The organism is Pseudomonas sp. SWRI179 (assembly GCF_014268705.1).
Classification (GTDB): Bacteria; Pseudomonadota; Gammaproteobacteria; order Pseudomonadales; family Pseudomonadaceae; genus Aquipseudomonas; species Aquipseudomonas zanjanensis.
In genome coordinates, this window is record NZ_JABWRA010000011.1 from 1 (window position 1) to 56,299 (window position 56,299).

Sequence of the window (56,299 nt, forward strand, 5' to 3'; positions counted from 1 at the left end):
GCGGTGTGTCAGTCAATATCAATACTGACTGGCCTGACGCTATCGCGAGCAGGCTCGCTCCCACAGGGTTGACGGGTTGGCAGGCAGAAAAAAGCCCGGTCAATCGGACCGGGCTCGCAAAGGTGGGGCCTTACTCCTTGGGAAGACTTCGATACTCAGTCGTCGTCATCCCCGCATATCCCCAATTATCCGTGTCGACTTCTTCGATCACGATATGAGTCAATTGCGGGTCCTTGCCCAGCACGCGCTGGAGGGTTTCGGTGATTTCGGAAATCACCTGGGCTTTCTGTTCACGGGTAACGCCGTCTCGGGTAATTCGCACATTGACGAAAGGCATGGTGCACTCCAGCGGGTGGGAAATGGACGCGGGACAGCGCCCGCGTGTTGCAAGGCCACTGTATTTATACGCCACGGACTGATAAACAGACATTTGGAAACTTCAGTTGATACGCGGTGTAACGAATCATGAAGCGTCATTTCGAAGACCTGCAGTTGGGCAGCATAGAACTGTTCTGCCTCGCGGCGGAGGCGGGCAGTTTCACCGCGGCGGCGCAATTGGCGGGTGTGACGCCTGCGGCGGTGAGTCGCTCGATCTTTCGCCTGGAAGAGCGCCTGGGCTCACGGCTTTTCGTGCGCACCACCCGCAGCATCCGCTTGACCGAAGCCGGCAGGACCTATTTCGAGCAATGCCGACAAGCGCTGACGCAACTGGTCGAGGCGCAACAGGAAATGATGGGCGCGCAATCGGTGCCGTCCGGGCAACTGCGCATCAGCCTGCCCACCACCTACGGTCACCATCGCATCCTGCCCTTGCTCCCGGCTTTTCGGGCGCTGTACCCGCAAGTGACGGTGGACCTGCACCTGAGCAATCGAAACATCGATTTTGTTGCCGAAGGGTATGACCTTGCCATCCGAGTGCGGGCCCAGCCCGACTCGTCGATGATCGCCCGGCTGCTGGAAGACGCGAAACTGGTGGTGGTCGCCTCCCCGGAGTATCTGCGCAAGGCCGGCACGCCGCAGGTGCTTGAAGACCTGGATGACCACGAGTGCATCCAGTTCGAACTGCCCAGCAGCGGGCGACGGATTTCCTGGCTATTCAATGTCGAGGGCAAGGAGAAGGAACTGTTCGGGCAGGGCGGGTATTGCTGCTCGGATGATGTACTGGGCGGGGTGACGTTGGCCAAGCATGGCGCGGGATTGTTCCAGACCTACAAATTCATCGTGGAGCAGGAGTTGGCCAGCGGGCAGTTGCTGGAGGTGCTTGCGCCTTTCGCGGGGCGCTCACGGCCGTTCACCTTGTTGTATCCCCACGGTCGGTACGTGCCGCAGCGGGTGCGTGCGTTCGTGGATTTCCTGTTGCAGTACCGGGAGCAGTGGGCCGCGACTTGAGGGAATACAACCGGCGAGGGCAGCAATCCGTGGCGAGGGAGCTTGCTCCCGCTTGAGTGCGAAGCGCTCACAGAATGGGCCGCTACGCAGCCCAGCGGGAGCAAGCTCCCTCGCCACAAGGAATCACAGCAGCCTCAAGTGAACAGAATTGCGCTTGCCACAGAGGTCTTCCCGGTCAACCCGCTATCAGAACCGAAACGCCTGACGCCCGATCAGCAGCCACTTGCCATTCTTCTGCTTCTGCCAGATCTGGAAGTTCTCGATTTCCGTCGGCACCACTTCAGTGCCCTTGAGCGCCTGGGCCGAGAAGTGATTGCGCACCAGCGCCACATCACCGGACAGAGTAATTTTCTGGTTCTTCATTTCCAGGGTCTTGAACGCACTCTTGCCCGTTTCGATGTCGGCGATGAAGGCTTTCTTGTCCTGGATGTTGCCGCTGGAGTGACCATAGGTCAGGTTCTCGGCGGCCAGTGCCTGGAGCTGGGGGATGTCTTTGTGCAGCATGGCTTGGGTCAGGTGGTCGACCGCCTGCGCCACTTCCTGCTCGGCCGACGAAGAGGCTGCCGCTGCGTAGCCGCTGAACAGGCACAAGAAGCTAATGACCAATGTCGCTTTTTTCATGGGATTTCCTTGTTGTTGTAGGTATTAGGAACGCGAGCGATGGGTGCTCGTCGGTCATCGTACAACTTGAAGTGAGGCGTTGGCAAACCAGCCGGTCGCACGGCTCAAGAGCGCTGACAATGTGGCGAGGGAGCTTGCTCCCGCTGGGCTGCGCAGCAGCCCAAAAAACCTGCTCCCCATAAACCTGGCACACCTCGGTGTCAGCACCAGGGGCTGCTTCGCAGCCCAGCGGGAGCAAGCTCCCTCGCCACGGGTTTCACAGGCCACAGCTTTTGTGTAGGCCTTAAAGTCCTTCTCGAACCGCCCCCCGAATCCCCTCCAGCAACATGGTAAACGCCGGGTTGTCGTTATCCTCCCGCCACACCAAATGCAACTCGCTCTGCACCCCTTCGCCCAAATCGATCTCGCGAAACACCACTTGCTTGAACACCACGCTGCTGGCGCAACGCGGTACCAGGGCCAGGCCCATGCCGGCGTTGACCAGGGCCAGGATGGTCAGCGACGACCCCAGCCATTGCACGAATTGCGGCGCGACCCGGGCCGAGCGGAGCATGCCGGTGAGCAGTTCGTTGAAGGGCGGGTAGGCGGCGTGGGAGTACATCAGGAACGGTTGTCCATCCAGGTCTTGGACGCTGACGGATTCGGCGCTGGCCAGCGGATGCCCGGCGGGCACCGCCAGCACGAAAGGTTCGCGCACCAGGCATTCGGTGGCGTAGCCGGTTTCCAGCAGCGGCGAGCGGACGATGCCCAGGTCGATGCGCCGGGCGCGCAGGGCTTCGTGCTGTTGATAGGTGTTCATTTCCGCCAGGACGATTTTGACCTGGGGCTGTTTCAGCCGGGCCTCGGCAATCACCTTGGGCAGAAACTCGTACACCGCGCTGCCGACGAAGCTGATGGTCACCGAGCCGATGTCACCCTTGGCAAAACGTTTGGCGGCCTCGGCGGCCTGTTGCGCCTGTTCCAACAGGTTCTGCGCTTCGACGAAAAACGCCCGGCCGGCGGCGGTGAGCGCCACGCTGCGGGTGCTGCGGGTGAACAGTTCGACGCCCAGGTGATGCTCCAGCAATTGGATCTGCCGGCTCAGCGGTGGCTGGGTCATGTTCAGGCGTTCGGCGGCACGCCGGAAGTTGAGTTCGGTCGCCACGGTGGTAAAGCAGCGCAACTGGGCCAGTTCAAACATTGATTCAATCCAGGTATCAATCAAGAGCCAAGTTAGATTAGACGGGAACAATCCGCCGCGTCCATCATCGTCCCTTTCCTCAACACTGATTGGGAGCCGCTGTATGAAGATCAAACGCGTCACCGTCACCCCCATCGCTTTTCGCGACCCACCCTTGCTTAACGCCAGCGGCATCCATGAACCGTTCGCGTTGCGTTCGATCATCGAGATCGAGAGCGACAACGGTTACATCGGCCTGGGGGAGAGCTACGGCGATGCCCCGGCCCTGGCGATCCAGCAGCAGTTGCAGAGCCAGTTGATCGGCCTGGACCCGTTCAACCTCAACCAGTTGCGGGCCATCGTCCAGGCGACCGTCGCCGCGCAGAAACCGGCCAGCGTCAGCGGTGCCGAACTGGCGCCGGGTTCCCATGCGAGCAAGGCGGTGAGCAATGCCTATTCGGCGTTCGAAGTGGCTTGCCTGGATTTGCAGGCCCATTACCTGAACGTGCCGTTGGTGGACCTGCTGGGCGGCGCGATCCGCGACGAAATTCCGTTCAGCGCATACCTGTTTTTCAAGTACGCCGAGCACATCGATTCGCCGTACCCAGCCGACACTTGGGGCGAGGCCCTCAACGAAGAGCAGATCGTCGCCCAGGCCCGGCGGATGATCCAGGACTATGGTTTCAAGAGCATCAAGCTCAAGGCTGGCGCCCTCGATCCGGAGCATGAAGTCGCCTGCATCAAGGCGCTGAAACAGGCGTTTCCCGGCTACCCGTTGCGCATCGACCCCAATGGCAACTGGTCCCTGGAAACCTCGATTCGCATGGCCGAACTGCTGGGGGATGACCTGCAGTATTACGAAGACCCGACGCCGGGACTTGCGGGTATGTCCGAGCTGCACAAGCGTACGGGGTTGCCGCTGGCGACCAATATGGTGGTCACCGATTTCGATGAGTTCCGCCGCAGCGTGGCCCAGGACAGCGTGCAGATCGTATTGGCCGACCACCATTACTGGGGCGGCCTGCGGGACACCCAGGTGTTGGCGAAAATGTGCAGCACTTTCGGCCTGGGCGTGTCGATGCATTCCAACTCGCACCTGGGCATCAGCCTCATGGCCATGGCCCACGTCGCGGCCGCGGTGCCGAACCTCGACTATGCCTGTGACACCCATTACCCGTGGCAGGAGCCGGATGAAGAAGTGATCAAGGGCGGCAAGCTGCCGATTGTCGACGGCTGCGTGAAGATCACCCGGGCGCCTGGGCTTGGCTTGGAGCTGGACCGGGATCAACTGGGCAAGCTGCATGAGCAGTTTCTCAGTTGCGGCATCCGCCAGCGCGACGATGTGCGGCAGATGCAGCGTTACCGGCCGGATTGGAAGACCGTCAAGCCGCGGTTCTGAGCCGAAGGCGAGGGGCCTGCTGCGCAGGCCAGCGGGAGCAAGCTCCCTCGCCACAAAAGCTGGATCTGACTTCAATTTTGAGTGTGGGTGCGACCCCTGTGGCGGGAGCAAGCTCCCTCGCCACAAAAGCTGGATCTGACTTCAATTTTGAGTGTGGGTGCGACCCCTGTGGCGAGGGAGCTTGCTCCCGCTGGGCTGCGCAGCAGCCCCAAACCAGCCAGCTCACTATGACTGCCCAATGGGTTGATCCTCCCAAGCCACCTTGCGGCCCACACCCAAAGTACCGCACCCGCCAGCCTCGCCGTCTTACACCCAAACTGCCGCGCCGGGCCGGCGCTGCCAAAGCATCCGCCAATCGCTCCCAAGGCAGCGTATGACGCGCCCTGGCGCCTTTCGATAATCGCCTCCGACATCCCGTCCCCTGTTGCGGAGCGCGCCATGCACAACAATAAAAATACCCGCCAACGTTTTTTGCCTGCGGTCATCGTAGGTGTTTCGAGCCTGGGCCTGACGCCTTGGGCCAACGCCGAAATCATGCTGTACGACAAGGACCAGACCACCTTTTCCACCGACGGCTACATCAACGCCTTTTACGTCAACAGCGACGTCGACCGCGCGGGTGAGCAGTACGACCGGCGGCAGGCGCGGGTCAAGATGGGCTTTTTGCCCAACTACCTGGGTTTCAACATGGGCAAGCAGGTCGATGACCTCAAGCTCGGTGCCCGGGCCTCGTTCTGGGTAACCATCAACGACAGCGAAACCAACGGCACCGACACCGCCATCGACGTGCGCCAGTTCTACGGCACCGTGGCCAACCCGGAGTGGGGCGAAGTGCTGATCGGCAAGGACTTCGGTCTGTTTGCCCGCTCCAACATCCTGCTGGACGAACTGCTCGCCGGTTATGGCCAGGTCAGCGATACCCTGGGGCTGGTGGACGGTGGTGGCGTGTCGTTCGGCAACATTGGCAGCGGCTATCCGTACCCGTTCCCGACCTCGCAGATCACCTACCGCACGCCGGTGATGGAGGGCTTGCGCGTGGCGGTGGGGATCATGGACCCGGTGGACACCAACGACAACAGCGCCACCGGCAAGGCCTATCAGGAAAACCCGCGCACCGAGAGCGAGATCACCTATCAGTTCGACCTGGGTGGGGCGAAGATCTACAGCTGGCTCAACGGCAGCTACCAGACTTCGGACAACACCGATTCCACGGTGGAGTCAGTGACCTCCAAGGGCCTGGGCTACGGCGTGCAGGCCAAGATGGGCGGGCTGTCGCTCACCGGTTCGGGGTTCCAGGCCAAGGGCATCAACCCGTTTTTCACCAACAACGCCGGTGAAGCGACCCTGCGCAATGTCGACAGCAATGGCTACCTGTTGCAGGGCTCCTACAAGCTGGGCAAGAACCGCTTGGCGCTGTCCTACGGCAAGACCGATGACGACGGCAACGGCGTGGTGGGCAGTGGTGCCGATTACGAAACCCGTGGCATTGCGCTGTTCCATGACATCAACGACAACCTCAAGCTCGTGGCCGAGTACAACCAGTTCGAAATCAATGGCCACGATACGAGCGCCCAGAACGAAGATACCGACACGTTTGCGGTGGGGGCGGTGCTTACCTGGTGAGGGGGAAATCCCTTTGGGCCTGGCACCAGGGTGGGTCAAGCCTGCTTTGGGGCTGCTGCGCAGCCCAGCGGGAGCAAGCTCCCTCGCCACAGGGTTGCGCTCGTACTCAAAAATGAAGTCGACCCCTGCTTTTGTGGCGAGGGAGCTTGCTCCCGCTGGGGCGCGAAGCGGCCCTGAGACCTGACACCCTGGTGTCTCAGATCGGTTGATATTGGGGGCTGCGCATCAGCCCCTTTTTTTCAGTGCGACGTCCCCTCGGCAAACTCGATCTTGTTGCCGACGTTGTACTTGCCCGAAGGCTTGTTCATGGGCAGTCGCTTGATTTCCTCGAGGGTGTTGCTGTCGTAGACGATCAGCGCGCCATCGCTATCCCAGATGCTCAACAGCAGGTAGCGGCCATCGCGGGTGAACTCGACGTGGGCGGCGGTCTTGCCGGGCATGGGCCGCAGGGTGTGGGCGATTTCCAGGGTCTGTTTGTCGATCAGGTGGATGGCATCGTTGTCCGGGCCGAAGAACACATCGGTCCAGGCGTAGCGGGAGTTGGCGTGACTGCGCAGGAAGAAACCCGGCCCCAGCGTGGGGATCTGCTTGATGACTTTCCAGGTGTCGAAATCGATCACCGAGATCAATCCCTTGCTGATGTTGGGCGTGGCGAACACCCAGTGCCCATCGCGTTTCCAATAGGTCCCCGAGCCCAGGTGTGGCATGCCCGGCAGCGCGATGTCAGTGACGATCCGCCCGGTGTCGAGGTCGATCACCTGGCCGCCCTGGGCCTTGCGGGAGGTGGCGAGCAACTGCCGGTAATCGGGCGAGAAGGAAAAATCATCGAGGTAATCCTCGGCCTCGATCCGTCGGGGCACGAAGTCCGGGTTCGGTCCGCTGGACAGTTCCCAGACCTCTTTCACGTCTTTCAAGGCCACGATGAAGCTGTTGCGCGGCGGCGCGGTATACACCGCACTGACCCGCGACGGCTGGCCGTTCAGGCCCACCGTTGCAACGGTCTTGACCAGTGACAGATCGCGGGCATCCAGCACCACCACATTGCCCGGCAGGGTGTTGCCCACCAGCACCCAGCGCCCGTCCTTGCTCACCGCCAGGTTGCGGGTATTGAGCCCGGCCCGCACCTCGGCGATCAGCGTGAGGTTGTGCAGGTCATACAGGCTGATCCAGCCGTCCCGGGAGGCGAAATAGACGAAGCGTCCGTCCGGGGAAAATTTCGGTCCGCCATGCAGCGCAAAGTGTGAAGCGAAGCGCGCCAGGACCTCGAAGCGATCGCCGTCGACAATATCGACGTGATGATCGCCAGCCTCCACCACCACGAACAGGTTCAGCGGATCAGCGTGATGCTGGGGTTTATCGGGCAGGCTGGCGACATCCGCCAGCAAGCGATGACTGCGGCGGGTGTCGTCCTCGCTCCAGGTCGGTTCAACGGCGGGCGGACGTTGAAGATAGTGGGTCAGGCCATCGACCTGCGCAGACGTCAGCACTGCGCCGAACGCCGCCATCTGGCTGGCCGGGCGTCCATGGGTGATCACCTGGCGAATTTCGTCGGGCTTGATCCGGCTCAGGCTCTGCGGCAACAGTGCCGGCCCGGCAGCGCCGATGCGATTGACCCCGTGGCACTGCTGGCAGTGTTGCTGGTAGGTCTGTTCGGCCCATGCCAGGTCCGGTTCAGGCACCGAGGCGCCGTGGACGGCACCGATCCACAGTAGCGGGGCAAGCCAGCCGATCCTCATGACGCCACCCTCGCCATACCTGGCTGGTGCGGGAGGACCGGGTGCAGACGGGCTGGATGTTCCAGTAACTGATGGGCAAACAAGCCAACCACCTTGCCGATCACCGTCAAGGTCGGCAGGCCTTCGGCGCACGCCTGCGCCAGCTCCGGCAGTTGCTGGAGAGTACCGCGCAGGACCTGCTGGTCGGGGCGCGTGCCGTTGCTGATCAACGCCGCCGGCGTATCAGCCGCCAGGCCCGCCGCGATCAACTGCGTGGCAATGGTGCCGAGGTTCGACAAGCCCATGTAGAACACCAGGGTCTGGCTGTCATCCGCCAGGCTTTGCCAAGGCAAGTTCAAGTCGCCTTCGCGTTGCAAATGACCGGTGATGAAACGGCAGGAATTGACCAGGTCGCGATGGGTCAAGGGAATGCCGGCGTAAGTGCTGCAACCGGCCGCGGCGGTGATACCAGGCACGATTTGGCAATCGATACCCCGCGCCAGCAGATACTCCAGTTCCTCGGCGCCGCGACCGAAGATGAACGGATCGCCGCCCTTGAGCCGCACCACCCGTTGTCCCTGGTCGGCCAGGTCGGCCAGCAGTTCGTTGATCTGTGGCTGGGGCAGGCTGTGGCAGCCGGCGGCCTTGCCGACGTAATGCCGGGCGCACGTGAGTGGAATCAGACTGAGCAATTGCGCACTGATCAAGCGGTCATAGACCACCGCGTCGGCCTGCAGCAACAGGCTCCAGGCGCGCAAGGTCAGCAGGCCCGGGTCACCGGGGCCTGCGCCGACCAGGGCGACCTCGCCCGGTCTGAAGGGCGATTGCAGGGCAGCGGGCAAAACGATGGAGGCAGGCATGGGACTTCCTTGGTTCGGTATCAGGTTCGCCGTCGGTTCATCAGGCGCAGGGCAGCGCAACGCTGGGGATCGGGTGCAGGCCAATTTCGTCATCGCTGAGGTGGCAGCCGGGGTCCTGGCCCCACAGGTCGCCGTCGGCCCAGGCGCGGGTGCGGGTATTGCCGTTGCAGATGTCCAGCCATCGGCATTGCCCGCAGCGGCCGCCCACGGCCCGGGGGTGTTCGCGCAGCTTCAAGAGCAGGGCATCGGGGCGCTCTGACCAGAGGGTCTTGAACGCTGTCTGGCGCACGTTGCCCACCGAGTGCTGCCACCAGTAGGTATCGGGGTGGACCTCGCCGGTATTGTCGATGTTGGCAATGCCGCTGCCCGAGGCATTGCCGCCCCAGGCCCGCAGCATCTGCTCCAATGCGGCGTAGTGCTGGGGCAAGTGCCGGGATACCCAGTGCAGCAAGAGGATCGCATCGGCATCGTTGTTGCCGCTGACGAAATCACTGTCGCGTCCCTGTTCGATGTCGCGCCAGGCCCGTTCGAAGATCAAGTCCATGGCCTCGCGGCTCATCTGCTGCTGGGCATCGAGCTTGCGACTGCGCTTGCCGCGGCCGCTGTAGTTGAGGTGCGACAGGTAGAATTTCTGTACGTCGTATTCATCCATCAAGTCCAGTAAGCGTGGCAGTTGGGCATGGTTTTGCTGGGTGAGGGTGGTGCGCAATCCGACCCGGATCCCTTGCTCGCGACAGAGCCGGATGGCCGCCATGGAGCTGGCGAAACTGCCCTTGAGCTGGCGGAATTCATCGTGGGTCGCTTCCAGGCCATCGATGCTGATGCCGACGTAGTCGAAGTTCGCCGCGGCAATCAGTTCGATGTTGGTGGCGTCGATCAATGTGCCATTGGTGGACAGGGCCAGGAAAAAGCCTTTGTCGCGAGCATAGGCGCTGAGCTGGAACAGATCGTCGCGCAGCAAGGGTTCGCCGCCGGACAGGATCAGCACGCGCACACCGGCATCATGCAGGTCATCGATGACCTGGAGTGCCGCCGCTGTGTCCAGTTCATCGCGAAACACGCTGTCGGCGGATGTTGCGTAACAGTGCTTGCAGGTCAGGTTGCAACGCCTGAGCAAGTTCCAGATCACCACCGGCGGGCGCTGGCTGCCCGGTGGCGCGACGCGTGGGGCGGGGCAATGCCCGGCCAGGGCCCGCAGGTAATGGCTGATCCTCAACATAAGTCGCTCCGTGGGAGCAAGGCTTGGTGGGAGCAAGGCTTGCCCGCGATGAAACCGATGCGGTCCTTCATAAAACCGACGCCCCTGCTTCGCGAGCAAGCTTTGCTCCCACAGGCGATAGCCGCAGGCCGGTTTTTTTCAGGATGCGGCTGCTCACCAGCATGTCGTCGGCGGCGCAGGCGTCCCCCAGCAAATAGCGCAGGTGTTCGCGGTAGCGGTCGATTTCTTCGCGGCTGCGGCCGTGGACCATGGCGAACAGGTTGTAGCGCCAACCGGGCCGGCGCGGGCGCCGATAGCAGTGGCTGACAAAGGGCTGTGCTCCCAGCAGGGCGCCGAGGCGTGCGATATCGGCATCGGCCACGTCCCACACCGTCATGCCGTTGTGGCGATAACCCAGGCGATAGTGATTGGGCACGGCGGCGATGCGCCGGATCGCGCCTTCGGCCTGCAAACGCTTGAGCAGGTCAATGGTGGATTCCACGCTCAAGCCCAGTTGTTCGGCCAGCCAGGCCCAGGGGTCTCCGAGCAAGGGCAGGCCGGCCTGGGTCAGTTCCACCAGGCGCAGGGCCAAGGGCGTTTCATCCAGCCGTGGCGGTGCTTGCCACAACGACTCAGACGGGGAAGTACAGGCCGACATGGTAGGTCTCCTCTTTGGGCAGGTTCAGCGGCACCAGGCCGGTCAGGTGCTCGATGCGCAGGAGGGCGTCGTTGATCGCCTGTTCGCTGGGGCAGGCGAGCACGAACCACATGTTCCAGGTGTGTTCGCGGCGGTAGTTGTGGGCGACTTCGGGCATGTCCGCGAGCAGCTCGGCGATGGTTTCGAAGTGCGACTCGGGCACCGCCAGTGCCGCCAGGGTGAACGCACCGCCCAGGCGATCGATGTCGAACATCGGGCCGAAGCGGGTCAGTACGCCGTCGTTGAGCAGTTCATGCAGGCGGTCGAGCAGTTCAGTCGCATTGCTGTCCAGTTCCTCGGCCAGGGCCTGCCAAGGGTGACGGACCAGTGGCAGGCCCAATTGCAGGCGATTGATCAGGCGCCGGTCGAGGTCATCCATCGCTACGGGCTCCGACCGGTGCGGCGAAACGTCCGCCGCATTGCTTGAACAGGTGCGTGCTGAACAGCAGTTGGTGCGGCAGGTCGTCCAGCAGGTGTTCTTCCAGCAGCGCCTGGACCTGGGCCTCGACGCGGTCACGCTGGCGCCCGTGGATCATGCAGAACAGGTTGTATTGCCACTGGGGCAGGCGCCGTGGACGCTGGTAGCAAAGGCTGATGCCCGGGGCCTGGCCGAGGCGCCGACCGACTTCATCGACCAGGGCGTCCGGCACATCCAGCACCAGCATGGCGTTAGCGGCAAACCCCAAGGCGCGATGGTTGACCACCAGGCCGACACGACGGAACAGCCCCTGTTCATGCCAGCGCTGCACCTGTTCGAGCACTTGTGGCTCGCTGGCCTCGATCTGTTCGGCCAAGGCCTGGAAGGGACGGGATGTCAGGGGCAGGCCGGTTTCCAGCAGACGGCGCAAGGCCAGTGACTGTTGTTCGCTCAGGGCGTTTTTCATGGGGTGGCCTCCAGGGCAAAGCCCAGGTCGATGCGGTAGGCGGTGAGCATGGGCAGGTCCAGGGGCGTGAGGCCGGTGTCGTGTTCCAGTTCCTGGAGGATGTTGTCCAGGTGCGCCCGGTTGGGGCCGGTCAGCACGAACCAGAGGTTGTAGCGATGTTCCCGGGCATAGTTGTGATTGACTTCCGGGTATTGGCTGACGCGTGCCGCCACCTGGTGCAGGCGGTCTTCGGGCACGGCCAGGGCGACGAGGGTGCTGGCCCCGGCGCGGGTGTGTTCGAACACCGGGCCGACCCGCGATAAGGTCCCGGCCACGTGCAGGTGGTGCAGGCAATCGATGACCTGGGCTTCGCTGCAGCCCAGGGTCTCGGCCATGGCCCGATAGGGCTCGGCGCACAACGGCAGGCCATGCTGGAATCGATCGATCAGGCGCCGGGCCAGTGAGCTGGGTGCCATGGTCAGTACCCCGACTTGTGCGCGCGACTGCTGAAGAAAATCCCGCTCGGGCTCAGGGCCGGTAGGCTGCCCAGGCGTTCGAGCCGATACGGGTTCCAGACCTGGACCTCGCCACCGTCCCGGACGGACAGCCACAACTGGTCACCCCGTGCGGTGAATTCCATGTGCAGCACCGCCGGGCCTGGCCGTAGGTCGGCGACGATGGCGTGGGTCTGGGTGTCGATGATCTGGACGCGGTCGTTGTCCGGGTAGGCGAAGTTGACCCACAGTTGCTGGCCATCTGGTCGCGCCGTGACGAACACCGGTTGGCCGGCCACGGCGATGGCGTCGGTCTGCTGCCAGTCCTGGGCATTCATCACCAACACCTGGTGATGCCCGACGGCGGGTACGAAGGCTTGTTGGTCGGCCATGGCCCAGCCTTCCAGATGCGGCATCTTGTACACCGGCAACTTGTCCTGGCCGCGTCCGTAGTGCCCGAGCACCCGTTTCACGCCGCGCTCCGGGTGCCAGAGGTCGAGCTGGGCCATGCCGTCCTCGCCGAACAGCCCGGCCATGTAATAACGCCCGTCGGGGGTGATCAGGGCGTCGTAGGGTTGCTGGCCGATGGCGGTGAAACGCTCGATGCGCGGGGTGAGGCCCTGGCTGAAGTCGGCCGTCCAGATCTCGCCGGTGTCGAACAGGCTGAACACGAAGCGTTGTCCCGGTGCATCCACCAAGCCGACCACGCGTGAACGTTTCTGGCCGCCGGGCAATGGCGTGGCCGGGATGTCGGCGACCTGTTCCAGGGTTTGGGCATCGAATACCTTGACGCCGCCGGGCTCGTAGTTGGAGACAGCGATCAGCTTGCCGTCCTGGCTGATTGCGCCGCCGATGCTGTTGCCGCCCTGGATGATCCGCCGCTCGATTTGTGCGCCCAGCAGGTCGACTTTGCTCAGGCCACCGTCGCGACCGAATACATAGGCGTAGCGCTGGTCGCGGGAGAACACCACCGAGGCGTGGGACAGGTCGCCCAGGCCTTCGACACGGCCCAGGGCGGTGCGGGTGTCACTTTCGATGATTTGCAGGCTGCCGCTGGCGCGTTCCACCACCACGCCCAAATCGCCGGTGCCGCGCAACGGTGTCTGGGCGCAACCGCAGAGCAGCAGGGCGATGGCCGTGGAGGACAGGATAGAACGGATCATGGGGCGGGTTTTCCTTGAAGGAGCCGGTCCACCAGCCAGCGGATGTCGTCGGGTTCGAGCAGCGCGGCCCAACCGGGCATGGCGCTGCCGGGCCGGCCGAGGGTGACGGTGGCGATGAGGCTGTCGCGGGATTTTCCGGCCAGGGCTTCGTGGGTCAGGGGCGGGCCGAGGCCACCGGTCAGGTACAGGCCGTGGCAGGCGCCGCAATCCTGGTCCAGCAGGTGTTGCAGTTGGGCCTGGCGCTGGCTGTCGGGAGCGGCCAGCACGCAGGAGGAGAAAACGAAGAGGAGGGCGGTTATCGAGGTGGTGAAGCGGTGTCGTTCCATGACGTCCTCCTGAACAAAATTGCACGGCTTTTGTGGCGAGGGAGCTTGCTCCCGCTGGGCTGCGCAGCAGCCCCTTGGGTTTGCCTGACACAGCGAGTCGTCAGGTTGCTATTTGGGGCCGCTTCGCAGCCCAGCGGGAGCAAGCTCCCTCGCCACAGGCATCAGGCAGATCCTGCCCAGTTATTTAAGGGTCAAGACCCACGCCGCGAGGATCTTGGCTTCTTCCTCTGTCACCGGGTTGGCCGGCATCGGCATCGGTCCCCAGTTGCCTTGCGTCCCTTCCTTGATGTGTTTGGCCAGTACCGCCTCGGCCCCCGCGACGCCGGCGTTTTTCGCCGCGACTTCCTTGAGCGCCGGGCCCACCACCTTGGTGTCGATGGAGTGACAGGCCGCGCAGGGCTTGCTCTTGAACAGGGTCGGGCCGTCTTGCGCCAAAGCCGGCAGGCTGTAGGCGGCGGTCAAGGCCAGTGCGATCAGAATAGGCTTCATGGTTTTTCCTCTTATTGATGGGGCTCAATAGATGTCGTGTTGGGTGTTGTAGACGTTGAATTTTCCGGTGGGGGTGATCAGGCGCTTGTCCTTGATCACGTTCTTGACCTTGAGGGTCTTGTCGTCGATCACCACCAGTGCCGACTCGTCTTCCTGGCCGCTCCAGACCGAGAACCAGACCTCGTCGCCGGCCTTGTTGTATTCCGGTTGCACCACGCGCAACGCACCTTTCTTGATGCCGGCGTACTCGGCAATCGGCAGCACGGTGTAGCCGGCGTCAAGCTTGTCGATGTTGAACACCGCCACCGACTGGCTGAGCTTGGCGTCGGGGCTGAGGGTGGTGTCGACATACAGGTGGCGCGACGCGGGGTGGGTCTTGATGAACAGCGAACCGCCGCCTTGGCCTTGGAGCGAAGCGACCTGTTTCCAGGCGTATTGCGGATGCTTGACCGGGTCGGTGCCGATCAGCGAAACCCCTGCGTCACCCAAGTGGCTGGTGGCCCACACCGGTCCATAGAGTGGATGGTTGAAGTTGGCGCCGCGGCCTGGGTGCGGGGTCTTGCCCACGTCCACCAGGGCGGTGAGCTTGCGTTCCTTGGAGTCGATCACCGCGACCTTGTTGGAGTTGTTGGCGGCCGTCATGAAGTAGCGATGGCTGCTGTCCCAACCGCCGTCATGGAGGAACGGTGCGGCGTCGATGCTGGTGATGGTGAGGTTCTTGATGTCCTGGTAGTTGACCAGCATCACCTTGCCGGTTTCCTTGACGTTGACGATGAACTCCGGCCACTCGTGGGAGGCGATGATCGCCGCGACGCGCGGCTCGGGATGGTATTGCTGGGTGTCGACGGTCATGCCCCGGGTCGAGACGATCTGCTTGGGCTCCAGGGTCTCGCCGTCCATGATGGTGAACTGCGGCGGCCAGTACGAACCGGCGACGGTGTACTTGTCCTCGTAGCCCTTGAATTTGGAGGTTTCCACCGAACGGGCTTCGATACCGACCTTGATTTCCGCGACCTTGGTCGGCTCTTTCGGCCACAGGTCGATCATGTCGATCTTGGCGTCCCGGCCGATCACCAGCAGGTAGCGCCCCGACGCCGAGATGCGCGAGATGTGCACCGCGTAGCCAGTGTCGATCAGCTTGACGATTTTCTTGCTGTCGCCGTCGATCAAGGCAATCTTGCCGTCGTCGCGCAGGGTCACCGAGAACAGGTTCTGCAGGTTGAGGTTGTTGAGCTGCTTGGTCGGGCGGTCCTCGGGTTTGACCAGGACCTTCCAGGTCTTGAGGGTTTCGGCCATGCCCCATTCCGGCGGCGTCGGCGGGGTGTGCTGGATGAATTTGCCCATCACCGTGATCTGGTCTTTGGTCAGGGCGTTGGAGGTGCCCCAGTTCGGCATGCCGGCGGGCGAGCCATAGGTGATCAGCGCTTCCAGGTAAGCCTGGCCGCGGGACTGGGTGATGTCGGGTGTCAGCGGCTTGCCGGTGGCGCCTTTGCGCAGGACTCCGTGGCAGCCGGCGCAGCGCTGGAAATAGATTTCCTTGGCCGAGTCGAAGTCGGCCTGGCTCAGGTCCGGCGCGCCTTCGGTCTTGACCACCCGGGGTGACTCCGGCGTGGTGGGTTGGTCGGCGAAGGCGTAGGGAGCAACCAGCGCTGTACACAGCGCCGTCACCCTCAGGGCCCACGTTTTTTTGTGGCTGATCAGCATTCCATTTCTCCTCAGGCATGACCCGCGCTGCGCTGTAAATGACGTTTGGCGCGCAGGTTCTTGGTGCGATGCAAGGCTATGCCCAGGGCGGTGGTGAGCCGCTTGACGGCGATCAAGTTTGCCGGCCGCCGCCCTTGCCAGGTTGTCGCAGGGCACCGTAGCGTGGCCGGCAATCGTGTTGTCTGATCAGGCCCTCGCCATGAACGCTATCCACACTTTGCAGCACCCCGACGAACCCTTTTATCAACCCCAGGACAACGAACAGGCGATGTTCGAACAAGCCTGGCATCACGGCATGCCGGTGCTGATCAAAGGCCCCACCGGCTGCGGCAAGACCCGTTTCGTCCAGCACATGGCCCACCGCCTGAAACTGCCGCTGTACACCGTCGCTTGCCACGATGACTTGAGTGCGGCCGACCTGGTGGGGCGTCACCTGATCGGCGCCCAAGGCACCTGGTGGCAGGACGGCCCCTTGACCCGGGCCGTGCGCGAGGGCGGCATCTGTTATCTGGATGAGGTGGTCGAGGCGCGCCAGGACACGGCGGTGGTGCTGCACCCCTTGGCCGATGATCGGCGGCAGTTGTACCTGGAGCGCACCGGCGAAGTGCTGCAGGCGCCGCCGTCCTTCATGCTGGTGGTGTCGTACAACCCCGGTTACCAGAACCTGCTCAAGGGCATGAAGCCCAGCACGCGCCAGCGTTTCGTGGCGATGCGCTTTGGCTATCCGGCGGTGGCCGATGAAGAACGCATCGTCGCCCGCGAGGCGGGGGTTGATCTGGCCCTGGCGGCCCAGGTGGTGCGATTGGGGCAAGCGCTGCGCCGGCTCGATCAGCATGACCTGGAGGAAGTCGCCTCGACGCGCCTGCTGATTTTCGCCGCGCGCATGATCGGCTCCGGCATGGACCCGCGCCAAGCCTGCCTGGCCTGCCTGGCCGAGCCGTTGAGTGACGACCCGCAGACCGTTGCCGCGTTGATGGATGTGGTCGATGTCCACTTCGGCTGAAACCGCTGGCGTGTCCCGGCGGTTGCCCGGGGATCTGGCGATGTGGTTTTTCATCCTCGCCGAGTTGTCGGTGTTCGCGCTGTTGATCCTGGCGTTCACCGTTGCCCAGGCGTTGCACCCGCAGATGTTCAGCGAGGGCCGGCAGTTGCTGGACCGGTCCACGGGCCTGGCGATGACCCTCAGCTTGCTCACCGCCGGCCTGTTCGCCGCCCTGGCCCAGGAGCAAGTCAGGCAGGACCGGCCGCGTCGAGCCGCGCTGTTGTTGTGCGGGGCGTTGTTGCTCGCTTGCGGTTATGTGGCGATCAAACTCACGGAGTATGCCCATCTCTTGGCGAACGGGCTGGGGATGGAGCACGACACGTTCTTCACCTTGTACTGGATCCTCACCGCGTTTCATTTCCTCCATGTGTTGCTGGGCATGGTGATCCTTGCCTGGCTGGCCGAGGGTTGCCTACGTCGGCGCTACGGTGCGCAGGAACACAGCGGGTTGGAGTCCGGCGTGTTGTATTGGCATATGGTCGATCTGGTCTGGGTGCTGTTGTTCCCGGTGGTCTACATCCTTGATTGAGCGGAGGTGCTCATGTCGGCTTCCCGTGTCTTGATCGCCTGCTGGATGGCGCTGGCCGTGCTGAGCAGCGGCACCGTCGCCCTCGGTCAGATCGCCGCCAGCGGGCTGGTGTCCATCGCCATCCTGGCGGTCGCGGTGACCAAGGCCTGGCTGATCGCCGACGGTTTCATGGAGCTGCGCCATGCGCCGCGGTTGTGGCGGTGGTTGGTGTTGAGCTGGGCGGTGGTGCTGGCGATTGCGATCTCGTTCGCGCTCTGACGCCCGACATTCCCTCCTGTGGCGAGGGAGCTTGCTCCCGCTGGGCTGCGAAGCGGCCCCAACAGCAACAACTCAATCCATCTGACACACCGCGCCAGCAGGTTTTAGGGTCGCTTCGCAACCCAGCGGGAGCAAGCTCCCTCGCCACAAAAGCTCATCTGCCTTTCTGGCAGTGTTGGAACACCCACAAAACACAAAAGCTCATCTGCCTTTCTGGCAGTGTTGGAACACCCACAAAACACAAAAGCTCATCTGCCTTTCTGGCAGTGTTGGAATACCCCAGCAAAACACAAAAGCTCATTTGCCTTTCTGGCAGTGTTGGAACACCCCAGCAAAACACAAAAGCTCACCCGTCTTTTCGAGCGGTGCTGGAACAACCCACCAAAACCATCGGAGATTCTTGATCGCCATCAAGCGGTTCCGGACCCCTGGCTTCCTAGAATGGTCACGCCAAGCAATGAGGAAGTGACCATGTCAGATACCTTCACCAAAGGCATGGCCAGGAATATTTACTTCGGGGGAAGCATCTTCTTCTTCCTGATATTCCTGGCCCTGACCTACCACACGGAACAGACCTTTCCCGAACGCAGCAACCAGGCGCAATTGACGGAATCGGTGATACGCGGCAAGGGCGTCTGGGAGCGCAACAACTGCATCGGCTGCCATACCCTGCTGGGCGAGGGCGCGTACTTTGCGCCGGAGCTGGGCAACGTGGTCAACCGTCGCGGCGGCGATGAAGCCTTCAAGCCGTTCCTGCAGGCCTGGATGAAAATGCAGCCGCTGAACGTTCCGGGTCGTCGGGCCATGCCGCAGTTCAACCTGAGCGAGCAAGAGGTCGACGACATCGCCGAGTTCCTCAAGTGGAGCTCGAAAATCAACACCAATGGCTGGCCGCCAAACAAGGAGGGCTGAGAGATGAGCATGGCTAATCCGCATCTGAAATTCGCCTCGCAGGCCGTCGCCAAACCCTACTTCGTGTTTGCCCTGATGCTGTTCCTCGGGCAGGTGCTGTTCGGTTTGATCATGGGCTTGCAATACGTGGTCGGCGACTTCCTGTTCCCGCTGATCCCTTTCAACGTGGCCCGCATGGTCCACACCAACCTGCTGATCGTCTGGCTGCTGTTCGGCTTCATGGGCGCGGCGTATTACCTGATCCCGGAGGAGGCCGATCGCGAACTGCACAGCCCGAAACTGGCACTGTTGCTGTTCTGGGTATTCGCCGCCGCAGGCGTGGCGACGATCCTGGGCTACCTCTCGGTACCTTATGCGACGCTGGCGAAGTTCACCGGCAATGACTTGCTGCCAACCATGGGGCGGGAGTTCCTGGAGCAGCCGACGATCACCAAGATGGGCATCGTCGTGGTGTGCCTGGGGTTCCTCTACAACATCGGCATGACCTTGCTCAAAGGTCGCAAGACCACCGTCAGCATGGTGATGATGACCGGCCTGATCGGCCTGGCGGTGTTCTTCCTGTTCTCCTTCTACAACCCGGAAAACCTCGCCCGCGACAAGTTCTACTGGTGGTGGGTGGTGCATCTTTGGGTGGAAGGCGTCTGGGAATTGATCATGGGTTCGATGCTTGCCTTCGTCCTGATCAAGATCACCGGCGTGGACCGGGAAGTGGTGGAAAAATGGCTCTACGTGATCATCGCCATGGCACTGATCACCGGCATCATCGGCACCGGTCACCACTTCTTCTGGATCGGCGCGCCGGAGGTCTGGCTGTGGGTCGGTTCGATCTTCTCGGCGATGGAACCGCTGCCGTTCCTGGCGATGGTGGTCTTCGCTTTCAGCATGGTAAAAAACCGCCGTCGGCATCACCCGAACCGCGCCGCGACCTTGTGGGCCAAGGGCACCACCGTCACCGCGTTCTTCGGCGCAGGGGTCTGGGGTTTCCTGCACACCCTGGCGCCGGTCAACTACTACACCCACGGTTCGCAACTGACCGCGGCCCACGGTCACCTGGCCTTCTACGGTGCCTACGCGATGATCGTGATGACGCTGATCAGCTACGCCATGCCACGCTTGCGCGGCTTGGGCGAAGCGGCGGACGAACGTTCCCAGCGGCTGGAGATCTGGGGCTTCTGGTTGATGACCCTGTCGATGGTGATGATCACCTTGTTCCTCACCGCGGCCGGTGTCGTCCAGGTCTGGTTGCAACGTTGGATGGAGGATGGCAGTGCCTTGCCGTTCATGGCGACGATGGATCATCTGAAGCCGCTGTTCTGGGCGCGACTGGTCAGCGGCGTCGGGTTCCTGGCCGGGCTGCTCTGCTACCTGTTCAGCTTCCGTCAACGTGGCCGCGCGGCCCTGCGTGCACCGGCGGCGGTGGTGCCTTCTTGAAAGGCCACCGCTGAACTCGTGGCGAGAGAGCTTTTGTGGCGAGGGAGCTTGCTCCCGCTGGGCTGCGCAGCAGACCCTTTTTGACGGGCGCTTCGCACCCAAGCGGGAGCAAGCTCCCTCGCCACAAAAGCAGTATGAGCCAGTCTCTTCACTGCAATGGGTTGATAGGAGAGTAACCATGGCATTCACCCTGGAGCTGGAAGAATGGGTCGGCAGTGTCTGGCACCGTTTCATCACCCGCCGGGCCAGCGCCGATTTTCCGGAGGCACGGGTCGAACTGGTCCCGCGGCAACGCTCGCTGCAGGTGTTGTTTCGGGCCACCGGCGGTGCGCCGCACCTGGGGCTGGAAGCGGTCAGTGACCGCGACCTGCTGCTGCGGCGCAACCTGATGCAGCAGATCGCCGGCACCTGCAAGCAAGTGCCCCTGGCCTGGTGCGACGGCGACAATCTGCGCTTGCCGGCGAGCCTGGCGGCGTTCCCCGATGTCGAGCTCAACCAAGAGTTGTATCGCTGGCTGGCCTTGCTGGCCGCGCAGTCGGGACCGATGAAGCATTGGGGTCGGGACAATCAGCGCTGGACCCTGGCGGTGTTGAAGCGCTACCCGGCGCTGCGCCCGCGCTACCGGCGACTGGTGGACGCGCACCTGTCCCTGCGCCCCGATCCGGCGACGCTCAACCCGGCCGAAGCCGCTTTGGAGCGGGCGTTGTGCCAAGCCTTGCGCGAACCGGGCAGCGTCGAACATTTTCCCCGCAGCGAGCGGGCCGCCTGGCCGTTGCCACTGTGGCTCTACCCACCCCAACACCTGGCCAATCCCCAGGCCGCCAACCTCGAGGAGTCCGAGCAATACCTGGCGACACCGCCCGGCGAACAACAGGGCGGCCGCAAGCGCGCCGAGCGAATCGATGACACCAGCCGTGACGGTGGCCTGCTGATCGTGCGCCTGGAAAACCTGTTCAGCTGGACCGAACATGTCGACCTGGATCGCTGGGCGGATGACCGCGAAGACCCGGACGCCGCTCGCGTCGCCGAGGACTTGGATCAGTTGACGCTTTCCCGCACCCGCGTGCGCAAGGGCGGTGGCTTGAAGCTGCACCTGGACCTGCCTCCGGCCGATGTGGACGACATCCCGTTGGGCGCGGGCATCCTGTTGCCGGAATGGGATTATCGCAAGCAACGCCTGCAGGACGACTTCGTCAGCCTGCAAACGTTCACCCCCCGCGATTGTCAGCCGCAGCCGCTGCCGGCACGCTTGCGAAGCTCGGCCCAGCGCCTGCGTCGCCAGTTCGAACACTTGCGCAACGACCGCCAATGGTTGCGCCAGCAAACCCAAGGCTCGGAACTGGACCTGCAAGCCTGGCTGGATTTTCACGTCGAGCGCCAACATGGCCAATGCAGCGAACGCGGACTGTTCATGGACCAGCGCCAGACTCGCCGCGACCTGGCCTGCCTGCTGCTGGCCGACCTGTCGATGTCCACCGATGCCCACCTCAATGACGAGCACCGGGTGATCGACGTGATCCGCGACAGCCTGTTGCTGTTCGGTGAAACTCTGTCGGTGCTGGGGGATGACTTCGCGTTGTACGGGTTCTCGTCCCTGCGTCGCCAGCAGGTGCGCCTGCATGAACTCAAGGCCTTCAACCAGCGCTACGACGATCACACTCGCGGACGGATCCAGGGCCTCAAGCCCGGTTACTACACGCGCATGGGCGCAGCGATTCGCCAGGCCACGCAACGGCTGGCGGGCTGCAAGCGCCGGCGCAAATTGTTGTTGCTGCTCAGTGACGGCAAGCCCAACGACCTGGACCTTTACGAAGGACGCTACGGTGTGGAAGACACCCGCCAGGCAGTGCTGGAAGCCCGGCGCCAAGGGTTGACGCCGTTCTGCATCACCATCGACCGCGAAGCGGGGGATTACCTGCCGTACATGTTCGGGGCCAACGGCTACACCTTGATTCGCCAGCCCGAGCAACTGCCGCTGCGTCTACCGCAGTTGTACCGGCAATTGACTCAGGATTGAGGGTTCAGGCGATGCTGCGAGGCAGCCAGAAGAACATGACGATGCAGAAGATCGTCAAGCCGACACAGAACCAGGTGAAGCGCCGCAGCCGACGCTCGCCGGCCATCGCTGCTTCGGCGGGCAGGGGCATGCCGCACTGGCGACATTCGGTCGCATCGGCGGGATGGGCCTGTTGGCAATACAGGCAAGTGGGCTGCGTGCTCATTCGAATTGTTCCAGGCGCAGGCGATCGAGAATGGCGATCTGGCGACCGTCCTGGGTGATGATCTTTTCATCGATCAGGCGCCGGATGATCCGTGAAAAGGTTTCCGGCTGGATGGACAAGTGCCCGGCGATCAACTGCTTGGCCATCGGCAGTTCGAACTGACTGTCGACGGTTTGCAGGCGCACCAGTTGCGTCAACAGATAGCGCACCACGCGGTGCGTGGCGTTTTTCAGCGACAGGGTTTCAATCTCGTTGACCCGTTGGTGCAAACGCACGCAGAGCTTGCCGAGCAGGGCGAAGGTCAGCCGGCTGTTGCTTTGCAGCAGACGCATGTAGGTGGCGTTGGACAGCCGATATAGCTGGGTCGGGCCGACGGCTTCGGCGGACGCGACGTAGTTGGGCGTGTCCATCAACATCATGGCTTCGGCGAAGGTCTGGCGCTCGCCAATCACTTCGAAGACTTTTTCCTGGCCGTCCGGGGTCAGCCGGTAGATTTTCACCGCGCCGGAAATCACGAAGTAAAACGCCTGCGCCGGCTCTCCCTGACGGAACAGCGGATCGCCCCTGTCGATGCTCAGCAGTTGGCTGTTGCTCATCAATTCGTCGAGCTGTTCTTCGTTCAACGGCTCGAACAGATGATGGCTGCGCAGAATCTGGTGATGGACGCGGTGGAGCACCATGGCGTGGAATCCTTGTAAAGGCGAAAGAGGTGATCGGGGTCAGACCAGGCTCAGGGACAGGCCGCTGGCAAGCGCCACGACGCAGGTGAGCACGACGAACCAGGTGAGCGGCAGGACGACGGATTTCATGGAGGACCCCGGCAAAGAAAGGTGATGCCGTGCCTGAGCAAGAGCCGGGCCAGGCTTGGGGGCTTTGATTCATGGGGCGTTGGGGCTGGGTAGGGTAGAAATGACCCTGGGTCAACAGGGTAAAAATAACCGCGAAAGGGTCTTAAATACCCCGTTCAGCTACAGTCCCTGTGGGAGCACCATGCGGTACACATGAAAAATGATGGGCCTGTGGCGAGGGAGCTTGCTCCCGCTCGGCTGCGAAGCAGTCGTAAATCGGCGGGTGCGGAGTGTCTGATGCTCTGCATTTGGCGGCTTTAGGGGCCGCTTCGCGGCCCAGCGGGAGCAAGCTCCCTCGCCACAGGTCCACCATGTCCCCGGACCAAACAGTCTATTGAACAGCATTACTGAACTCCAACACTGACCCACTTCGGCAAGCCCCTTGCAAGTGCCTGTTCGAGGTGATGCGCTGGCTTGATCTGAGACAAGGCCGGCCGGCGTCGATAGCCGATCATTCGAACCCTGGTTTGTCGTCCCTCGCTGGCTGTCTGGCGAGGCAAAGGAGTGGTGTATGCAAGTGCTTGACCGTCGCAAGGCCATGGCCATCGCGCCGCTGTGGCGCCTGGCGTTTCGGCCGTTTTTTCTGGCCGGTTGTGTGTTGGCGTTGTTGGCCGTTCCTTTCTGGCTCGCGGCGTTTACCGGGCGGTTGTCGGCCTGGCAGCCGGCCGGCGGCTGGTTGGCCTGGCACCGGCATGAGCTGTTATTCGGTTTCGGCTTGGCGATCATCGCCGGGTTCCTGCTGACCGCGGTGCAAACCTGGACCGGCATCCCGGGGCTCAGCGGCAAGCGCCTGGCAACGCTGGCGTTGTTGTGGCTGGGCGCGCGGCTCGCCTGGCTGGTCGATGCGCCTTGGCCGTTGCTGGCGCTGCTGGAGTTGGGTTTTGCCCTGGCGGTCGCGGTGTTGATGGGCGTGATGTTGTGGCGCGTGCGGCAGAAGCGCAATTACCCGATTGTGCTGGTGTTGCTGCTGTTGGCCGCCGCCGACGGGTTATCCGTGTACGGCCTGGTGCAGCACAACGAGGGCTTGCAGCGCCAGAGTGTGCTCACCGGCCTGTGGCTGGTGGCGGCCATGATGGGCTTGATTGGCGGCCGCGTGATTCCATTCTTTACCCAGCGCGGCCTCGGTCGGGTCGAAGGCGTGGCCCCTTGGCCGTGGCTTGATCGCCTGTTGCTGGCGGGTGCGGCGCTGGTGGCGTTGTTGTATGCCTTCGGCCCGGCTCTGGCGGCCAGCGTCTGGGTTGGCCTGTTGTTCGCCGCGTTGGCGGCGGGGCACGGGATTCGACTGGTGCGTTGGCATGATCGGAATTTGTGGAGGGTGCCACTGCTGTGGTCGTTGCACCTGGCCTACGCTTGGCTGGCGGTGGCCTGCCTGGGCATGGCGCTGTGGCATTTCGGTGTGCCGGTGAGCCCGAGCCTGGCGGTGCACAGCCTGACCATCGGCGCCATGGCCGGTTTGATCCTGGCGATGATTGCCCGTGTCAGCCTGGGCCATACCGGGCGCCCCCTGGAGCCACCGGCGGGCATGACCCTGGCATTCATCCTGCTGAACCTGGCGTGCCTGAGCCGCGTGCTGTTGGTGCTGCTGTTGCCGTTGGCCGGGCTGTGGCTGGCGGCGCTGTGCTGGACGTTGGCGTTCGGTCTCTACGCCTGGCGCTATGGGCCGATGCTGTTGAAGGCCCGGGTGGATGGGCATCCGGGATGAGCCGGTTGGGCAGAGGGAATCGATAATGTACGGGGTCTTGCTGGTCACGCACCTGTTGGCGGCCATCGCCTTCATTGGCACGCTGTTTTTCGAGGTGTTCATCTGGCATGCCGCGCGCGGGCCTTTGACGCAGATCGTCAGGGACGGCGCTGACCAGGCGATCGCCCAGCGCTCGCGGCATGTGCTGCATGGCGTGGTGCTGGTGTTGTACGGCGCCGGCATGGCCCTGGCCTGGCAGCATCGCGGCGCATTGAGCCAGCCGTGGAGCAACAGCTTCGGTCTGTTGCTGAGCCTGAAGATTCTGTTGGCGCTGAGCATCATCGGGCACTACCTGTGGCTGGCGTACTGGCTCAAGAGCGGACGCCTGACACCCAGCCGCGCCTGCTGGCTGCGGCGCGGTATCCTGGGGCACATGGTGCTGATCGTGGTGTTGGCGAAGGCGATGTTCTATTGGCAGTTTTGAGCAGAAGAGACAGCACTGAACCTCTGTGGGAGCGGGCTTGCTCGCGAAGGCGGCGTGTCAGTCAACATCAATACTGACTGATCCACCGTCTTCGCGAGCAAGCCCGCTCCCACAGGTGTGGTGTGCTGTTTGAGGTTAGTGAGCAGCCTTCATCGCATTGACGAACAACACATTGTTCTCCAGATGGATGTGCTGCATCAGGTCATCACGAAACTCCACCAGCCCGCGGTACAGGGCGCGCCAGGTGTTGCAGGCGTCGGAGGGTGGGGTGATCTGGTCGGTCAGGGCCAGCATGGTTTCCAGGGCGTCGCCGTGCTGGTCGTGTTCGTAGCGCAGTACCTGGATCGGCGCCGAGGCGCGTTCGCCCAGGCCTTGTTGCAGCATCGGGAACAGCACCTGTTCCTCCTTGAGCATGTGGCCTTCGAGTTCCTGATACATGTCCTGCAAGTGATCGGCCAGGCCGTTGGGGCAACTGGCCCGGGCGCCATGGACCGTCTCGACGCGCCGGGCCAGGCGGATCAGTTCCGGCAGTTGTTCGCGATGACGCGCGTGGTAGCGTTCCAGGATATGGGCGATCAACAATGCCTGGGGCTCGTTGCGCCAGTCATGGCCCAGCTCCCCGGCCGCTTGCAGGGTGCTGAGGGCGTCGGCGATCAGCAACGGATTCAAGCCTTTGCCCAGCGCCGCTTCGCGCAAGGATTTTTGCCCACCGCAACAGAAGTCGAGGTTGTAATGATGGAAGGTACGGGTTGCACCAGGAATGTCGCAGGCCAGTTGGCCGAGGCTTTGTTCCAGCAGATCGAGGTTCATCATGTTTCCTTGGGTTGAATCCCGGGAGGGACAGATGAGCGCTTCTTTGCAGCCGGCATGCCAGATTCAACTGATTGAAAACAAAGCACTAAATTATTGACAGGGTGATTGTCACCCTGACTGTGAAGGGTCAAACGAACCCTGGAGGGTCATCACTACCATGCTGCGTGAAAGCCTGGCCGCCGACCTGATCGTCGAGCTGCCCAATGCGGTGCGATTGCAGCGCCTGGTGCAGACCCTGCGCGAGTACTTCAACAGTGGCGCCGTGGGGCTGCTGCGCCTGGACGACGACAGCCTCAGGCCCGTGGCTACCGTGGGCCTGGTCCACGAAGCGCTGGGCCGGCGTTTCGTGATCGCCCAGCATCCGCGCCTGGCGGCGATCATGGCCTCGCGCGAACCCACTTGGTTCGAGCCGGACAGCCGTTTGCCCGATCCGTATGACGGCTTGCTCGACCACCACGTCGGCGAGCCGCTGCCGGTGCATGACTGCATGGGCGTGAGCCTGTACGTGGAAGGTCGGCTCTGGGGCGCGATCACCCTGGATGCGCTGCACGCCGGCACCTTCGACAGCCGCGCCCGGGAGGAACTCAAGCGTTGTACGTTGCAGATCGAGGCGGCGGTGCGCGTCACCCGTCTCGAACAGGAAAACCGTAGCCTGCGGGCATCGCGCAGCGATCCGGCCGACCTGCGCCTGCCAGCCGAGGAGGGTGAGATCCTTGGGCGCAGCGAAGGCTTGCAGCAATTGCTGAACGAGCTGGATGTGCTGGCCGACTCCGAACTGCCAGTGCTGTTGCTGGGCGAGACTGGCGTGGGCAAGGAGTTGTTTGCCCGGCGACTGCATCGCCTGTCCCGGCGCGGCCACAAGCCATTGGTGCAGGTCAACTGCGCGGCGTTGCCCGAATCCCTGGCCGAAAGCGAGTTGTTCGGCCACGTCAAAGGCGCGTTTTCCGGGGCGACCACCGACCGCGCCGGACGCTTCGATGCGGCCAATGGCGGCACGCTGTTTCTCGATGAGGTCGGTGAGTTGCCGTTGAGCGTGCAGGCCAAGTTGCTGCGCACCTTGCAGAACGGCGAGATCCAGCGCCTGGGGGCGGACAAGCCGCTGCACGTCGATGTGCGGATCATCGCCGCCACCAACCGGCATTTGCCCGACAGCATTCGCGATGGGCTGTTTCGCGCCGACCTGTACCACCGGCTTTCGGTCTACCCGGTGCCGATCCCGCCGCTGCGTGAGCGCGGCCACGATGTGTTGATGCTGGCCGGGCACTTCCTCGAACTGAACCGCACGCGCCTGGGCTTGCGTGGCTTGCGCCTGTCACCGGCGGCCGAACAGGCGTTGCTGGCGTACAGCTGGCCCGGCAATGTGCGGGAGCTGGAGCATGTCATCAGCCGCGCGGCGTTGAAGCAACTGAGTCGTGGCGCCAGTCGCAGCCTGATCATGACCCTGGAGCCGCAGGTGCTGGACCTGGATGTCAATGCCAGCAGCAGCTCTGCACAGACGCTGCCGGAACAGGCCCTGCAAGCGTTGGAAGCGCCCGTGCAGCCCTTGAGCGAGGCGGTCGATGGTTGCCAGCGCCAGGCGATCCTCAAGGCCTTGGAACGTTGCGGGCAGAACTGGGCGGGGGCGGCGCGGTTGTTGGAGGTTGACCCGAGCAACTTGCATAAGCTGGCGCGGCGGTTGGGGCTCAAGTAGCGGCAGACCGGGTTGCCGCCTTCGCGAGCAAGCCCGCTCCCACATTGGATCTGTGATCGTCTTCAGTTTCCTGATCCCCCCAATCCCCTGTGGGAGCGGGCTTGCTCGCGAAGAGGCCGGCACATTCACCGCAAGAGCCCGCATTGACAACGATCAAGGCCCGCCACCGCAGTCGACTCCACACTGGCCCAAAACCACAGTGGAGATCCCCCTCATGCCTCTTTCCCTGGCCAAGATGCGCCGCCAGTACACCCGCGATGGCCTGGACGAAGCCCAGGCATCAGACGATCCCCTGACCCTGTTCGCGCTCTGGATGCAACAGGCCCGCGATACCGAAAGTCCGCCCGTGGAAGCCAACGCCATGGCCCTGGCGACGGTGGACGCCCAGGGCCGGCCTCACTGCCGGGTGTTGTTGCTCAAGGGGTTCGACGCCCAGGGCTTTTCGTTTTTCGGCAACTACGACAGCCTCAAGGGCCAGGACCTGGCGGCCAATCCCTGGGCCGCCATGACGTTTTTCTGGCCGGGGCTGGAACGGCAAGTACGCATCGAAGGACCGGTCCACAAGCTTGATCCTGCGCTGTCGGATGCCTATTTCGAATCCCGTTCCGTAGGCAGTCGCCTGGGGGCCTGGGCGTCGCCACAAAGCCGTCCATTGCCGGATCGGGCCGCGCTGGAAACCTTGCTCACGCAGACTGAACGACGCTTCGCCGATCAGCCTGTGCGGCGCCCTGGGCATTGGGGCGGCTATTGCCTGCAACCGCAGCGGCTGGAGTTCTGGCAGGGCCGCGCCGACCGTTTGCATGACCGTCTCGACTACCGCCTGCAGGATGGCGCCTGGCAGCGCAGCCGCCTGGCACCCTGACGCCAAGGGAGGTACCTCCAAGGAGGAATAGGCCCGGCAACGATTGCGGTTCAGGCTGGGCCATCTTTTCTGACAGGACGGCTGATCATGGCCCATCTGACGCAACGCCACTTTCAACCGCTGAACATCGCGGTCCTCACCATCAGCGACACCCGCACCTTTGACACCGACACCTCGGGCCAGACCCTGGCGGACCTGCTGCAAACCGCCGGGCACGCGCTCATTGACCGGGGGCTGGTGAAGGACGATATCTACCAGATCCGCGCCCAGGTCTCCCAATGGATCGCCGACCCCAAGGTCCAGGTGGTGTTGATGACCGGCGGCACCGGGTTCACCCCGCGTGACAACACCCCCCAAGCGGTGGCGCCACTGCTGGACAAACACGTCGACGGTTTCGGCGAGTTGTTCCGCCAGGTGTCGCTGGCGGAGATCGGCATGTCCACCCTGCAATCGCGCGCCTTGGCGGGCATGAGCAACGGTGTGCTGGTGTGTTGCTTGCCAGGTTCGCCGGGAGCTTGTCGGACCGGTTGGGAGCAGATCCTCGCCGGGCAATTGGATAGCCGCACCGGCCCGTGCAATTTCACTCCGCACCTCAAGCCCCAGGGCGGCATCGCCCCGACGGCGTGCGAGACGCGCTCGTGAGCGGCCGGGTGTGCGACAGCTGCGTGCTGATGCCGGTGGATGAAGCGATCCGGCATCTGCTCGACCAGGCGCCGCCGCCACCGCCCGTGCAACGGGTCGCCCTGGACCAGGCCCTGGCGCGTGTGCTGGCTGCTGACATTATCTGCCCGATGAACCTGCCGGCCTGGGACAACAGCGCGATGGACGGCTATGCCCTGCGGGCCGCTGACCTGCCGGTGGAGGGCGGCCACCTGCTGTTGGCCGGGCGCATCGCCGCCGGTGACCAGCCGGGCGAGACGTTGCAGGCCGGGCAGGCCGTGCGGATTTTTACCGGCGCGCCGCTGCCACCGGGTGCCGACACGGTGGTGCCACAGGAAAGCTGTCGCGTCGATGGCGAGCGAGTCTGGTTGCCGTCGGTCAACGGCGGTGATCATGTTCGCAAGGAAGGCGAGGAGCTGCGTCGAGGCGACCGGCTGCTCGAAGCCGGCACGCGCTTGCGTGCCCAGGAGTTGGGGTTGCTCGCCGGTGCCGGCGTCGGCCAGGTGGACGTTTTTCGCCCCCTGCAAGTGGGCTTGCTCAGCAGCGGCGATGAGCTCCGCGAACCGGGCGAGCCACTGGCGCCAGGACAGATCTACAACAGCAATCGCCACAGCCTCGCCGCGCTGTTGCGCGGCTGGGGTGTCGAGGTGCATGACTTCGGGGTCATGCCCGATCGGCTATTGGCCAGTCGACAGGCATTGCGCCTGGCCGCAGCCGAATGCGATGTGCTGATCACCTCGGGCGGTGTCTCGGTGGGTGAAGAGGATCACCTCAAGCACGCTATCGAAACCTTGGGCAGCATTGACCTCTGGCGCCTGGCGATCCAGCCGGGCAAGCCCCTGGCCTTTGGCGATGTGGAAGGCAAGCCTTGGATAGGACTGCCAGGCAACCCGTCGGCGGCATTGATTACCGCGTTGATCGTCGTGCGACCGTTCCTGTTCCGGGCCCAGGGCATGAACGATGTCCTGCCGGTGCCGTTGCAGGTACCGGCCGGGTTCGACTGGCTCAAGCGCAACCGTCGCCGGCAATACCTGCGAGCCCGATTGGTTGCAGGCATAGATGGCCAGTTGTGTGTCGAACTGCATCCCCAGCAAAGTTCAGCGATGCTGACCGCCGCCTGTTGGGCCGATGGCCTGGCTGTGGTCGAGCGTGAGGCGCTGGTGCACAAGCACGACCGGGTGCTGTATCTGCCGTTCGCGAGCCTGATGCATTGACGGCAATTGATTGCCGTCAAGGTCGCCGCCGGCTGGCTGGCTAGACTGGCGGCGCCCTTAGTTTTCTCACGAGGTTGCCCCATGCAACTGGTTTGCCCGGCAGGGAATCTGCCTGCCCTCAAAGCGGCGGTGCGCCAAGGCGCCGATGCCGTCTATGTTGGCTTTCGCGATGACACCAATGCCCGGCACTTCGCCGGGCTGAACATGGACGACAAACAGTTCGATGCGGCTGTCGCACATATCCGCCAGCACCAACGCAAGCTCTACGTGGCGGTCAATACCTACCCGCAACCCAAGGGTTGGGAGCGCTGGCAACGGGCCGTGGACCGTGCCGCCGATTTCGGCGTGGATGCCCTGATCGCCGCCGACCCCGGCGTGCTCAGCTACGCCAGCCAGCGCCATCCTCGGTTGGCGCTGCACCTTTCCGTACAGGGCTCGGCCACACACGCAGCCGCCCTGGCTTTTTACGCCCAGCGCTACGACATCCGCCGTGCGGTACTGCCGCGGGTGCTGTCCCTGGCCCAGGTGCGGCAGGTGGCGGCGGGCAGCCCAGTGCCGATCGAAGTCTTCGGCTTCGGCAGCCTGTGCATCATGGCCGAGGGCCGTTGTCATTTGTCTTCCTACATCACCGGCGAATCGCCGAACCTGTGCGGCGTCTGTTCGCCCGCCAAGGCCGTACGCTGGAGCGAAGACGCCCAAGGCTTGAGCGCGCGCTTGAGCGAAGTTCTGATCGACCGCTACACCCCTGAAGAACCGGCCGGTTATCCGACCCTGTGCAAAGGCCGCTTCCTGGTCGGCGGCAAGCGTTTCCACGCCCTGGAAGAACCCACCAGCCTCGACACCCTCGACCTGCTGCCGGAACTGACGGCCATCGGCGTTGAAGCGGTGAAGATCGAAGGGCGCCAACGCAGCCCGGCCTACGTCGAGCAAGTGACCCGGGTCTGGCGCGCCGCACTGGACGCCCACCAGGCCGCGCCGCAACGGTTCCGCGTGCGGGAAGAATGGCGCCAGGTGTTGGCCGGTTTGTCCGAAGGCAGCCAGACCACCCTGGGTGCCTACCATCGATCATGGCAATGAAGGAGGCCAGATGAAACTCAGCCTGGGACCGGTCCTGTTTTACTGGGACAAAGCGCAACTGGGGAATTTCTACGCCGAGATGTCGGCCTTGCCGCTGGACGTGATTTACCTGGGGGAAACCGTGTGTTCGAAACGCCGGGCGTTCTCCCTGGATCAGTGGCTGGGGTTGGCGCGCGAGCTGCAAGCGTGCGGCCAGGCACAGATTGTGTTGTCGAGCCTGACGCTGATCGAAGCGGCCTCGGAGCTTTCTTCGCTGCGACGCCTGTGTGACAACGGCCAATTGTTGGTAGAAGCCAACGACATGGGCGCGGTGCAGTTCATGGCCGAACGCAAGCTGCCTTTCGTTGGCGGCCCGGCGCTGAACTTGTACAACGGCCACGCCCTGGGGCAATTACTCGACAGCGGCATGATCCGCTGGGTGCCGCCCGTGGAGTGCTCGGCGGCGCTGATCGGTGACGTGCTGGAGCAAGTGCGGGACATGGGCCGTGAAGTGCCCGAAGTGGAGATTTTTTCCTATGGTCATCTGCCCCTGGCGTACTCGGCGCGCTGCTTTACCGCCCGGGCCGAGAACCGACCCAAGGACGACTGCCAGTTCTGCTGCATCAACTACCCCGACGGCCTGGCATTGAGCAGCCAGGAAGGCCAACAGTTGTTCACCCTCAACGGCATCCAGACGATGTCCGGCGAGGTCACGAACCTGCTGGCCGATTACACCGCGCTGCAGGCCTGTGGTGCCGACGTCCTGCGCCTGAGCCCGCGCGCCCAGGGCATGGCCGAAGTGGTCACGGCTTTCGACAAGGTTCGCCAGGGCGAAGCACCGCCGTTGTTCGTGGAAGGATGCAATGGTTACTGGCACGGCCATGCCGGCATGTTGAAGGTAGAGGAGGCGGGCCTGTGTTGAGTCCGAAGAAGTGGGTGCTCAAAGGTGCTGATCGCTTGCTGCCGCTGGTGGGCAAGGTGCCGTTCGTGGTGCAGCGACTGGCGTTGCAGCAGGCGCTCAATCGCTGCCTGGCCGAGCCGCTGCGCGACGGTGGTTTCGATGTACTGCGTGGGCGTTGGTTGTGCCTGCGCGTGCCTGACCTGAAGTTATGCTGGTACCTGACCCTGGCCCGGGATGGATTGCGCATCGCCGAACGGGCCGAGGCCCAGGTCACCATCAGCGGCAACTGGCGCGAGTTCCTGTTGCTGGCCAGCCGTCAGGAGGATCCGGATACGTTGTTCTTCCGTCGCCGGTTGGTGATTGAAGGGGATACCGAGTTGGGGCTGGCGTTGAAGAATTTGATCGACAGTCTTGATCCGGACGTCCTGCCGCCTTGGCTCTGGCGCAATCTGGAGCGGGCAGGGAAGGGGTTGGCGGCGGTCTGAGAGGTTGAGTTGCTGTGATCGACGCAGATCCAGTGTATGGCTTGCCTGCGATATAGGTGGCCTCATAGCCGGCCTGGCTCTTGCGGATGTACCCCATCCATGTGGGAGCCGAGCTTGCTCGCGATGGCGGCCTGACAGCCGACCTGTCTCTTGCGGATGTACACAGATCTCCTGCGGAGCTGCGGCTGTGATCTTTTGATCTTGGTACGGCGAGGCACGTCAGTGCGCAAACGCTTTAGGGTATTTGTCCAGATAGGCATCATTGAGCTGCGTATCCTGGGAACGCATGAAAGTTTTAAAGTCGGGTACCAGAAAGACCAGCAAAGACAACAGCAGTACCATGGCGCCCAGCAGCGTGATTGTCAGTGCAACCCCCAAAGAGGCGATCAGGGTGTTCATCGCGAAACTGCCCAAGGGGCTGGCCGCCGCAGACAGAAATGAAACTGTGGCAAAAATCCGATTGCGATGGAGCTTTGGCGTTGCCAGCAACCTCACAGCGGAGGTGGGGATGTTAATCAACATCAGGCCGACGCCGCCGCAGAAAAAGGCCGCGGGCACGATGAACGACGATGAAACGGTCCCGACCACTACAAGGTTGCACCCCAGCAATGCGAAACCAGCGGACACACACATGTCACGGGGGACCCGATCGGATAACCAGCCGATGATCTTGTAACTGCCCGCCAGAATGCCCAGCCCGAAGCACGAATCCAGAAGACCGATGTAAGTGACTGGGTATTGGATGATGTCCTTTACATACAATGGGATCAGGATGGTGAAGAACGGAAACAGGGCAAAGTTGATCAGCATTGCAATGATGGCCAGGTAAAATTCGACTTTCACTCCGTAAACTACTTTGAAGCCGGAATAGATCATGCTAAAGCCGCTGGCACCCGGGGCTTTTTCGCCTTGGTCAGTGGCGCCGATGGGGCTCGGGATGGTCGCGATCAACGCCCCGGCGATGAGAATTGCAAAAAAATCGGCGGCAAAGGCGAACGTGATACCGAATCCGTAAATCAACCCGCTGGCCAGTACCGGTCCCAGCAGAATGGAAAAGGACGACATCACGCTTTTGGTCCGAAAGGCCAGGGAGACTTTATCGTCGTCTGCAAACAAAGGAATGATCGACGCCTGGAGAGGGTCGCGTACGCCGACAATCGAACTGCTGATCATCATCAGCGCGCCAACCGTCCAGGGGTTGAACGATCCCGTGGCGGACAGCACCACCATCAACAGCGCTGCTAGCAGGCTGATCCATGAGGCCAGCTTGATGATCAGGATTTTGTTGTACTTGTCCCCCAGCCATCCCAGCAGGGGTTTGGCTAACACCTCCGTCGCGATGGAACAGGCAATCATGTTGGCGAAATAGAGCGCAGAGCCTGTTTCCTGCAAGGCCCACCAGGCCACCGCCAGTTGATTGCACCTTCCCCCGAGAACCATCAACAAAAAGCTGAACTGCACTTTCAGAAGACGCCGGTCGATGCCGGGAAAGCCCCACGTAATGCCTGAAAAATTTGCATTCATTGACGTACCTTTGATCCACCGGAATTCCAATACGGTCCTACCAAGTTGTGTCGGTCACTCGGGTAATACCCAGGCGTGGGCTATATCGTTGACGATGATTTTTTGCAGGTGGTGGAGATCGCGCCAACTGAATATTACTTTCAAGATGTTGCGGCTTTACATCATCGCGAAGAGGTGGCGATTTTTCTGAAATGTTAGTCGTGCTGGTTGTGGGAATGAGCTTACTGATCCTTAGGAAAGGTATGTTGTTGTCGCAGGATGGATCTTGGAAGTTTCTGTAAGTTATTTCTGAAATATATTAAGTTCTTGGCGCGTTGTCTCAGACAAGATTAGGTTTGCAGTATCAGTTGAGCTGATTTCAAAAAAATTGAATCGAAGCAAGTGCGTTCTAACTGACATACGGCGGCTACAGGTTTTAGGACCGCTTCGCGGTCCAGCGGGAGCAAGCTCCCTCGCCACAGGTTTTGGTGTTCGACACTAGAACCTGTTCGCCTTCTCAAGCCGTCTCGGTGGCTTCGATCATCTGGCTTTCAATCAGCCGCTTGATCTCCTCAAACAACTCGTCACTCTGCTCCTCGGTACAATCCTCGCCGTTGCGTTTGCGCAAACCGTGGTGACTGAAGATCAGATGCACATCGGCGTGCAAGTCGTGCTGGTTCAGGCAGCTTTCGACGCATTGCAGCGGGCAGCCATCCAGCGCCAGGATTCGCCGTCCCGAGCGCGCTTTTTTGACCAGCGCTGCCACATGTCCGCCGACCCCGACGATGCAGGACATTTCGGCCAGGCCGCTGCGATCCAGGCGCAGGGCCAGGGTATTGGCCAACTGCGCGACATTCGAGCAGCCGGAGCAGGAGTAGACCAAGGGAAGGCTTGAATCGGACATGAGGGTTCTTCTCTGATAGACGCTGCCAGTGTGCGAGGCCGGCAATAGCACGCCTTGACCATGGTCAAATCTGAGACTGGCTCGGCTACTGTTGGTAAGCAGTCAGCTCTTCTTCAGCTAGGATACGAATGTTGCGCCGCTCCATAGCAATCAACCCCCCATCCACCAACCGATGAAGAATCCGCGAAAACGTTTCCGGCTGAATCCCCAGCTTGGAAGCCACCAGCCGCTTCGACACCTGCAACACCACCTGACCATCCCTTGGATCTCGCTCCTGCAACAGGAAATTGATCACCCGCCGACTGGCACTGGCCAAGGTCAAGTTATCGATATCCTTGAGCCGCTGGTGCAAATGGATACTCATGCTCGCCAGGATCGCCAGGCAAACCTTGGGCTGGTCCTCCAGGGCCTTGCGATAATGCGTGCCCTCGATACTCACCAGCACGCTGTCCTTGATCGCCGACGCACTGACCGGGTAGCAACGGGCCTGGCTGAACAGCAGGGCCTCGGCAAAGGTCTGCCCGGGCTGGATGATTTCCACCAGGTTTTCCTGGCCCTCGCCGGTGACCCGGAACAGCTTGATCTGGCCACTGACCAGCAAGAAAAAACGCTTGGCCGGATCGCCCTGGTGCATGAGCGTGCTGTTGCAGGCCAGGCGCTTGAGCACGGCCAGGTTGCAGACGTCCTCGAATACCCGCTCCGGCAATTGGCTGAACAGGTGATGACGACGCAACAGTAAAACGATGGAAGGGTGGGTCAGCATGGCGTACCTCCGCGTGCCGTCATGGTAGAGCCCAAATCGCAGTCGGCCTATGCCTCGGCAGGCCTACCTCGGAAGAGGGAGGGGGAGCGGCCATGCCAGTCAAATCAATGCCTGCAGAACACAGATCCTGTGGCGAGGGAGCTTGCTCCCGCTGGGCTGCGTAGCAGGCCCCAAAAAAACAGGGCCGCTGCGCGCCCCAGCGGGAGCAAGCTCCCTCGCCACAGGTTGTGTGTTTATTCATGGCCCCCAACCAGGGCTAGCCCGCCCCGCGCAAATGCTCCATCGCCCACACCGCCGCTTCCACCCGCGAACGCAAGCCGAGCTTGTGCAGCAGGTTCTTCACATGGACCTTGACCGTGCCTTCGGTGATGCCCAGCTTGTGGCCGATGACCTTGTTGCTGTAGCCGCCGGCGATGGTCTTGAGGACCTGGCGTTCGCGTTCGGTCAGTTCCACGTCGGCCTGGCGCGGTGGCGAGCGCAGGGCCTGGGCCATGACGCGGGTCAGGCCGGGGCTGATCACCAGGGCGCCGTTGAGGGCGTCGCGGATGTACTGGATCAGCAGCTCCGGTTCCATGTCCTTGAGCAAGTAGCCGTTGGCGTCCAGGCGCAGGGCATCGCGGATGTCGTCCTCGGCATCGGACACGGTGAACAGCAGCACCTTGCCGGTGTAGTGCATGGCGCGCAGGCGGCGCAGGGTCTCGATGCCGTTCATCTGCGGCATGTTGTTGTCCAGCAGCACCAGGTCGGGCTGGAGCGGTTCGATCAGGCTCAGGGCTTCTTCGCCGTGGCTGGCTTCGCCGACGATGTGCAAATCGTCTTCGAGCTCAAGCATCTGGCGGATCCCGCGACGCATCATCGGGTGATCGTCGACCAGGAGCAGGGTGTGGCGCAGGGGGGCGTTCATGTCGCGAGGCCTTCGGTGGGGTGGCTCAGGAATTCCGGTTGGAAATGCACCTGGATACGGGTGCCCTGGGGTGTACGTGAATGAATCTGCAGTTGGCCCTGCAGGCTGCGGGCCCGTTCGTTCATGATGTTCAGGCCATGGTGCTCGCGCTGGTCGACCTCGCCGCTGAAACCACGGCCATCGTCTTCGATCGACAACCGCACGGTCTCGCCTTCCTGGCGCAGTTCGAGCCAGGCGTTTTCGGCATGGGCATGGCGCAGGCAGTTGGACAGGGCCTCGCGGGTGATCTGCAGGATGTGGATCTGTTCGCTGGCCGACAGCTCGAAGGCCAGGGTGTCGATGAACAGGTGCACCTGGAAATCCCCGCGGTTGGAGAATTCCTCGGCGGTGTCCTTGAGTTCCTGGACCAGGCCGTCATCACGGATCTGCAGGCGGAAGGTGGTGAGCAGCTCACGTAATTGCCGATAAGCGTTGTTCAGCCCCTCGCGCAGCTCGCCGGTGACAGTCTCCAGGGTCTGCACCGGTTCGCCGCGACGCATCAGGGTCTGCATGCGGCTGACTTGCAGTTTCATGTACGACAAGGCCTGGGCCAGGGAGTCGTGCAGCTCCCGGGCGATGATCGTGCGCTCGTCGAGCAGCAGCAGGCGATGGTCCTGTTCGCGCTGGCGCTTGAGGGACAGCGAGGTGCCGATCAGGTTGGCCAGGGCCTGGATCAACGCGGTTTCCCAGGGTTGCGCCGCGTGGCCATCGACGAAATGCGCCTTGAGCTCACCCAGTTCGGTGCCCTGGTTGCTGATGCTGAAGGCCTGTGGGCGCGCGGCGTTGTGTTTGTGGCAACTGGCGCAATCGCTGCTGGCGCAAACCTGGCGGCTGGCGGCGCCGTGCAAGGCCAGCAGGTGCTTGGCCGGGGCCTGCAATTGTCCTTGCAGGCACAACGTCAGGCGCAGGCCGGGCAGGCGCTGCTGGAAGCGTCGGATCAATTCATCCAGGCCTTCGGCATTGGCCTGGCGCGTCGCCAGGCTGCGACTGCTCTGGTAGAGCAATTCGAGGGCGGCATTGGCCTGTTGCAGGTTCAGGGTCTTTTGTTGCACCTGGGCTTCCAGGGTGCGGTGGGACTGTTCGATGGTCTCGGCCATGGTGTTGAAACTGGTCGCCAACTGGCCCAGTTCATCCTCGGACTGATGGTTGACCCGCACCTGGAATTCGCCACGACGAAAGCGCTGGGTGGCGTCCACCAGTTCCTGCAAGGGCGTGACCACGCCGTACTGCAACTCATACAGGCCGATCAGCAGGATGATCATGGTGCTGAACAGCGCGATGCCCTGGATCGCCTGCTGCCAGCCTTGTTTGTGTTCGCTCTGGCGTTGCAGCAGGGTGACGAACTGGTCCAGCTGCTCCACGAAAGAGCTGGCGCTGCTTTGGAAAAACGCTGAGTCGCCACGTTCGATGGCCGGACGCAAGGTCTGGTTCCAGCGCTGCATGAGGTCGCGATAGCTCTTGTGCAAGGAGGTTTCCGGCCCGTCTTCCAGCACGGCGCGCAGGGCCGGGCTGTCGAGGCGTTGTTGCAGGCTGGCGATGATCGCCGGGATGTCGTCGTTGACCCCAGCCGCCAGTTTCCAGCTCAGGTGGTAGGTTTCCATGCGCACGGAACCGGCGGTGTTGATGGCGGCAGCGTCGCCCTGGCTGAACCAGGCGATCAAGCCGGCGCTCAAGGAACTGGCCAGGGCCAGGATGGCGATCAGGATCACCGCCAGCCCGGCGCGAGCGGGCAGGGAACTGCGCAGCCAACGCATCATTGACGCGGGCCTGCGGGGCAAAACGTTGAAGCGAGCATAGCGGGCGCCCTGGACCTGGGGGTGTAGCAGCCGATCCTGGGCGCACTACCTCTAAAGAGTTGTCGGCCGTTCCGTTTCCATAAAAGCCTCGGCCAACGTCATCAAGATATTGATAAACAAAGGGTTTGATCGATATCCAGGACTACCTCCTTGGAGGTAGACGGGCCAAGCATAGGCCTGTACCGCCCCGGGGCACGTTGACCCAGGTCAAGTTTTCGCAGGGTTCGTATCACTAGGCTGCGCTCATCGAACTGACGGAGTGCCTCGTAATGCGAGCACAAGTGCAACAAGGGCTGGTACTAGGGATGAGTACCTTGGCCTTCACCGTGTGCTTCATGGTCTGGATGATGTTTGCCGTGCTCGGCGTTCCGATCAAGGAATTGCTGGCCCTCAACGAAACCCAATTTGGCCTGTTGGCCGCCACGCCGGTACTCACCGGTTCTCTGGTACGTTTGCCCCTGGGGCTTCTGACCGACCGCTTTGGCGGACGGATCGTGTTCTTCCTGCTGATGCTCGCCTGCGTGTTGCCGCTGTACCTGATCACCCTCGCCACGGCCTATTGGCAGTTCCTGGTGCTGGGCCTGTTCGTCGGCCTGGCCGGCGGCTCGTTCTCGGTGGGCATCGCCTACGTCGCCAAATGGTTCGATAAGCAGAACCAGGGTTTCGCCATGGGCGTGTTCGGTGCGGGCAACGCCGGTGCGGCGGTGACCAAGTTCCTCGCCCCGGCGCTGATCGCGTTCGGAACCTGGCACCTGGTGCCGAAGGTGTTCAGCGCGATCCTGTTCATCACGGCATTACTGTTCTGGTTTCTCACCGCCGAGAAAAAAGAACACCGCAGTGCCGGCGGCGCCACGTTGCGTGAGCAACTCAAGTCACTGAAAGATCCTGCGGTGTGGCGCTACTGCCAGTACTACTCGATCGTGTTCGGCGGCTACGTGGCCTTGGCGTTGTGGATGACCAAGTACTACGTGCAGGAATACGGCTTCAGCCTGCAAAGCGCGGCGCTGTTGGCGGCGTGTTTTTCCTTGCCCGGTGGCGTGCTGCGGGCCGTCGGTGGCTGGATGTCCGACCGTTGGGGCGCCCAGAGCGTGACCTGGTGGGTGCTGTGGGTGAGTTGGATCTGCCTGTTCCTGCTGTCCTATCCGCAAACCCAGCTGCAAGTGCAAACCGTCAACGGCATCGTTGATTTTCACATCGGCCTCAACGCCACGCTGTTCACCGTGCTGCTGTTCGTGATGGGCATCGCCTTCGCGTTCGGCAAGGCCTCGGTCTTCAAGTACATCGCCAACGACTACCCGCAGAACATGGGCGCGGTGTCCGGCATCGTCGGCCTGGCCGGCGGCCTGGGTGGTTTCGTGCTGCCGATCATGTTTGGCGCCCTGGTGGACCTCACCGGCGTGCGCTCGTCCTGCTTCATGTTGCTGTACGGCGTGGTCTGGGTCTCGTTGATCTGGATGTACCTGAGCGAAGTGCGCAAGCGCCCGCTGCTGGGTAAACAACCGCCGGCCAGCCAATCCCCGTTTTCCAGCATTGCCCAAGGAGAAGAACATGTCCGTTCTGCAAACGCCTGAAAAGGGCCCGGTCATTCATGACTGGCGCCCGGAAGACCCGGCCTTCTGGGGCCGCAGCGGCAAACAGACCGCCCGGCGCAACCTGTGGATCTCCATCCCGGCGCTGCTGTTGGCCTTCGCCGTGTGGATGGTCTGGAGCACGGTGATCGTGCGCCTGAACGCCATCGGCTTCAGCTTCAGCACCGACCAGCTGTTCTGGCTGGCGGCGCTGCCGGGGCTGTCTGGCGCGACCTTGCGCATCTTCTACTCGTTCATGGTGCCGATCTTCGGTGGCCGTCGTTGGACCGCGCTGAGCACCGCGTCGTTGCTGATACCGGCGTTGTGGATGGGCTTCGCGGTGCAGGATTCGGCCACGCCTTATAGCGTGTTCGTGCTGATCGCATTGCTCTGCGGTTTCGGCGGCGGCAACTTCGCCTCGAGCATGTCCAACATCAGCTTCTTCTACCCGAAATCCCAACAGGGCACCGCCCTGGGCCTGAACGCCGGGCTGGGCAACCTGGGTGTGTCGGTGATGCAGTTCAGCGTGCCGCTGGTGATTTCCTTCGGTGTGTTCGGCTTCATGGGCGGCCAACCCCAAGTGCTGGCCGATGGCAGCTCGCTGTGGTTGCAGAACGCCGGTTTCATCTGGGTGCCGTTCATCCTCGCCGTGACCCTGATTGCCTGGTTCGGCATGAACGATTTGTCCAGCGCCCGGGCTTCGTTCAGCGAACAGGCGGTGATTTTCAAGCGCAAGCACAACTGGCTGATGTGCTGGTTGTACCTGGCGACCTTCGGCTCCTTCATCGGTTTCTCCGCCGCGTTCCCGCTGCTGATCAAGACCTCGTTTCCTGAAGTGATCGCGTTGAAATTCGCCTTCCTCGGTCCGCTGGTGGGCGCCTTGGTGCGGCCGCTGGGCGGCTGGCTGGCGGACAAGCTCGGCGGTGCGAAAGTCACCCTGTGGAACTTCGTGTTGATGATCGTGATGGTGTTCGGCGTCTTGCACTTTCTGCCTAAGGGCGGCGAGGGCGGCAGCTTCTACGGCTTCCTGGGCATGTTCATGTTGCTGTTCATCACCACCGGCGTGGGCAACGGTTCGACCTTCCGCATGATCCCGGTGATCTTCCGCACCCTGCATGAGAAAGCCGCCCTGGGCAAAAAGCCCGAGCAGCGCGAGCAGGCCCTGAAGAATGCCGGCAAGGAATCGGCTGCCGTGCTGGGCTTCAGCTCGGCCATGGGCGCCTTCGGAGCCTTCTTCATCCCCAAATCCTTCGGCACTTCGATGGCCCTGACCGGCGGCCCGGAGATGGCCTTCTACATGTTCGTCGGCTTCTACCTGAGCTGCATCGTGGTGACCTGGTGGTGGTACGCCCGCAAAGGCGCGGCGACCCCCTGCTAGACGAATTCAACTATTGCGTGGGCGGGGCGCAGACCCCGCGGAGCAAGCCTGAGAGGAAGACATTGTGAGTCATTTACTGGATCAACTGCGGTTCTTCAACCGCAAGCAAGGCGAGTTTTCAGACGGCCACGGCGAGACCCGCAAGGAGTCCCGCGACTGGGAAAACGTCTACCGTTCCCGCTGGCAGTACGACAAGATCGTGCGTTCCACCCATGGAGTGAACTGCACCGGTTCGTGCTCGTGGAAAATCTACGTCAAGAACGGCCTGATCACCTGGGAAACCCAGCAGACCGACTACCCGCGCACCCGCAACGACTTGCCTAACCACGAGCCACGCGGCTGCCCTCGTGGCGCGAGCTACAGCTGGTACATCTACAGCGCCAATCGGCTCAAGTACCCGAAGATCCGCAAGCCGTTGCTCAAGCTCTGGCGCGAAGCCCGGCAGACCTTGCCGCCGGTGGAAGCCTGGGCCAGCATCGTCGAGAACAAGGCCAAGGCCGACTCGTACAAGAGCAAGCGCGGCATGGGCGGCTTCATTCGTTCCAACTGGGAAGAAGTCAACGAGATCATTGCCGCGGCCAACGTCTACACCGTCAAGGAACACGGCCCGGACCGGGTGGTGGGCTTCTCGCCGATCCCGGCCATGTCGATGGTCAGTTACGCCGCCGGCTCGCGCTACCTGTCGCTGATCGGTGGCGTGTGCCTGAGCTTCTACGACTGGTACTGCGACTTGCCGCCAGCGTCGCCGATGGTCTGGGGCGAGCAGACCGACGTGCCGGAATCGGCCGACTGGTACAACTCCAACTACATCATTGCCTGGGGCTCCAACGTCCCGCAGACCCGTACCCCCGACGCGCACTTCTTCACTGAGGTGCGCTACAAGGGCACCAAGACCGTGGCGATTACCCCGGACTATTCGGAAGTCGCCAAGCTCACCGACCTGTGGCTCAACCCCAAGCAGGGCACCGACGCCGCGCTGGCCCAGGCCTTTAACCATGTGATCTTCAAAGAATTCCACCTGGACAAGCCGAGCGCCTATTTCACCGAATACGCCAAGCGCTACACCGACCTGCCGGTGCTGGTGATGCTCAAGCCGATGCTCGGCGCAGCGCCGGGCGCCGGTTACCAGCCGGACCGTTTTCTGCGGGCCAGCGACCTGACCGACAACCTCGGCCAGGACAACAACCCGGAATGGAAAACCATCGCCCTGGATGCCGCCGGCGAACTGGTGTCGCCACAAGGCTCCATCGGCTATCGCTGGGGTGAGAAGGGCAAGTGGAACATCCTGCCCCGTGAAGGCGGTGAGGGACGTGAGATCGACCTCAAGCTGAGCTTGATCGGCGGCGACGTCGCCGAGGTGGCGTTCCCGTACTTCGCCGGCGAAGCCCAGGAGTACTTCCAGCACGTGGCCGGCGACGCGGTGCAGTTCCGGCGGGTGCCGGTGCACAGCGTGGTGCTGGCCGATGGCAGCGTAGCGAAAGTCGCCACGGTGTTCGACCTGTCGGCGGCCAACCTGGCGATCGACCGTGGCCTGGGCGGCGCCAACGTTGCCAAGGACTATGACGACGCCTCGGTGCCCGGCACCCCGGCCTGGCAGGAGCAGATCACCGGTGTGAGCCGCGAGAAGGCGATCCAGATCGCCCGCGAGTTCGCCGACAACGCCGACAAGACCCGTGGACGCTCGATGATCATCGTCGGTGCGGCGATGAACCACTGGTACCACATGGACATGAACTACCGTGGGCTGATCAACATGCTCATGCTCTGCGGTTGCGTCGGCCAGACCGGCGGCGGCTGGGCCCACTACGTTGGCCAGGAAAAACTCCGTCCACAATGCGGCTGGCTGCCCCTGGCCTTTGGCCTGGACTGGAACCGTCCGCCACGGCAGATGAACGGCACCAGCTTCTTCTACGGCCACAGTTCGCAATGGCGCCACGAGAAGATGAGCATGCACGATGTGCTCTCGCCCTTGGCGGACAAGTCGCAGTTCCCCGAGCACGCCCTGGACTACAACATCCGCGCCGAACGCGCCGGTTGGTTGCCCAGCGCGCCACAGCTCAACACCAACCCGCTGAATATCTGCCGCGATGCCGCCGCCGCCGGCCTTGATCCGAAGGACTACGTGGTCAAGTCGCTGCAGGACGGTTCCTTGCGTTTTGCCTGCGAGCAGCCGGACAGCCCAGTGAACTTCCCGCGCAACATGTTCATCTGGCGTTCCAACCTGCTCGGGTCTTCGGGCAAGGGCCACGAGTACATGCTCAAGTACCTGCTCGGTACCAAGAACGGCGTGATGAACGAAGACATCGGCCATGGCACCGAGTGCAAGCCCACCGAAGCCGAATGGGTCGACGAGGGCGCCATTGGTAAGCTCGACCTGGTGACCACCCTGGACTTCCGCATGTCCTCGACCTGCGTGTATTCCGACATCGTCTTGCCGACCGCCACCTGGTACGAAAAAGACGACATGAACACCTCGGACATGCACCCGTTCATTCACCCACTGTCGGCCGCCATCGATCCGGCCTGGGAATCACGTTCGGACTGGGAAATCTACAAAGGCATCGCCAAGGCGTTCTCGGCCATGTCGGTCGGTCACCTCGGCGTCGAGAAAGACCTGGTCACCGTACCGTTGATGCACGACAGCGTCGGCGAACTGGCCCAGCCGTTTGGCGGCACCGACTGGAAGAGCGCCGGCGTGGCCCCACAACCGGGCAAGAACGCGCCGAACCTGCAAGTGGTCGAGCGTGACTACCCGAACATCTACAAGCAGTTCACCTCCCTGGGCCCGATGCTGGAAAAACTCGGCAACGGCGGCAAGGGCATCAACTGGAACACCGACACCGAAGTGAAATTCCTTGGTGAGCTGAACCACAAGGAAGTCGACGCGGGCATCAGCCAAGGCCGGCCAAAAATCGACAGCGCCATCGACGCCGCCGAAGTGATCCTGTCCCTGGCCCCGGAAACCAACGGCCATGTCGCGGTGAAAGCCTGGGCAGCACTGTCGGAATTCACCGGCATCGACCACAGCCACCTGGCGGTGTCGAAGGAGCACGAGGCGATTCGCTTCCGCGACATCCAGGCCCAGCCGCGCAAGATCATTTCCAGCCCGACCTGGTCCGGCCTGGAAGACGATCACGTGAGCTACAACGCCGGCTACACCAACGTCCATGAGTCGATCCCATGGCGCACCATCACCGGCCGCCAGCAGTTCTACCAGGATCACCCGTGGATGCAGGCGTTCGGCGAGCAACTGATGAGCTATCGGCCACCGGTCAACACCCGCACCATCGCCGGCGTGAAGGGCAAACGCAGCAATGGCGAGACCGAGATCGTCCTGAACTGGATTACCCCGCACCAGAAGTGGGGCATCCACAGCACCTACAGCGACAACCTGCTGATGCTGACCCTGAGCCGTGGCGGACCGATTGTCTGGCTCTCGGAAATCGACGCCAAGCGCGCCGGTATCGAGGACAACGACTGGATCGAATGCTTCAACGCCAACGGCGCGCTGACCGCCCGGGCGGTGGTCAGCCAGCGGGTCAAGGAAGGCATGGTGATGATGTACCACGCCCAGGAACGGATCGTGAACGTGCCGGGTTCGGAAACCACCAAGACCCGTGGCGGCCACCACAACTCGGTGACCCGCGTGGTGCTCAAGCCCACCCACATGATTGGCGGCTACGCCCAACAGGCCTACGGCTTCAACTATTACGGCACGGTCGGTTGCAACCGCGACGAATTCGTCGTGGTGCGCAAGATGGTCAAGGTCGATTGGCTCGACGGTTCCAGTGGCGATGATTTGCCGCGTCCACTGCCGACTGATATCGAGGAGAACTGAGATGAAGATTCGCTCACAAATCGGCATGGTCCTGAACCTGGACAAATGCATCGGCTGCCACACCTGCTCGATTACCTGCAAGAACGTCTGGACCAGCCGTGAAGGCATGGAATACGCCTGGTTCAACAACGTCGAATCCAAGCCGGGCATCGGCTATCCCAAGGAATGGGAGAACCAGGACAAGTGGAAGGGCGGCTGGGTGCGCAACGCCGACGGCTCGATCAACCCGCGCATCGGCGGCAAGTTCCGCGTGCTGGCAAACATCTTCGCCAACCCGGACCTGCCGAGCCTGGACGATTACTACGAGCCGTTCGACTTCGACTACCAGCACTTGCACACCGCACCGCTGGGCGAGCACCAACCCACCGCGCGCCCACGCTCGGTGGTGTCGGGCAAACGCATGGAGAAGATCGAATGGGGCCCGAACTGGGAGGAAATCCTCGGTACTGAATTCGCCAAGCGGCGCAAGGACAAGAACTTCGACAAGATCCAGGCGGACATCTACGGCGAGTACGAAAACACCTTCATGATGTACCTGCCGCGCCTGTGCGAGCACTGCCTGAACCCGGCGTGCGCGGCATCGTGCCCGAGCGGTGCGATCTACAAACGCGAGGAGGACGGCATCGTCCTCATCGACCAGGAGAAATGCCGCGGCTGGCGCATGTGCATCAGCGGCTGCCCGTACAAGAAGATCTACTTCAACTGGAAGAGCGGCAAGTCGGAAAAATGCATCTTCTGCTACCCACGTATCGAAGCCGGGATGCCGACCGTTTGCGCCGAAACCTGCGTCGGTCGGATCCGTTACCTCGGTGTGCTGCTGTATGACGCCGACCGCATCAGCGAAGTGGCGAGCACCGCCAACGAGCAGGACCTGTACGAGAAGCAACTGGAGATCTTCCTCGACCCGAACGACCCGGCGGTGATTCGCCAGGCCCTGGCCGATGGCGTGCCGCAGTCGGTGATCGATTCGGCCCAACGTTCGCCGGTCTACAAAATGGCCGTGGACTGGAAGCTCGCACTGCCGCTGCACCCGGAATACCGCACCTTGCCGATGGTCTGGTACGTGCCGCCACTGTCGCCGATCCAGAACGCTGCCACGGCTGGCACGGTGGGTATGAACGGCGTGATCCCGGACGTCGACAGCCTGCGGATCCCGCTGCGCTACCTGGCGAACATGCTCACCGCCGGCGATGAAAAGCCGGTCAAGCTTGCGCTCAAACGCTTGCTGGCGATGCGCGCCTACAAACGGGCCGAGCAGGTCGACGGCGTGCAGGACCTGCAAGTGCTGGCTGACGTCGGCCTGAGCGTGAACCAGGTGGAAGAGATGTACCGCTACCTGGCCATCGCTAACTACGAAGACCGTTTCGTGGTGCCGAGTGCCCACCGCGAAGACGCCATGAGCGACGCGTTCGCCGAGCGCTCCGGTTGTGGTTTCAGTTTCGGCAGCGGTTGCAGCGGCAGCTCCGACACCAACATGTTCGGTGGCAAGAAAGCCAACCGCCGCGACGTGATCAAGACCGTACAGTTGTGGGAGGAATGAGCATGCGCATTCTCAAGGTGATTTCGTTGCTGCTCGATTACCCGACCGAGACCCTGGTGGCCGGTCGCGACGAGCTGGAGCAGGCGATCGAGCAGGCGCGGGAAATCAGTCCCGCCCAGCGTGCCGGGTTGTTCGAGTTGCTGGAGCTGGTCTGCGGCCAGGACCTGATGGATGGCCAGGAGCACTACGGTGCGCTGTTCGGCCGCGGTCGTTCACTGTCGCTGCTGCTGTTCGAACACGTCCATGGCGAGTCCCGCGACCGGGGCCAGGCCATGGTCGACATGATGGCCCAGTACGAAGAAGCCGGGTTCGCCATCGGCGTCAAGGAACTGCCCGACTACATCCCGCTGTACCTGGAGTTTCTCTCCACCCGCGAAGACTTGGAGGCCCGCGAGGGCCTGGCCGATGTGGCGCACCTGCTGGCCTTGCTCGCGGCGCGCCTGGAGGAGCGTGAAAGCGCCTACGCCAGTTGCTTCCGGGCCTTGTTGCAGATCGCCGGGACAGAACCCCAGGCGGCGGTGGCCGAGATGCTCGAACAGGTGAAGGCCGAGCATCGGGATGACTCCCTCGAAGCCCTGGACAAGGTCTGGGAAGAAGAGGCCGTGGATTTCATGAAGGCCGAGCAGCAGGACCGCTGCAGTTCGATGCCAAGCGCGCCGGGCAAGGCCCGGGACGAAAGTGCAGTGCCGCTGCACTGGGTGGATTTTCAGCATGAAGGGCGGGCCGCAGCGCCTGCCGGGGAGGTGGGCAATGTCTAAATGGGATCTGTTGTTGTTCGGGGTCTACCCCTATGTCGCTTTGGCGATTTGCCTGCTCGGCAGTTGGGCACGCTTTGATCTGTCCCAGTACACCTGGAAGGCCGGTTCGAGCCAGATGCTGAACAAGCGCGGCATGCGCGTGGCCAGCAACCTGTTTCACATCGGTGTGCTGTTTGTGCTGGCCGGGCATTTCGTCGGGCTGCTGACGCCTTCGGCGGTGTATCACCACTTCCTGAGTACCGAGAACAAGCAGTTGCTGGCGATGGTTTCCGGCGGTTTCTTCGGCGTGCTTGGCCTGATCGGTTTGCTGATGCTGCTCAACCGGCGCCTGACCGACCCACGGGTGCGCGCCACCTCCAATGTGTCGGACATCCTGGTGCTGGTGGTATTGCTGGTGCAGTTGGTGTTGGGGCTGATGACCATCGTCGCATCCACCGCCCATATGGACGGCTCGGTGATGGTGATGCTGGCCGACTGGGCCCAGAACACCGTGCTGTTGCGCCCGGTTGAAGCCGCGACCTCGATCGCGCCGGTGGGCCTGGTCTACAAGCTCCACGTGGTGCTGGGCCTGACGCTGTTCGTGCTGTTCCCGTTCACCCGTCTGGTCCACATCGTCAGTGCGCCGGTCTGGTACCTGGGGCGTCGTTATCAAATCGTTCGGCAGAAGTTCTGAGGAGAAGATCATGGCGAGTGGATGCGGATGTGGCGGTGGTAGCGGGGGCGGTGGTTGCGGTTCCTCGGCAAAAGTGCCGCCGGTGGTTGATGTGGAGCCGGTTGGGGCGGTGCAGTTCGAGCCGGCCCAGGCGGGGCCGGTGGCAGAGGATGAAGCGCCACAGCTGATCGCCAGCAGTGAGCAGGAGTGGCCGATCATCAGCGTCAACGGGGTGTCGATCGCCCCGCAGGCGATGGCCCAGGAGCTGCAATATCACCCGGCTGACAGTCGCGAGGAGGCGGTCTACCAGGCCGCTCGGGCGCTGGTGATTCGCGAATTGCTCCAGCAGCGCATCGCCGAGCTGGGCCTGGCGTTGCAGGTCGGTGCCGGCGAAAACGAAGAAGAAGCGGCGACGCGGCTGTTGCTGGAACGTGAGGTGCTGGTGCCGCAGTGCGACGAGGCCACCTGCCTGCGTTACTACGAAAGCAACCGCGCTCGCTTCCACAGCGCGCCATTGCTGGCGGTGCGGCACATCCTGCTCGAATGTGCGCCGGACGATGCCGAGGCCCGCAGCCTGGCCCATGTCCAGGCCGAGCTGCTGCTGGAACGGTTGGACCAGTTCCCGGGCAGCTTCGCCGAGCTGGCACTGAAGTATTCGGCGTGTCCATCCAAGGAGCAGGGCGGCTCGTTGGGGCAGATCAGCAAGGGCCAGACCGTGCCGGAGCTGGAGCGCCAGTTGTTCACCCTGCCGGCGGGCCTGGCCAGCAAACCGCTGGAAAGCCGTTATGGCTGGCACGTGATCAGCATCGACCAGCGCATCGATGGACAACCATTGCCGTATGAGGCGGTGGCGACGGCGATTCGTACCCAGTTGCAGCAGGGCGTTTGGCAAAAGGCGCTGGTGCAGTACCTGCAAACCCTGATCGGTGCGGCGGACATTCGCGGCATTCACCTTCAGGGCGCCGACTCGCCGCTGGTGCAGTGAGCACGGGCTCAATCGGGAGATCTTCATGAACGCGGTGTTGCAGGACGGGTTTGGGCGCCAGATCGATTATTTGCGGATGTCGGTGACCGATCGTTGTGATTTTCGTTGTGTGTATTGCATGGCGAAGAACATGACCTTCCTGCCGCGTCAGCAAGTGTTGACCCTGGAGGAATTGCAGCGCCTGGCGCGGCTGTTCGTCGGCCTGGGGGTGAAGAAAATCCGCCTGACCGGTGGCGAGCCGCTGATCCGTCCGGGCATCGTCGGGCTGTGTCGCGACATCGCGGCATTGCCCGGCCTGCGGGAACTGGTGATGACCAGCAATGGCTCGCAGTTGGGACGATTGGCCCAGCCCCTGGTGGACGCTGGGGTCAAACGCATGAACATCAGCCTCGACAGCCTGGACGGCGAGCGTTTTCGGGCGATCACCCGTAACGGCGATCTGGACCGGGTGCTGGCCGGCATCGACGCGGCGAAGGTCGCTGGGTTCGAGCGGATCAAGCTCAACTGCGTGGTCATGAAAGGGCGCAACTTCGATGAAGTCCCGGCGTTGGTGCAGTACGCCATCGATCAACGCATCGACATCAGTTTCATCGAAGAAATGCCCTTGGGCGAGGTGGGGCGTTCCCGGGGCGAGTCGTTCTGTTCCAGCGATGAGGTGAGGGCCGAGATCGCCCGCCATCATCGCCTGCTCGACAGTGCCGAGAGCAGCGGCGGGCCGGCGCGTTATGTGCGCCTGGCGCATCATCCGCAGACCCGCATCGGTTTCATTTCGCCCAACACCCATAACTTCTGCGCTAGTTGCAATCGCGTGCGCATGACCGTCGAAGGGCGCTTGCTGCTGTGCCTCGGGCAAGAGGACTCCCTCGACCTGCGCGGCTTGCTGCGGCGTTATCCGCTGGACGATCAGCCGATCATTCAGTCGATCAAACAGGCACTCAAGGGCAAGCCCTTGCAGCATGACTTCAGCCCTGGCGGGGAAGTACAGATCGTGCGGTTCATGAACATGAGTGGTGGTTAGCAGAAGGGGGGCTGTGATGAATATAAATCCCACAGTTACCCCGAAACTCCTGTGGGAGCGGGCTTGCTCGCGAAGGCGGTGGGTCAGCTTGCATGGATGTTGAATGTGCTGGCCTCTTCGCGAGCAAGCCCGCTCCCACAGGGGGATTTTGGGTGAATTCAGATCCTGCAGTCACTCCGAAACCAATGTGGGAGCGAGCTTGCTCGCTCCCACTGGGGATCTGGGGAGGCTTCCAAAATGACCTTTCAAGGCTGATGGCAGTCGCCCCCAATTCTTGATGTCGATCAATTGCAACCCTGCCTTTTGTCCGTAATCTCCACTGCATATTGTGTCTTAAATATAAATAACACCTATATGTAGTATCTGGAGCCAAAATGCAGAGCACGTTGATCTCAGTAGGCTGTAACCGCTTGCACAAGCGCGATGGCAGTGTGGTCGCCTTTGATGCGGACAAGATCCGCCAGGCGTTGATCGCCGCTGGCAAGGCCACCGGCGAATACGCCGAAGCCGAGGCTGAAGGCTTGCTTGAGGCGGTATTGGCGCGGTTGGAAGGGCAGACGCGGTTGAATGTCGAGCAGATCCAGGATCGAGTCGAGCGTGTGCTGATGGACGCCGGGTACTTCCTGTCCATGCGCGCCTACATCGTCTACCGCGAGCAGCACGGACGCCTGCGTCGGGATCGCCGTACGCTGGTGGAAGTCGCCACGTCGATGAACGAATACCTGGATCGCGAAGACTGGCGCGTGCAGGCCAACGCCAACCAGGGTTATTCCCTGGGCGGGCTGATCCTCAACGTGTCGGGCAAGGTCACCGCCAACTACTGGCTCGACGAAGTCTACAGCCAGGCCATCGGCGAGGCGCACCGCGAGGCAGACCTGCATATCCACGACCTGGACATGCTCGCCGGCTACTGTGCCGGTTGGTCCTTGCGCACCTTGTTGCACGAAGGTCTCAACGGCGTGCCCGGGCGGGTCGAGGCTGGGCCGCCCAAGCACTTGAGCAGTGCCCTGGGCCAGATGGTGAATTTCCTCGGCACCCTGCAAAACGAATGGGCCGGTGCCCAAGCGTTCAGCTCGTTCGATACCTACCTGGCGCCCTATGTGCGCAAGGATCAGCTCAGCTACGACGAGATTCGCCAGTCGTTGCAGGAGTTCATCTACAACCTCAACGTACCGTCGCGCTGGGGCACGCAAACCCCGTTCACCAACCTGACATTCGACTGGGTCTGTCCCCAGGACCTGCGTGAGCAGATCCCGATCATCGGCGGCGAAGAAATGCCGTTCGCCTACGGTGACCTGCAAGCGGAAATGGAGTTGATCAACCGCGCCTACATCGAAGTGATGCAGGCCGGCGATGCGAAAGGCCGGGTCTTCACTTTCCCGATCCCAACCTACAACATCACTCACGACTTCCCGTGGGACAGCGAGAACGCCGACCGGCTGTTCGAAATGACCGCCCGCTACGGTTTGCCGTATTTCCAGAACTTCCTCAACTCGGACATGCAACCCAACCAGGTGCGCTCAATGTGCTGCCGCCTGCAACTGGACGTGCGCGAGCTGCTCAAGCGCGGTGGCGGCTTGTTCGGCTCCGCGGAACAGACCGGCTCCCTGGGGGTGGTGACGATCAACTGCGCGCGCCTGGGCTACCTGTACAAAGGCAACACCAGTGGGTTGCTGCAACGCATCGATACCCTGATGGAACTGGCGAAAGAGAGCCTGGAGGTCAAGCGCAAGGTCATCCAGCATCACATGGATGCTGGCTTGTATCCCTACACCAAGCGCTACCTGGGCACGTTGCGCAATCACTTCTCCACCATTGGCGTGAATGGCCTGCACGAAATGCTGCGCAACTTCACCGATGACCAACAAGGCCTGCACACCGAGCAGGGCCGGGCCTTCGCCCTGAAACTGCTGGATCACGTGCGGGCCACGCTGCTGCGTTTCCAGGAGGAAACGGGTCACCTCTACAACCTCGAGGCCACGCCCGCCGAAGGCACCACGTACCGCTTCGCAAAGGAAGACCTCAAGCGTTACCCGGATATCCTGCAGGCCGGCAGCTCGGTTGCGCCGTACTACACCAACTCCTCGCAACTGCCGGTGGGCTTCACCGAGGATCCGTTCGAAGCCCTGGAGCTGCAAGACGAACTGCAATGCAAATACACCGGCGGCACCGTGTTGCACCTGTACATGGCCGAGCAGATTTCCTCCACCCAGGCCTGCAAGCAACTGGTGCGCAAGGCCCTGGGACGTTTCCGCCTGCCGTACCTGACCATCACGCCGACCTTTTCCATCTGCCCGGTGCACGGCTACCTGGCTGGCGAACACGAGTTCTGCCCGAAATGCGACGAGGCCTTGCTGCTGCAACAGCAGTCGGCAGGCAGCGTTCACTGATCCGATCCATCGACCGTTAGGAGCTTTATCCATGAGCGCAGTACAAACGACTCCACAGGCACAGCGTCAACGTTGCGAAGTCTGGACCCGGGTGATGGGTTATCACCGCCCGGTGGCGGCCTTCAACCCGGGCAAGCAGTCCGAGCACCGCGAGCGGGTGCACTTCACCGAACGCGCGGCCGGGCGTCCATGAGTCGAGTGCTACGGGTCGGGGGCATGGTGCCCCTGACCACCCTCGATTACCCGGGCCAACTGGCCTGCGTGCTGTTTTGCCAGGGGTGTGCCTGGCGTTGTCGTTATTGCCATAACCCGCAACTGATCCCGCCGCGCGGTAGCGAAGAGGTGGATTGGTGCCGGGTGTTGGCGTTTCTGCAACGCCGGCAGGATCTGCTCGACGCCGTGGTGTTCAGCGGCGGCGAGCCGACCTTGCAGGACGGCCTGGGGCCGGCCATGGAAGAAGTGCGGCAGATGGGTTTTCGCATCGGCCTGCACAGCGCTGGCATCAAGCCGGCGGCCTTCGCCAAGGTAGTTGGGCAAGCCGATTGGGTGGGCTTCGACGTCAAGGCCTTGCCCGAAGATGCCCTGGACGTGACCCGGGTCGAAGGCAGCGGCGCCGCCAACTGGCGCAGCCTCGATCATTTGCTGGACAGCGGCGTGGACTATGAATGTCGCACGACGGTGCACTGGCATCTGTTCGACCCCGAACGGTTGCTGACCCTGGCCCGGCGCCTGAACGAGCGTGGCGTCAGCCGCTTTGCCGTGCAACTGGTGCGCACTGCCCGGATGCTTGATCCTCATCTTTCCAGCGTCTCGGCGCAGGCCTTGCAGCCTGAGCTGTGGGCGGCCATGCGCGAGTTGTTTCCTTCGTTTGTGTTGCGCAGTTGAGTGGTGGATAGCGGTGGGTCTGCTGGCAGGGATGTCGTCTGACACGCCCCCTTCGCGAGCAAGCTCGCTCCCACAGGGATCTGTGGTGAATACAAATTCAACAATCACCCCGAAACCATTGTGGGAGCGGGCTTGCTCGCGAAGGCGGTTTGTCAGTCAATGTATATGTAGCTGACCCGACGCATTCGCGAGCAAGCCCGCTCCCACAGGGGAATTGTGGTGGGAATGGCTTTTGTGAAATCCCCGCAATCCCTCGATCACCAGCCCCAGAATTGCAACCACCAGCCATACCCCACCCAGCCGCTGGCCAGGACCAGGCAGGCCATGGCGGGCACGCGTCGGATCGGCGATGCCACGCTTGCCTGCAGGCGCTTCCAGCCCAGCCACAGGCTCCAGGCGATCGCGGCCGTTAAAAGCGCGGCCCGGGCCGGCGGTACCCACTCCAGCAACAGGCCTTCATAGCGCAACAACTTGACCGTGGTTGCCGACAAACCGAGGAACAACCCGGCACCGCCAAGGGGCGTCAGGGTGAGGGCCAGGGGCTGGTAGTTTGTCGTGTCGCCTGAGAGCCATGCGGCCAGGCGCATGAGAAACAGCAACGAAGTGCCCATCAGCAGCGCACTCAGGCCCAGGTACGCAACGATGCAAAAACCGTCGAGCCAACTGAAACTGTCATTGAGTTGCGGATAGTGGGTCAGCAGCCACCAGGGCGCGTTGTCCTGGAGTGCCCAGAGCCAATCGTGACTCACCAGCCATTGGGCCAGGCTTTGCTTGAGGTCGATGAACCAGGGGCTGACGGTCCACTGGAAGGCGCCCATGGCCAGGCCGATGACGCCGAACAGCAGCAAACGAGCATCCCAGGGCGAAAGGGTGTTGGCTGTCGCTTGGAGGATCTCCGCGTTGCTGGAGCGGGCAATCAGCCGTACCGCGTCGCGCTGGCCGCTGCAACGACCACAGGCGTGGCAATCGGCGGCGCCGCGCAGGCGACGGATGTCCAGCAGCGGTGCGCAGTTGGGGGGCGGGCGCCGGGGCGGCGGGTTTTCCAGCCAGCGTTGTTCATCCACCTGAAAGTGCACCGGCGCCAGGCGAGCGAGCAGGGCAAACACACCGCTGACCGGGCACAGGTAACGGCACCACACCCGCTTGCCCCGGGCGAACAACAGGCCGACGATCACTGCGGCGACGGTCGAGCCGCCGAGGATCAACAGCGCTGCCTGGGCATAGTCGTACACGCTGATCAACTGGCCGTAGACCGTGGTCAGGCAGAACGCCAACGTCGGCCAGCCAGCCCAGCGCACCCCGCGCGGCACCCCGAGGCCCTTGCCGTACTGGCTGGCCCATTCGCTCAAAGCGCCTTCCGGGCACAACACGCCACACCAGAGGCGACCGAACAGCACGATCGACAGCAACACGAACGGCCACCAGATGCCCCAGAACAGGAACTGCGCCAGCAGCGTCAGGTTGTCCAACAGCCGCGCCTGACTAGTGGGCAATGGCAACAGGGCCGGCACCACCAACAGCACCGCGTAGAACAGCACCACCGCCCATTGCACCGCACGAATTGCCGAGCCATGGCGACGCATGCCGTCGCCCAGGCGTTGAAGCCAGGGGTTCAGGTCGGGCATGGCAGGGTTTCCGCCTTACGTGGTCGCAACCAACCCGCGACCACTCCCCAATAGCCCAGCCACACCAGCAACGTCATCGCACTCGGACTGGCCCGATACCCAGCGAAATCCGCCAGGAACCCACCCAAACCGTGGCCGTCGTCGAGGAGCGCACTGCTGTCCCACAGCGCATTGCCAATGCCGCGATACACCGCCTCGGGCCAATCCATCGCCAGCAATTGCCCGCCGACCCGCTCGAAGGCGCTGACCAGCAGTGCCGCGCCCAACAGCAGCAGGATCGCTTCGCTGATGGCAAAAAAACGCGGCCACGAGATGAACCGGCGACTGCTGTGCAGCAGGGAGACGGTCAGCAGCGACAACACCAGCCCGGCCAGTGCGCCCACGGCGAACAAGCCCAATGGCGGCCCGTGCAGGCGCGCACCGGCGCCATACAGGAAGACCACGGTTTCACTGCCTTCGCGGCTGACGGCGAGCAAGGCCAGGACCAACAGGCCCAGGCCACCCTGGCGGCCCAGGCGCTGGTCGGCGTGGCGTGTCAGGTCATGCTTGAGCGTCCGTGCGTTTCGGTGCATCCAGCCGACCATCTGCACGATCAGCAAGCTGGCGACCAAGGCCAACGCCGCCTGGAACCATTCACTGGTGGTACCGCTCATGGCCTCGCCGGCGAGCAGGATCAGGCCGGCCAGCACGCCGGAAAGCAGCAAGCCCAACGCCGCGCCGGCCCATACATAACGTCGCAGTTGGCTGGCCTGCTGCTGCTGGCTGACCCAGGCCTGGAGAATCCCGATCACCAACAATGCCTCGACGCTTTCGCGCCAGACAATAAACATCGATTGAGTCATGCTAACGCCTCCTGCTGGCCGATTACCGGGCGAGAATCCCGCCCTCGGGCAGTTGCGGATTGAATTCGTCGAAAAACGGGTAGTGCCCAGGGCGCAGCGGATGAATGACCACGAACGTCGTAA

At 62.7% G+C, this 56,299-nt stretch carries 54 protein-coding genes (1 of these 54 cut by a window edge); 29 read left to right on the plus strand and 25 right to left on the minus strand.

Annotated elements, in window-relative coordinates; genetic code table 11:
- Positions 1-130 precede the first annotated feature (130 nt).
- A complete protein-coding gene (locus tag HU767_RS08375; protein ID WP_186729247.1) occupies positions 131-337 on the minus strand; it encodes a 4-oxalocrotonate tautomerase family protein in 207 nt (68 codons plus the stop codon).
- A 128-nt stretch (positions 338-465) separates the two neighbouring features.
- Here HU767_RS08375 and HU767_RS08380 point away from each other — a divergent pair, with 128 nt between their 5' ends.
- Positions 466-1,389 carry a LysR family transcriptional regulator gene (locus HU767_RS08380; protein WP_186729249.1) on the plus strand — a complete coding sequence of 308 codons (924 nt, stop codon included), beginning with the start codon at positions 466-468 and terminating at the stop codon, positions 1,387-1,389.
- Positions 1,390-1,575: 186 nt separating this feature from the next.
- Here the strand turns inward: HU767_RS08380 and HU767_RS08385 are convergent, their stop codons facing one another.
- Positions 1,576-2,010 carry a nuclear transport factor 2 family protein gene (locus tag HU767_RS08385; RefSeq protein ID WP_186729250.1) on the minus strand — a complete coding sequence of 145 codons (435 nt, stop codon included), beginning with the start codon at positions 2,008-2,010 and terminating at the stop codon, positions 1,576-1,578.
- Between the two features lie 283 nt (positions 2,011-2,293).
- Positions 2,294-3,190, minus strand: a complete 897-nt coding sequence (locus tag HU767_RS08390; RefSeq protein ID WP_186729251.1) for a LysR substrate-binding domain-containing protein — start codon at positions 3,188-3,190, stop codon at positions 2,294-2,296.
- Positions 3,191-3,293: 103 nt separating this feature from the next.
- Between HU767_RS08390 and HU767_RS08395 the strand changes: the two genes are divergently transcribed.
- Together HU767_RS08395 and HU767_RS08400 are read left to right on the plus strand one after the other, a co-directional pair.
- Positions 3,294-4,568 (plus strand): glucarate dehydratase family protein, encoded by a 1,275-nt coding sequence (locus HU767_RS08395; protein WP_186729252.1) that lies wholly within the window; start codon positions 3,294-3,296, stop codon positions 4,566-4,568.
- Between the two features lie 438 nt (positions 4,569-5,006).
- Positions 5,007-6,191 carry a porin gene (locus HU767_RS08400; protein WP_186729253.1) on the plus strand — a complete coding sequence of 395 codons (1,185 nt, stop codon included), beginning with the start codon at positions 5,007-5,009 and terminating at the stop codon, positions 6,189-6,191.
- A 239-nt stretch (positions 6,192-6,430) separates the two neighbouring features.
- Here HU767_RS08400 and HU767_RS08405 read toward each other — a convergent pair whose 3' ends face one another.
- The 11 genes from HU767_RS08405 to nirS form a co-directional block, all read right to left on the minus strand.
- Complete coding sequence (locus HU767_RS08405) at positions 6,431-7,927, minus strand: nitrite reductase (protein ID WP_186729254.1); 1,497 nt, start codon at positions 7,925-7,927, stop codon at positions 6,431-6,433.
- Entirely contained in the window at positions 7,924-8,766 is an 843-nt protein-coding gene (cobA, locus tag HU767_RS08410) for a uroporphyrinogen-III C-methyltransferase (protein WP_186729255.1), read from the minus strand. The genes HU767_RS08405 and cobA overlap by 4 nt, the downstream gene beginning before the upstream one ends.
- A gap of 40 nt (positions 8,767-8,806) precedes the next feature.
- Entirely contained in the window at positions 8,807-9,985 is a 1,179-nt protein-coding gene (nirJ, locus tag HU767_RS08415) for a heme d1 biosynthesis radical SAM protein NirJ (protein ID WP_186729256.1), read from the minus strand.
- A 67-nt stretch (positions 9,986-10,052) separates the two neighbouring features.
- Positions 10,053-10,622: an Lrp/AsnC family transcriptional regulator gene (locus HU767_RS08420; protein ID WP_186729257.1), complete on the minus strand. Its 570-nt coding sequence runs from the start codon at positions 10,620-10,622 to the stop codon at positions 10,053-10,055.
- On the minus strand, positions 10,597-11,040 hold the full coding sequence (locus HU767_RS08425; protein WP_186704963.1) for an AsnC family transcriptional regulator: 444 nt from the start codon (positions 11,038-11,040) through the stop codon (positions 10,597-10,599). Before HU767_RS08425 ends, HU767_RS08420 begins: the two co-directional genes overlap by 26 nt.
- Positions 11,033-11,545 carry an AsnC family protein gene (locus HU767_RS08430; RefSeq protein ID WP_186729258.1) on the minus strand — a complete coding sequence of 171 codons (513 nt, stop codon included), beginning with the start codon at positions 11,543-11,545 and terminating at the stop codon, positions 11,033-11,035. Before HU767_RS08430 ends, HU767_RS08425 begins: the two co-directional genes overlap by 8 nt.
- A complete protein-coding gene (locus HU767_RS08435) occupies positions 11,542-12,000 on the minus strand; it encodes an Lrp/AsnC family transcriptional regulator (RefSeq protein ID WP_186704965.1) in 459 nt (152 codons plus the stop codon). Before HU767_RS08435 ends, HU767_RS08430 begins: the two co-directional genes overlap by 4 nt.
- A gap of 2 nt (positions 12,001-12,002) precedes the next feature.
- Entirely contained in the window at positions 12,003-13,181 is a 1,179-nt protein-coding gene (locus HU767_RS08440) for a cytochrome D1 domain-containing protein (protein WP_186729259.1), read from the minus strand.
- Complete coding sequence (locus HU767_RS08445; protein ID WP_186729260.1) at positions 13,178-13,507, minus strand: cytochrome c; 330 nt, start codon at positions 13,505-13,507, stop codon at positions 13,178-13,180. Before HU767_RS08445 ends, HU767_RS08440 begins: the two co-directional genes overlap by 4 nt.
- Positions 13,508-13,687: 180 nt before the next feature.
- Positions 13,688-13,996 (minus strand): c-type cytochrome, encoded by a 309-nt coding sequence (locus tag HU767_RS08450; protein WP_186632792.1) that lies wholly within the window; start codon positions 13,994-13,996, stop codon positions 13,688-13,690.
- A 24-nt stretch (positions 13,997-14,020) separates the two neighbouring features.
- Complete coding sequence (gene nirS, locus HU767_RS08455; protein ID WP_186729261.1) at positions 14,021-15,700, minus strand: nitrite reductase; 1,680 nt, start codon at positions 15,698-15,700, stop codon at positions 14,021-14,023.
- Between the two features lie 199 nt (positions 15,701-15,899).
- Between nirS and HU767_RS08460 the strand changes: the two genes are divergently transcribed.
- The 6 genes from HU767_RS08460 to HU767_RS08485 all read left to right on the plus strand — a co-directional run bounded on the left by HU767_RS08460 (position 15,900) and on the right by HU767_RS08485 (position 21,889).
- A complete protein-coding gene (locus HU767_RS08460) occupies positions 15,900-16,703 on the plus strand; it encodes a CbbQ/NirQ/NorQ/GpvN family protein (RefSeq protein WP_003202502.1) in 804 nt (267 codons plus the stop codon).
- Positions 16,687-17,271, plus strand: a complete 585-nt coding sequence (locus HU767_RS08465; protein ID WP_186704969.1) for a cytochrome c oxidase subunit 3 family protein — start codon at positions 16,687-16,689, stop codon at positions 17,269-17,271. Before HU767_RS08460 ends, HU767_RS08465 begins: the two co-directional genes overlap by 17 nt.
- Positions 17,272-17,283: 12 nt before the next feature.
- Positions 17,284-17,529 carry a cytochrome C oxidase subunit IV family protein gene (locus HU767_RS08470; RefSeq protein ID WP_186704970.1) on the plus strand — a complete coding sequence of 82 codons (246 nt, stop codon included), beginning with the start codon at positions 17,284-17,286 and terminating at the stop codon, positions 17,527-17,529.
- A 471-nt stretch (positions 17,530-18,000) separates the two neighbouring features.
- Complete coding sequence (locus HU767_RS08475) at positions 18,001-18,441, plus strand: cytochrome c (RefSeq protein ID WP_003202495.1); 441 nt, start codon at positions 18,001-18,003, stop codon at positions 18,439-18,441.
- A gap of 3 nt (positions 18,442-18,444) precedes the next feature.
- A complete protein-coding gene (locus HU767_RS08480; RefSeq protein WP_186705766.1) occupies positions 18,445-19,872 on the plus strand; it encodes a cbb3-type cytochrome c oxidase subunit I in 1,428 nt (475 codons plus the stop codon).
- Positions 19,873-20,050: 178 nt separating this feature from the next.
- The gene (locus tag HU767_RS08485) at positions 20,051-21,889 is read left to right on the plus strand and encodes a VWA domain-containing protein (protein ID WP_186729262.1); all 1,839 of its coding nucleotides are present in this window, start codon (positions 20,051-20,053) and stop codon (positions 21,887-21,889) included.
- Positions 21,890-21,893: 4 nt separating this feature from the next.
- On the opposite strand, the gene HU767_RS08490 is transcribed toward HU767_RS08485, so the two are convergent.
- Both HU767_RS08490 and HU767_RS08495 read right to left on the minus strand, forming a co-directional pair.
- Positions 21,894-22,094 (minus strand): protein DnrP, encoded by a 201-nt coding sequence (locus HU767_RS08490; protein ID WP_186729263.1) that lies wholly within the window; start codon positions 22,092-22,094, stop codon positions 21,894-21,896.
- Positions 22,091-22,774 (minus strand): Crp/Fnr family transcriptional regulator, encoded by a 684-nt coding sequence (locus HU767_RS08495; protein ID WP_186705769.1) that lies wholly within the window; start codon positions 22,772-22,774, stop codon positions 22,091-22,093. The genes HU767_RS08490 and HU767_RS08495 overlap by 4 nt, the downstream gene beginning before the upstream one ends.
- A gap of 679 nt (positions 22,775-23,453) precedes the next feature.
- Here HU767_RS08495 and HU767_RS08500 point away from each other — a divergent pair.
- Both HU767_RS08500 and HU767_RS08505 read left to right on the plus strand, forming a co-directional pair.
- Positions 23,454-24,644 (plus strand): NnrS family protein, encoded by a 1,191-nt coding sequence (locus tag HU767_RS08500; RefSeq protein WP_186705770.1) that lies wholly within the window; start codon positions 23,454-23,456, stop codon positions 24,642-24,644.
- A gap of 25 nt (positions 24,645-24,669) precedes the next feature.
- The gene (locus HU767_RS08505; protein WP_186705771.1) at positions 24,670-25,107 is read left to right on the plus strand and encodes a hypothetical protein; all 438 of its coding nucleotides are present in this window, start codon (positions 24,670-24,672) and stop codon (positions 25,105-25,107) included.
- A gap of 135 nt (positions 25,108-25,242) precedes the next feature.
- Here HU767_RS08505 and ytfE read toward each other — a convergent pair whose 3' ends face one another.
- Complete coding sequence (ytfE, locus tag HU767_RS08510; RefSeq protein WP_186705772.1) at positions 25,243-25,917, minus strand: iron-sulfur cluster repair protein YtfE; 675 nt, start codon at positions 25,915-25,917, stop codon at positions 25,243-25,245.
- A gap of 160 nt (positions 25,918-26,077) precedes the next feature.
- On the opposite strand from ytfE, the gene norR reads away from it, so the two are divergent.
- From norR to HU767_RS08545, 7 genes are all read left to right on the plus strand, one after another.
- Positions 26,078-27,610, plus strand: a complete 1,533-nt coding sequence (gene norR, locus HU767_RS08515) for a nitric oxide reductase transcriptional regulator NorR (protein ID WP_186705773.1) — start codon at positions 26,078-26,080, stop codon at positions 27,608-27,610.
- Positions 27,611-27,824: 214 nt separating this feature from the next.
- Positions 27,825-28,472, plus strand: coding sequence for a pyridoxamine 5'-phosphate oxidase (pdxH, locus tag HU767_RS08520; RefSeq protein WP_186729264.1), 648 nt, complete (start codon positions 27,825-27,827; stop codon positions 28,470-28,472).
- Between the two features lie 87 nt (positions 28,473-28,559).
- The gene (gene moaB, locus HU767_RS08525; protein WP_186729265.1) at positions 28,560-29,114 is read left to right on the plus strand and encodes a molybdenum cofactor biosynthesis protein B; all 555 of its coding nucleotides are present in this window, start codon (positions 28,560-28,562) and stop codon (positions 29,112-29,114) included.
- The gene (gene glp, locus HU767_RS08530; protein WP_186729266.1) at positions 29,111-30,346 is read left to right on the plus strand and encodes a gephyrin-like molybdotransferase Glp; all 1,236 of its coding nucleotides are present in this window, start codon (positions 29,111-29,113) and stop codon (positions 30,344-30,346) included. The genes moaB and glp overlap by 4 nt, the downstream gene beginning before the upstream one ends.
- A gap of 81 nt (positions 30,347-30,427) precedes the next feature.
- On the plus strand, positions 30,428-31,423 hold the full coding sequence (locus HU767_RS08535) for a peptidase U32 family protein (RefSeq protein WP_053119545.1): 996 nt from the start codon (positions 30,428-30,430) through the stop codon (positions 31,421-31,423).
- A gap of 10 nt (positions 31,424-31,433) precedes the next feature.
- Entirely contained in the window at positions 31,434-32,324 is an 891-nt protein-coding gene (locus HU767_RS08540; RefSeq protein WP_186705777.1) for a U32 family peptidase, read from the plus strand.
- Positions 32,318-32,788, plus strand: coding sequence for an SCP2 sterol-binding domain-containing protein (locus HU767_RS08545; RefSeq protein WP_060742091.1), 471 nt, complete (start codon positions 32,318-32,320; stop codon positions 32,786-32,788). The genes HU767_RS08540 and HU767_RS08545 overlap by 7 nt, the downstream gene beginning before the upstream one ends.
- A 219-nt stretch (positions 32,789-33,007) precedes the next feature.
- On the opposite strand, the gene HU767_RS08550 is transcribed toward HU767_RS08545, so the two are convergent.
- The 5 genes from HU767_RS08550 to HU767_RS08570 form a co-directional block, all read right to left on the minus strand.
- Entirely contained in the window at positions 33,008-34,312 is a 1,305-nt protein-coding gene (locus HU767_RS08550) for an MFS transporter (RefSeq protein WP_186729267.1), read from the minus strand.
- Between the two features lie 496 nt (positions 34,313-34,808).
- Positions 34,809-35,195: a putative zinc-binding protein gene (locus HU767_RS08555; protein ID WP_186729268.1), complete on the minus strand. Its 387-nt coding sequence runs from the start codon at positions 35,193-35,195 to the stop codon at positions 34,809-34,811.
- Between the two features lie 85 nt (positions 35,196-35,280).
- A complete protein-coding gene (locus tag HU767_RS08560; protein WP_186729269.1) occupies positions 35,281-35,958 on the minus strand; it encodes a Crp/Fnr family transcriptional regulator in 678 nt (225 codons plus the stop codon).
- A gap of 256 nt (positions 35,959-36,214) precedes the next feature.
- Positions 36,215-36,862, minus strand: coding sequence for a two-component system response regulator NarL (gene narL, locus HU767_RS08565; protein WP_186705780.1), 648 nt, complete (start codon positions 36,860-36,862; stop codon positions 36,215-36,217).
- Positions 36,859-38,658, minus strand: coding sequence for a HAMP domain-containing protein (locus HU767_RS08570; protein ID WP_186729270.1), 1,800 nt, complete (start codon positions 38,656-38,658; stop codon positions 36,859-36,861). Before HU767_RS08570 ends, narL begins: the two co-directional genes overlap by 4 nt.
- A gap of 308 nt (positions 38,659-38,966) precedes the next feature.
- Here HU767_RS08570 and HU767_RS08575 point away from each other — a divergent pair, with 308 nt between their 5' ends.
- The 11 genes from HU767_RS08575 to HU767_RS08625 all read left to right on the plus strand — a co-directional run bounded on the left by HU767_RS08575 (position 38,967) and on the right by HU767_RS08625 (position 53,709).
- Positions 38,967-40,268 (plus strand): nitrate/nitrite transporter, encoded by a 1,302-nt coding sequence (locus HU767_RS08575; protein WP_186705782.1) that lies wholly within the window; start codon positions 38,967-38,969, stop codon positions 40,266-40,268.
- Positions 40,246-41,643 (plus strand): NarK family nitrate/nitrite MFS transporter, encoded by a 1,398-nt coding sequence (locus tag HU767_RS08580; RefSeq protein ID WP_186729271.1) that lies wholly within the window; start codon positions 40,246-40,248, stop codon positions 41,641-41,643. Before HU767_RS08575 ends, HU767_RS08580 begins: the two co-directional genes overlap by 23 nt.
- Positions 41,644-41,707: 64 nt before the next feature.
- Positions 41,708-45,481 carry a nitrate reductase subunit alpha gene (locus HU767_RS08585; protein ID WP_186729272.1) on the plus strand — a complete coding sequence of 1,258 codons (3,774 nt, stop codon included), beginning with the start codon at positions 41,708-41,710 and terminating at the stop codon, positions 45,479-45,481.
- A 1-nt stretch (position 45,482) separates the two neighbouring features.
- Entirely contained in the window at positions 45,483-47,021 is a 1,539-nt protein-coding gene (gene narH, locus HU767_RS08590; RefSeq protein WP_186705785.1) for a nitrate reductase subunit beta, read from the plus strand.
- Positions 47,022-47,023: 2 nt separating this feature from the next.
- On the plus strand, positions 47,024-47,779 hold the full coding sequence (narJ, locus tag HU767_RS08595; protein ID WP_186729273.1) for a nitrate reductase molybdenum cofactor assembly chaperone: 756 nt from the start codon (positions 47,024-47,026) through the stop codon (positions 47,777-47,779).
- Positions 47,772-48,452, plus strand: coding sequence for a respiratory nitrate reductase subunit gamma (gene narI / locus HU767_RS08600; protein WP_186705787.1), 681 nt, complete (start codon positions 47,772-47,774; stop codon positions 48,450-48,452). The genes narJ and narI overlap by 8 nt, the downstream gene beginning before the upstream one ends.
- Positions 48,453-48,462: 10 nt before the next feature.
- Complete coding sequence (locus HU767_RS08605; RefSeq protein WP_186705788.1) at positions 48,463-49,416, plus strand: peptidylprolyl isomerase; 954 nt, start codon at positions 48,463-48,465, stop codon at positions 49,414-49,416.
- Between the two features lie 25 nt (positions 49,417-49,441).
- Positions 49,442-50,434, plus strand: a complete 993-nt coding sequence (moaA, locus tag HU767_RS08610; RefSeq protein WP_186705789.1) for a GTP 3',8-cyclase MoaA — start codon at positions 49,442-49,444, stop codon at positions 50,432-50,434.
- A 374-nt stretch (positions 50,435-50,808) separates the two neighbouring features.
- Positions 50,809-52,824 (plus strand): ribonucleoside triphosphate reductase, encoded by a 2,016-nt coding sequence (locus HU767_RS08615; RefSeq protein ID WP_186729274.1) that lies wholly within the window; start codon positions 50,809-50,811, stop codon positions 52,822-52,824.
- Positions 52,825-52,855: 31 nt separating this feature from the next.
- Positions 52,856-53,017, plus strand: a complete 162-nt coding sequence (gene nrdD, locus HU767_RS08620) for an anaerobic ribonucleoside-triphosphate reductase (protein ID WP_186729275.1) — start codon at positions 52,856-52,858, stop codon at positions 53,015-53,017.
- Positions 53,014-53,709 (plus strand): anaerobic ribonucleoside-triphosphate reductase activating protein, encoded by a 696-nt coding sequence (locus HU767_RS08625; protein ID WP_225917587.1) that lies wholly within the window; start codon positions 53,014-53,016, stop codon positions 53,707-53,709. The genes nrdD and HU767_RS08625 overlap by 4 nt, the downstream gene beginning before the upstream one ends.
- A 257-nt stretch (positions 53,710-53,966) precedes the next feature.
- On the opposite strand, the gene HU767_RS08630 is transcribed toward HU767_RS08625, so the two are convergent.
- The 3 genes in view from HU767_RS08630 to HU767_RS08640 are tightly spaced (at most 22 nt apart) and all read right to left on the minus strand, a layout consistent with a single transcriptional unit that may run on beyond the window.
- A complete protein-coding gene (locus HU767_RS08630) occupies positions 53,967-55,334 on the minus strand; it encodes a 4Fe-4S binding protein (RefSeq protein WP_186729276.1) in 1,368 nt (455 codons plus the stop codon).
- Positions 55,322-56,176 (minus strand): FTR1 family protein, encoded by an 855-nt coding sequence (locus tag HU767_RS08635; RefSeq protein ID WP_186729277.1) that lies wholly within the window; start codon positions 56,174-56,176, stop codon positions 55,322-55,324. Before HU767_RS08635 ends, HU767_RS08630 begins: the two co-directional genes overlap by 13 nt.
- Positions 56,177-56,198: 22 nt before the next feature.
- Positions 56,199-56,299: the 3' portion of a cupredoxin domain-containing protein gene (locus HU767_RS08640; RefSeq protein WP_186729278.1), read on the minus strand. Its footprint extends 244 nt past the window's final position; 101 of the gene's 345 nt are visible here — the last part of the coding sequence; its start codon lies off the right edge, out of view — the gene reads right to left on this strand; it ends in the stop codon at positions 56,199-56,201.

Coding starts and splice junctions, on each gene's coding strand:
- HU767_RS08375 (WP_186729247.1), bottom strand. CDS start 337: ATGCCTTTCGTCAATGTGCGAATTACCCGAGACGGCGTTACCCGTGAA.
- HU767_RS08380 (WP_186729249.1), top strand. CDS start 466: ATGAAGCGTCATTTCGAAGACCTGCAGTTGGGCAGCATAGAACTGTTC.
- HU767_RS08385 (WP_186729250.1), bottom strand. CDS start 2,010: ATGAAAAAAGCGACATTGGTCATTAGCTTCTTGTGCCTGTTCAGCGGC.
- HU767_RS08390 (WP_186729251.1), bottom strand. CDS start 3,190: ATGTTTGAACTGGCCCAGTTGCGCTGCTTTACCACCGTGGCGACCGAA.
- HU767_RS08395 (WP_186729252.1), top strand. CDS start 3,294: ATGAAGATCAAACGCGTCACCGTCACCCCCATCGCTTTTCGCGACCCA.
- HU767_RS08400 (WP_186729253.1), top strand. CDS start 5,007: ATGCACAACAATAAAAATACCCGCCAACGTTTTTTGCCTGCGGTCATC.
- HU767_RS08405 (WP_186729254.1), bottom strand. CDS start 7,927: ATGAGGATCGGCTGGCTTGCCCCGCTACTGTGGATCGGTGCCGTCCAC.
- cobA (WP_186729255.1), bottom strand. CDS start 8,766: ATGCCTGCCTCCATCGTTTTGCCCGCTGCCCTGCAATCGCCCTTCAGA.
- nirJ (WP_186729256.1), bottom strand. CDS start 9,985: ATGTTGAGGATCAGCCATTACCTGCGGGCCCTGGCCGGGCATTGCCCC.
- HU767_RS08420 (WP_186729257.1), bottom strand. CDS start 10,622: ATGTCGGCCTGTACTTCCCCGTCTGAGTCGTTGTGGCAAGCACCGCCA.
- HU767_RS08425 (WP_186704963.1), bottom strand. CDS start 11,040: ATGGATGACCTCGACCGGCGCCTGATCAATCGCCTGCAATTGGGCCTG.
- HU767_RS08430 (WP_186729258.1), bottom strand. CDS start 11,545: ATGAAAAACGCCCTGAGCGAACAACAGTCACTGGCCTTGCGCCGTCTG.
- HU767_RS08435 (WP_186704965.1), bottom strand. CDS start 12,000: ATGGCACCCAGCTCACTGGCCCGGCGCCTGATCGATCGATTCCAGCAT.
- HU767_RS08440 (WP_186729259.1), bottom strand. CDS start 13,181: ATGATCCGTTCTATCCTGTCCTCCACGGCCATCGCCCTGCTGCTCTGC.
- HU767_RS08445 (WP_186729260.1), bottom strand. CDS start 13,507: ATGGAACGACACCGCTTCACCACCTCGATAACCGCCCTCCTCTTCGTT.
- HU767_RS08450 (WP_186632792.1), bottom strand. CDS start 13,996: ATGAAGCCTATTCTGATCGCACTGGCCTTGACCGCCGCCTACAGCCTG.
- nirS (WP_186729261.1), bottom strand. CDS start 15,700: ATGCTGATCAGCCACAAAAAAACGTGGGCCCTGAGGGTGACGGCGCTG.
- HU767_RS08460 (WP_003202502.1), top strand. CDS start 15,900: ATGAACGCTATCCACACTTTGCAGCACCCCGACGAACCCTTTTATCAA.
- HU767_RS08465 (WP_186704969.1), top strand. CDS start 16,687: ATGTCCACTTCGGCTGAAACCGCTGGCGTGTCCCGGCGGTTGCCCGGG.
- HU767_RS08470 (WP_186704970.1), top strand. CDS start 17,284: ATGTCGGCTTCCCGTGTCTTGATCGCCTGCTGGATGGCGCTGGCCGTG.
- HU767_RS08475 (WP_003202495.1), top strand. CDS start 18,001: ATGTCAGATACCTTCACCAAAGGCATGGCCAGGAATATTTACTTCGGG.
- HU767_RS08480 (WP_186705766.1), top strand. CDS start 18,445: ATGAGCATGGCTAATCCGCATCTGAAATTCGCCTCGCAGGCCGTCGCC.
- HU767_RS08485 (WP_186729262.1), top strand. CDS start 20,051: ATGGCATTCACCCTGGAGCTGGAAGAATGGGTCGGCAGTGTCTGGCAC.
- HU767_RS08490 (WP_186729263.1), bottom strand. CDS start 22,094: ATGAGCACGCAGCCCACTTGCCTGTATTGCCAACAGGCCCATCCCGCC.
- HU767_RS08495 (WP_186705769.1), bottom strand. CDS start 22,774: ATGGTGCTCCACCGCGTCCATCACCAGATTCTGCGCAGCCATCATCTG.
- HU767_RS08500 (WP_186705770.1), top strand. CDS start 23,454: ATGCAAGTGCTTGACCGTCGCAAGGCCATGGCCATCGCGCCGCTGTGG.
- HU767_RS08505 (WP_186705771.1), top strand. CDS start 24,670: ATGTACGGGGTCTTGCTGGTCACGCACCTGTTGGCGGCCATCGCCTTC.
- ytfE (WP_186705772.1), bottom strand. CDS start 25,917: ATGAACCTCGATCTGCTGGAACAAAGCCTCGGCCAACTGGCCTGCGAC.
- norR (WP_186705773.1), top strand. CDS start 26,078: ATGCTGCGTGAAAGCCTGGCCGCCGACCTGATCGTCGAGCTGCCCAAT.
- pdxH (WP_186729264.1), top strand. CDS start 27,825: ATGCCTCTTTCCCTGGCCAAGATGCGCCGCCAGTACACCCGCGATGGC.
- moaB (WP_186729265.1), top strand. CDS start 28,560: ATGGCCCATCTGACGCAACGCCACTTTCAACCGCTGAACATCGCGGTC.
- HU767_RS08535 (WP_053119545.1), top strand. CDS start 30,428: ATGCAACTGGTTTGCCCGGCAGGGAATCTGCCTGCCCTCAAAGCGGCG.
- HU767_RS08540 (WP_186705777.1), top strand. CDS start 31,434: ATGAAACTCAGCCTGGGACCGGTCCTGTTTTACTGGGACAAAGCGCAA.
- HU767_RS08550 (WP_186729267.1), bottom strand. CDS start 34,312: ATGAATGCAAATTTTTCAGGCATTACGTGGGGCTTTCCCGGCATCGAC.
- HU767_RS08555 (WP_186729268.1), bottom strand. CDS start 35,195: ATGTCCGATTCAAGCCTTCCCTTGGTCTACTCCTGCTCCGGCTGCTCG.
- HU767_RS08560 (WP_186729269.1), bottom strand. CDS start 35,958: ATGCTGACCCACCCTTCCATCGTTTTACTGTTGCGTCGTCATCACCTG.
- narL (WP_186705780.1), bottom strand. CDS start 36,862: ATGAACGCCCCCCTGCGCCACACCCTGCTCCTGGTCGACGATCACCCG.
- HU767_RS08570 (WP_186729270.1), bottom strand. CDS start 38,658: ATGATGCGTTGGCTGCGCAGTTCCCTGCCCGCTCGCGCCGGGCTGGCG.
- HU767_RS08575 (WP_186705782.1), top strand. CDS start 38,967: ATGCGAGCACAAGTGCAACAAGGGCTGGTACTAGGGATGAGTACCTTG.
- HU767_RS08580 (WP_186729271.1), top strand. CDS start 40,246: ATGTCCGTTCTGCAAACGCCTGAAAAGGGCCCGGTCATTCATGACTGG.
- narH (WP_186705785.1), top strand. CDS start 45,483: ATGAAGATTCGCTCACAAATCGGCATGGTCCTGAACCTGGACAAATGC.
- narJ (WP_186729273.1), top strand. CDS start 47,024: ATGCGCATTCTCAAGGTGATTTCGTTGCTGCTCGATTACCCGACCGAG.
- narI (WP_186705787.1), top strand. CDS start 47,772: ATGTCTAAATGGGATCTGTTGTTGTTCGGGGTCTACCCCTATGTCGCT.
- HU767_RS08605 (WP_186705788.1), top strand. CDS start 48,463: ATGGCGAGTGGATGCGGATGTGGCGGTGGTAGCGGGGGCGGTGGTTGC.
- moaA (WP_186705789.1), top strand. CDS start 49,442: ATGAACGCGGTGTTGCAGGACGGGTTTGGGCGCCAGATCGATTATTTG.
- HU767_RS08615 (WP_186729274.1), top strand. CDS start 50,809: ATGCAGAGCACGTTGATCTCAGTAGGCTGTAACCGCTTGCACAAGCGC.
- nrdD (WP_186729275.1), top strand. CDS start 52,856: ATGAGCGCAGTACAAACGACTCCACAGGCACAGCGTCAACGTTGCGAA.
- HU767_RS08625 (WP_225917587.1), top strand. CDS start 53,014: ATGAGTCGAGTGCTACGGGTCGGGGGCATGGTGCCCCTGACCACCCTC.
- HU767_RS08630 (WP_186729276.1), bottom strand. CDS start 55,334: ATGCCCGACCTGAACCCCTGGCTTCAACGCCTGGGCGACGGCATGCGT.
- HU767_RS08635 (WP_186729277.1), bottom strand. CDS start 56,176: ATGACTCAATCGATGTTTATTGTCTGGCGCGAAAGCGTCGAGGCATTG.